The following is a 56,545-nucleotide window of genomic DNA, read 5'->3' on the forward strand; positions in this document are numbered from 1 at the left end:
TGCTGATATCCGTGTTGGTCCGCAGACCCTGACGGTCGCGCCGGGCATTATCAAGTATGCGGGGCGGCTCTATTTGATGGAGGAAGCGCAGGAAGTGCCCTATACCGCAACAGGCCGGGAAACCATGCTGGTCGTGCATTTTGAAAAAGCCGAGTCTTCCGCCGACTTCGACAGTTATGCGGGCAGGCTTGTTCTGCAGGAGCGACCGCCCGCTTCAGACGAGGTGGAGCTGGGGAGATTCAAGCTGAAGGAAGGGGCGGTGCTGCGCTCGGATTACCTGGATTTTGCCGATCTGGCGACAGAGTACAATACGCTGAACCTGCTTCATGCCAGGTATGCGGGCAGAGGGGAGAACACGCTGGTTCCGGTAATTTTCAAACTGTTTGCCAGGGAACTGCTCGGCAGGGAAAGCACTCATCCGGCGGATTTGTCATTTGCGCTGCTGTGTCTTAATCAGGAACGTGTCGAAATGGAAACGCTGCTTCACTATCTGGCTGCACGGTCCGGTATGAGGTTGAGAGATTTGGGTGATTTGCAGAAGGATCGGCTTAGGCTGCATCAGGCGCTGGTCCGCATTCTTGAAGAAAATGGCGGGCAAAGGCCGCTTTCAGGCATTAGACGCAGCGGTCCGCAGCGGATGATGGTGGATTAGGCGGGAATTTTTGATCTGTTTTGTAATCGAACTTTTAATACTTAAGGAGGCAGCTATGGAGGATATCGTTACATACGGACATGTTGAAGTTATGCCATATGAGTTTGTACACCTTAAGGAAATTAAAATTATCAAGAAAGTAAATGACCACGCGCGCATGATCTGTACCGGCATTATTTCTGAAGAATATCGTGACAGATACGTTAACGCTTCTGATGAGCAAACGCAGGTCAAAGCTTTTGTTACCGACGGGAATGGAAATCGGCATCCTTTATTTCGAGGAATAGCGTTGGATGTAGAGGAACGGGTTGTTCAGGGTGTGCATTATTTAACCTTCGAGGCTGTGTCTCATACCTATCTGTTGGACATTCAGCGGCATAGACGTTCCTTTCAAAATCCCAAACTCACTTATACCGGCCTTATCGAAAGCATTGTATCGGATTATGCCAAGGCTGAAGCCATGGACATGGTTAGTAGTGGCAAAGCGATCGGGACATTCATTATGCAGTACGATGAAACGGACTGGCAGTTTTTGAAACGGATGGCCTCACACTTTTATTCACCGCTTATTCCTGCGGTCGGCTACGGAGTGCCCAAGTTTTATTTTGGAATACCCATGGGACTCAGCAAGGGCGAAATCACATCATTGAATTATAAAGTGACCAAGCGGGTGGCCGATTATCAGACAGCTTCTGAGAACAGAATTCCGGGGGTTAAAGACTCGGATTTTATCCAATATGAAATGGAAACGGAAAAATTGCTGGAGCCTGGGTACGAGGTCACATTCAAAGGAAAGCTCATGATCGTTGCGGAAGTGCTGACCGAAATGCGGGATGGTGTGCTGGTTCATTCCTGCAAATTAACCCCCCGCAGCGGACTGCGTCCCATTAAAGACTATAACCGCTCCATCATCGGTGCATCGATTCAAGGCAAGGTCATCAGCATTCACAGAGATAAAATACGTGCCAAGCTGGATATGGATGATCAGCAGGATCCGAATACGGACTACTGGTTCCCATATTCAACAATCTATGCTTCTGCCGATAATACAGGCTGGTATTGTATGCCTGAAGAAGGCGACAATATCCGCATCTATTTCCCCAGCTATAAAGAAGAGGAAGGTTATGCAATCAGTTCGATCAAAAGAGACACATCTTTTGCCGCCAATCAGTCGATCTCTAAAGGTTCGGCAGCCGTCTCAACGCGCTCGACAGGAGCTTCCATAGCTGGTACAGCAGGGGCCGCTGCTGCTCCCGCAAATGACCGTATGGCTGATCCGGCCATAAAAACGCTCAGAACCAAATATGGCAAAGAAATAATGCTGGCTCCGGATAAAATCGTCATTTCGGCCAGTGATATGTCCATCACGATCAGCGACAGCTCCGGGATCGATATCGTCAGCGGCAAAAATGTCAATCTCAGTGCCGCTTCAGATATTGTGCTGTCTTCCGGGAACATACAACTTTCGGCTAAGAAAATACAGCTCTCGGGGAAAGGAAACAGCGTTACTTTGGAAGATAACATCTCTCTCTCAGGTACAGAAATCAAATTGAACTAGAGAGGATTGGGAGTACAGATGGATAAACAAGTTGCACTTGCACACTTTTATGAACATCATTTTGTACCTCAGCTCAATCATCATTTGAATGAGCTGGAAACTGTATTTCATGCTAACAAAACCCGAGCCATGAAGGACATCACAGAAAATTTTCGTAACCTTTGCTCACATATTCAGAGGATGCAGCAGGAAGAAAATAAAAATCCAATTGCATATATCCACTATTCATTGCTGAGAACGCAATTGCTAGAGCAAACCTATCAATACAGTGTGGAAGCTTACGATGATGTATGGTACGAGGATGAGACAGACTGTGTTTTGTCCTATGATGCCTCATGGGCCTATACCCCTTTTGCAGTCATGCTGGAGAAGCTTGAGCGGGAGCGAAAAAAGTACATGGGGAACTTGAATGCTTCCGATATCGAACGGCTGATGCTGCAGGCGGCGCCTTTCTTCCACCAGTTTGTCCTGGCCGCGCTGCGTCTTTCCATTCATGAGATGGTTCAGCTGCCTGAATATCAAGGGTTTCAAAAGGCTCCTCGTTTACTGATCCGCTGTGGAGAATACATGGATTTGAGTGAAAACGTGTACGTTGAAGACCAAGCCGTCCCTTCCCTGGAGGAGGTGGAGCAGAAGCTGGCATCTTGGACGGAGAATAAGGCGGCTGAGGAAGAAGGCGGCAAGATCATATATGAAAACTTTAAGAACCTGGCCTTGCCCGAATTAAATGTAACAGCCAAAGACCTTCGTTACAACGATTTTAGCGGCTCACAGCTCACAGCTTCCCGATTTCTATCCTGCATTTTGGCAGGAACCCGTTGGTACCAAGCTAATCTTGCGGGCTGCAGCTTTGAAAATTGCCTGATCACCGATGCGGATTTCTCACGCAGTAATTTGGAAGGTGCTAATTTTCAGGGATCAAGTGCGAAACCCGTTCGTGAGAACGGCAATCGTACGCCAGGGTTGTGTGGTACACGATTTGACTATGCCAATTTGGATGGAGCCAATTTTGAAGGTGTATTTTTGGAGAAAAATACGTCCTTTACAGGAGCATCCATGAGCGCTACCCGAATGCCTGTTCAATATCAAGATCAATTAAAGTTTACTGAAGTACAGCTTCAGGGCATCCAATGGATCGAATAAGGAGGTTTCATACTATGCAGGATTACTATGAATTGGTTGGCGATAACAGAATTGCGTATAACATGCGGCCTGCAAGTTTTGGAATTCTGAAAACCGAATTCAAACTGATGCCCCCTGTACAGGTCCTTGATGTGAATGCTGAGGCCAATGCCGAATATACGGATTGGGTGACTTTTTTGGCTGCTTATCCGCTGCTCTCAGACCCGATGAAGCGGATTTTGGAATTGTATAATCCACGAGCCCGTTTTAAACAAATGTATCTGGTAGATCGCAGCTATGGCCGGCAAGAGTTGTATTGGGTACCGCAGATTCCCGCTCAAGATGTCCTCTCTCCGGAAACGGAATTTCATGCGCATGATCAGACATTAAAACACCTTGTATTGGATCGGAAGAAAATTAAAGGGCATCATTTCTTTCAACCTGAGGGATTGAGAGAAACCTGTCTGGTGGTCAGTCTGAGGGCAGCGGAGAGTTTGCTGCGGCGGAATCTGAGCGGCTTCAACTTGCAAAAAGTTTCGCTTTCTTAACGGTCTGTCTTCATTGAATCTATGTCGATAACGTTTTTCTTAAGAAAGGAGGGCAGTTATGGGATATTGGGATGAAGTATTTCTAAAATTGCGTAATGAGCGGGTTTTACATCATGCGATTGAGGATGCCGAAGAAGACGATCAATGGATGCTGATATCTATAGAAGAATGCATAGCAGGAATGGGTGCAAGCGAGCTTAAGTTGAGGGATGGAAGCACGATTCCCCTACAAAAGATATCTGCATTTCATCACAGCGTGAACGCTAAAATCCCCAAATCTCTGATACCAATGGGTAACGACCACGTAAATCAGCAAAACTCGGAAAGCTGTGTCTACCACGATTCGGCGAACGGAGTTGTTTTTGGTATTCATCAGACCAAGCAGAAATCCGCACCTATAAATATTGAACAAGCATTGCACCATATTGCCGCTGAGGCAGAACGGCGACAGCCGGATATGAAGCTGGCTGAGATGAAAATGACATCTTCAGAGTATGGAAGCATTGGGTGGTATGAAGCCTTATTTTTGAAATCACCTGTCCCTTACTACCAAATTGCTTTTATTCAGTCATGGCAGAACACAGCCTTTATGGGGAGCTGCCAATTCAAGCTGGAGGATGCTCCTCTGTGGCATCCGTTAACCTATGCTGTGGTGCATACGGCAGAGTGGAGAGAACGGTCATAGAATTGTTATCTATCTTAATAAATCAAGGAGGGATATATATGCTGCTCCCTGTTCTATTGAGTGCGCTGGCTCAAGGGGCGCTAGGCGGAGAACATTCCTATGTGGTGAGAGGAGCTGCTTTGAAGTGCAGTCAAGGTACGGACCCGGGCATATTGAACGCCATGTACAGCCACGGTGTGTACATTAAGGGAAAGGCAGTTATGAATGTAGCAGACGCGATTCCTGGAGCGAATATCAGTCAGGAATACGCTTTTGGTTTTTGCAAGCTTTTGGGGGGAGCTCCCTGCAAGCCGCAAATTGCCTTCGGGACGAAATGGTCGGGCGGTAAGGAAGATGTGCTGATTGAAGGGGAATATGCTTTATTAAGTAATTCCACTTTACCTTGTGCATGTCAAAGCGCACTTTCTAATTTAAGTCAAGTAGGATTTGTCAATGACATCCGTTCCTATGATCCAGGTGTCATTTCGATTATAGACGATGGTCAACACAGCTAAACCAATAGAGCAAGGAGCTGGGAATGATGTCAACACGACTAACGGGTTACTTGACCTATCAGCAGCTGCATTTCAAGTGGCCTTACGGTGATGTACGCCTTCAGCAGGTTGAATTGTCCCATGAACTCGGTGATCATGCTAAGCTTCGTATCACTGGAAGCATCCCACTTGAACAGGAAGATGCTATTATTAATGAAGCGGATAGCTCAGATCATGCAGAACTGTGGTACAGTGATTCCAATGGTGAGCAGCATCCCTTATTTTTGGGACAATTGTATCGTGTCGATATAGAGCGTGTTTATCTGAATTTGCAAGTGACCATTCAGGTTGTTTCACACAGCTTCAAACTGGATGTTGAATTGAAAGAGCGTTCTTTCCAACATGTGGATTATACATACTGTGACATTATAGATGCTGTGCTTGCTGATTATCCGAATTCCGACAAGCTGGACGAGGCTTTCGGCAGCAAGAAGACAGGCCAATTCATTATGCAATATCAGGAGACGGACTGGACCTTTATTCAGCGTCTTGCCTCTCATGTAGGAGCTATGGTCGTTCCGGCGATCACCGCACATCGTCCTCAGATTTGGATTGGGATGCCGCAGGCAACCCAGGATATTAATCTAGTGGATGTGCCCTTCCGAAAGCGGCGGCGTATCGCGGATTTTATGCAAAGGGAAGCCTGTGGAGCAGCCAATACATCGGCTGAAGACTACACAGGGTACACATTTGATTGGCCGGACATGCTGAATTTGGGAGACGAGGTGAATCATAGCGGCCATACCTACCTCATTACCAAAAAAACAGGCAGTATGGTTCAGGGTATCATGAACTGGTCCTACGAATGTGTCAAACCGGAAGGGATCAAAACGGTAAAAACGTATAATCGAGCGATGATTGGCGCCGCGATTGAGGGCAGGATTATTGAGGTCAATCGCAATCAGGTCCGGCTTCATTTGGATATGGATGACGAGCAAAACCCGTCCAAAGCGAGATGGTTCCCCTATTCGGCGGAGGGCAATCAGGTCTGGTATCTGATGCCGGAAACAGGCGCTCAGGTAAAACTGTATTTTCCTACCTATGATGAGGACGATGCGATGGTTGTTCAATCCGTGCGTACGACTCCTTCTGGTAGCCGTCCGAGTGCGTCAGGAGGACAAGGGGCATTGAATGAGTCGCCTGCTGAGAAAGAGGAGCGTAAAATGCAGGACCCTGGCGTAAAATCCTTCGCCAACCCGCAGGGAAAGGAGTTTTCCTTGGGGGATTCGGAACTGGCCATGAGCGCACAGGAAGGGTCCTTGTATATCTCGATGAACAACTTCAGCGGGGTGAATCTGGCCAGTACGCAGAGTATACGGATTTATTCGGGCAGCGGCCTCAGCTTGAGCGCCGGAAGCATCATGCTCCAGGGCAGCGAGGGGTTATATGTCAACACATCAACCTCTTCCATCGAGCAGGCGGTTCAGTTCAATCACCTCAGCCCGAAAATGTTGCTGGAAGCCTCTCGACATGAGGTGTATTCCGAACCACTGTTGTCCGAGTTTGAAAAGCAAGTAGCCGAAAAAGGAATCGATGCTGTAAGTGAAGAACGGAAAAAGGCCAATAACGAGCAAAAGAGGCAAGGATCAGTAGATTCCGTTAAAGATATTTTGAGCGGACTATGGAATACTGTTGTGGACATCGGGGATGCAGCTCTTACAGGAGTTGTGGGGAGTGATGAGGACGTCCGCCAATTTTATTCCCTGTTCAATGGTGGAAAACCTGTTGGATCCTTTTTGGAGAGGAATGCAGCCGCTAAAGGTGTGGTAGATAACGTTAACTATGTAGGAGACGTGGTAACGGGCAAAAGATCCCCAAGTGAAGTCAAGGAGGATGCATTACGAGTATTTCAAGATCAATTCGTGGAACCGGTCACGAGAGCTGCGCTTGATCAATTTACGAGTCCACTAGCCTATACCTCTGAGGAAGCATATGAAGCTGGACGTGCAGTCACAGAGACGAATGTGATGGCGCTTGAAGCTGCTGCGACAGTAGCTTCGGGAGGTGCAGCAGCTGCGGCACGAGCGTCCCGAATGTTAAGGCAGGACGTTCCAAATGGAAGGCGAGCAGGAGTAGGAGGAGCATCCCTGTTGGAACGGTTTACCAAACAGGGAGCAAAGCCTGACGGCGGGGGCGGGGTTAAAAAGATAACCACCAATGCGATTGTGCTTCCGAAAAGCCTAAGTGAACTGGAAGCTTACTTACAGACGTTGGCGAATCGAATGAATCATGCGATTGCCCGAAATAATCCGCTTAACAATACGTCCCCTCGGCTTGGGATTGCTGGAATAGGACGAATGGATTTCTCGGATCATCATCGGGATTTGGACAATAATCGAAAATCATATTCGTTTTATGAAAATAGGAAGGATCATAATGACCAAGATCGAAATGAAAGGAGAGAGAAAGAGAGCACTGAGGGGACGGGAAATTCTCGGAAGTTAGATGAAACTGTTGATGCTGAATTCATAAGTAAAGTAAAAGAAATGAAGAAAAACCTCCCAAGTAAAATAAGAAATAAATATAATTTTGGATATGCTGAGGTCAATATACAAGGATTAAACAAGAAGGATTATTATGCTCATAGTGGTATTAACAAAATAGAGGATTTAGAAGACACATCTGCAAGAGCCAAAATACAAGACATTTCTACTGAGCCGCTAGGAAAGGACAAGCTTTTTACAACACAGAAGGTTAATAGAGAAAATATTGTTGACGGTGATGGTGCATGGGATCGAAGTAAAGACACCGAGTTTAAAATTCTTAATGAAGTAGCATCGTCTTTGGGAGATAAAACAGATGTCGCAGGAAATATCAAATTGTATACTGATTTAGATTGTTGCCCAAGTTGTAGTAATGTAATTAGACAATTTAAAGCGAAATATCCTAATATAACTATCGAAGTCATCTATAAAACTAAAGGGGGAGCAAAATAAGTGAGTGATAATTTTTTTGAACTGCAATATTTAATAACTGATAGTTTTTATTTTGAGGTTACAGTACATGAACATACTTATGAACAATCTGCTGGTATTTGCTATCAATCTTTCTATGAATATATTAGCGCTGATAACATCAGTAGTATACTATCCATTTCCTTACTAACCCAATTAATGATGCGACATAATGTTGCATTTACTGAACTAGATATTACTAATATGAAGCGAGTCTTAGATTTGTCAGATAAGATTAATTATCAGGACAGCTTAGATGAGCACGAGGTTGAGTATCTAGAAGAGTACTTGGAACTGGTTAAGAATAAATATAAAGAACTAACAAGCAAAGACTAATAATACACTATTGTTGTGAAGCACGGTTTTCTAGTGGGATACAACACAACCAACGAAGCAACACAGTTAACTGTCGGTGTTTTATCTTTTTTCGATTTTTGTTATGAACAGGGGGATGATGAAGTAGATCTCCCCCCCCCCCAGTGCCGAATGAGTCGAGGAAACTGGATTAATTGCACAGGCTCAAGCAAGGTATAAAGCAATTAGAGCACAAGTCGCGGAGCATTACCAGCAAGCCAGAGAGTTTAGAAACCAAGCGGACAAATTCAAACAGCCAGGACGAACCGATGCACAAGTGATGACAAAAGTAAATCAGTCGCTTGACCAAGCAGAACGGCCGACCTCGTTAGCAGACCAGCTATGCGATCATAAAAGGATGGAAGCGATTCGCAACATGAATGAACTTGAAATTGAAGCCTTTGTATTGAAGGAGAAGATTGCCTATAACGAAAATATGTTGGCTCGACAACAAACAAAAAGAGAGCTTTACAGTTCTCAGCGTAAGAAAATATTTGATTCATTGAGTAAGCAAAGAGCATCTTTAAATCCTTGTAAATAAATTTCGCGCTCCAAAATTGCCTGAATGGATATTTCGGTATCCTCGTAAAGAAAAACAGTATCCATTGTTGATTCTGGGAGGGAGTCTTGAATTTTCTTAAAATGCTGATCGCGTTCCTCGATTAATTGTACATAGGTTGAGTTGCTTTTGATATGGTTGCTGTATAAAAATTCAATCCGAGTTCGAATGAGTGGGTCTAATAAGATTTCTAAAGAATGTGGCGATGGAATCACTCCCTCTCTATAATTTGTTTATTTTTGCGAAATAATATTTATTTTATTGAATATTATTTTAACACAACAAATAAAATAGTCAAGAGAAGTCAAAAGTATTTTTGATAAGATAAATATCATTACGTATAATTAAAGAAAATTTCAACTTTGCTGAAAGGGACTATGAGATGATAAGTTACAAACCATTTCAAAAATTACTGATTGATAGGGATATAAAGAAACAGGAGCTCTTGAAAAAGACGGGAATTTCCTCAGCAACGATGGCTAAACTGAATACAAATGAGTATGTGTCGTTGGAAGTAATCGATAAGATTTGTTCAGTATTAAACTGCCAGCCCGGTGATTTATTAGAGCATATACCGGAGCAGTAGATTGAGAACGGAAAATAAATCCGAGCTATTAATCTGGTTCATAATGTAGGAACAAGGTTCTGCACAGCAACAACTCAAAGAAAATAACTGAACACATGATATTATAGATAAATTTTTTTAGAGGCTTATCCCCAGTTGAATGTTGAGAGGGAATGAGTCTTTTTTTTATGCCAAAATCAAAGATGGAAAAGCAAAGTTTCGTGCTGAACGTCGGCGTTAAGGCGGTAAGAGGCGTTTATCATCTGGAGGTTGAGGCTGTATCTCATACTTATCTGCTGGACGTCAAAAAGAAAAACCGTTCTTTTCAAAATCACGGCATGACCTATGATGAACTGCTGGACCTGGTGGCAGCGGATTACGAAGGCTTTGACGTGATGGACGAGGCGACAGGCGGAGCTTCCATCGGCAACTTCACCATGCAGTACCAGGAAACGGATTGGGAATTTCTCAAACGTCTGGCCTCCCGTTTTTACACTTCATTAATGCCTGCATCCACCTTCAGCTATCCCAAATTTTACTTTGGCGTTTACGATACTCCTTCGAAAGGCAAGTTGGACAACTATCATTATCAGGTTGGTAAAAAAGTATCCGACTTTCTCTATCATTCCGCCAATGACGGTGCGAGTCTGGACGAAAATGATTTCATGTTTTACGAAGTGGAGACGGAAAAAGTACTGGATCTGGGCAACGCCGTCGAGTTCCAAGGCCGCCTGCTTTATGTGCGCAGCACCCGCTCCGAGATGAGGAACGGCCTGCTGATACACCGATATATTCTGTGCTCCCGCAGAGGACTGCGACAGCGCAGGCTGTATAACGAGCGCATTATTGGCGCTTCCATTCAGGGAAGAGTCATCGGGATCCAAAAGGATACCGTCCAGGTTTATCTGTATATGGATGAAAAACAGGACAAAGCAACCGCACACTGCTTCCCCTATGCATCCATGTATACGGCTGAAGGTAACAGCGGCTGGTACTGTATGCCGGAGGTCGGCGATCATGTACGTGTCTATTTTCCGGGCAGCAAGGAAGAGGAGGGCGTCGCCAGCAGCTCTGTGCGGCAAAACTCGGAGGAAGGCCAGACCAACAAACTGGGCAATCCGGACATGAAATATTTCCGCACTGCTGCGGGGAAAGAGCTGTTAATGGGACCGGAGGAGATTGTCATTACAGGCAAGGACGGAGAAATTTTCATCCGGCTGAATGAAAGCGGCGGCATTGAGATTTCCAGCAGCCAGATGATCAAGCTGATTGCCAAAGAGGACATTATGATCGATGCGGGGCAAAATGTAGCCATTTCCGCCAAAGATGAAATCAGCCTGACGTGCAAGGAAAGCAATCTGCTGATGAACGGAAGCACCAAAGTCATTGGAACGGAATTGAATACCAACTAACCGTCGAACGAGGGGTAACACAGGCAGGAGGGAAGTCGATGTACGATGAGCAGGCATTGGAGCACTTCAAACAGAGTGTAGTTTTGCCTTGGCACCATGTGGAACTGCTGAAGATGGAGCAGGATTACCGCAGACTGCGGGAGCAGTGGGCTGCCGATTTCATTGAGCATTTCCGGCGGTTCTGCCATCGGATTTTGGACGGTCAGCAGTCCGGGGACAAAGGAGAAATCGGGTATATCACGTATTCTCTGCTGCGTACGGGACTGATGGACGGGCAGCCTGCGTATGTCGCGGAAGCATTTGATGAACGCTGGTTTTTTGACCGGCAGCCGATACAGATGGGCTATGATCCGACTTGGGCATTTGATCCACTCCGTGGACTGGAGGAACAGTGGGGGCCTGCCGCACGGGTGTATGCGGGCAAGATTCCCCGGCCTTTGCTGGAAAAGCTGAAGCTGGCGGAGGCGGTTCATTTCCACAGCTACGTCACCGAGCTGATTCGTTATGCCATGCCGCAGGCTGTGCAGCTTCCTGAATTTCAAGCCTTGGCGAAATCCCCGGTCTTTGAACTTAGAGTCGGGGAGTATATGGATCATAGCGTGACCGTCTATAAGGAGGACAAGCGGGAGATGGACAGCACGGTTGTGCGGGAATGGCTTGGGGACAGGCTTGAAGGCGAATACGCATATCAGGCGATAGAAGGAGCGGACTTGTCTGACGGCGATTATTCGGGACTGGATTTCCGTTATTCTGCTTTCCGGCAGTGTAATCTATCATTTGCACGGCTTTCCTTTGGCATGCTGGCGGGGACGCATTGGCGCAGCTGTCTTCTGGAAGGGACGGATTTCAGCTTTAGTGCCCTGCACGGCGCAGATTTTACTGGCTGCCGCCTGCCGCGCGCTGTGTTTACCGGGATCAGCGGGGGATGGCACACGGAAGTTGGGACGGAATGGATTATGCCTGGGTTCGGAGGGATGTGCTTTGCCGAAGCCGATGTGAGCGGCGCTGATTTCCGTCATGCCGATTTGCGAAGCGCCGACTTTCGGGCAGCGAAAATGAGAGGGGCTGACCTTAGGGAAGCTGATCTTCGAGAGGCGGATTTTACCGGAGTGAATTTGCAAAGTGCAGATTTTACCGGAGCGGATCTGCGGGGTGCAGATTTTACGGAGGCAGATCTGAAGGAGGCTGATTTTACCCATGCGAAGCTGGCGGGTGCCGTGCTGGAAGGAGCGGATTTGGCAGGCGCCATGCTGCCGGAAGGCCCTTGGAACATCCTGCTGAAAGAGGTGGGTAGATGAGTTATTTTGTGCTGAACCAGGATGCCCGGTTTGCCAATGCGGTGAAACCGCTGGGCGTGATGGATGCTGTTCGGCCGGAAATGTTATCGGCAGACCATGCTCACCAGCTTGCGGATGTAAATCTGCATTTTAAGGTGGCGGAAGCGACGCAAGTGGATTATGTGGATTTCATCGAGCACCCCGTCCCATTCGTCTCGGACAAGCTGAAGCGGGTGCTGGAAAAGTTTGCTCCGGATACGCAATTTTTCGCCGGGGCGTTTACAGACCTTAAGCGAAAGCACCAGGAGGTATACTGGCTGGCAGTTCCACCGCAGATTGAATGTCTGTCGGAAGAGAGTGAGTTTGGGCTTGATGGTTCGCTGCGCAGACTCGTTATCGAGGACACCCGTACAGGGGGAAGCATGTTTTTGCAAATCGGGGGCTTGCGGGAGCGAATTCTGCTGATCCATCTGGCGCTGGCGGAAGGGCTGCTGCGGCGGGATTTCAATGGGATTCGGCTAACAAGAATTCACTGATATTAGACTTCACTGATATTAGACACCCATGCCGCTTTGCGGCACCACTGATAGCTGAAAATATAGTCAACAAATTTTCAGAGCAGTATTGAAGGTAAATAGGTGAGGAGGAATCCGGATGCAAGTTGAAGGCGCATTTAGTGTGAACGAGGGCAGTGCTGCACAGGAATCATATGTAGTGGCCGGAGCCATTCTGAGCTGCAGCTGCGGCACCCAGCTGACCCGCTTGAAAATCCCGTTCAGCCATGGAGTCTACATCAAGGAGAAGCCCCAGCTGAATATCGATGATTACCTGCCTGGCGTCAATATTATCAACTTTGGCAATTGTACGAATCAACTGAACCCGGCGGTGAAGAACGGCAAGGTGGATGTCGAGGGGGTTCAAAAAGCCCCTTGTGTGCCGGTCATCACAGGGCCATGGGTCAATGGAAAAAGTGACGTGTTGATCGAGGGGAAGCCAGCGTTATTAAGTCCATGCACGAACACCTGCATTTATGCGGGCAGCCTGATCAAGATCGAGGATGATGGCCAGAACCTGGGAGGCGTCTCCGTGGGCAGCTCCGGCAGCGGAGCGATCAGATAAGACACAACTGAAACGATCAGGCAAGGCTTGGCGGGAGTGAGTGAATAGGGATCGCAGGGAGAGGGGGACAAAGGATGGCGGCGATACACACATGGAAGGGCTACGGGCACATCAAGCTCGTGGCTCCTTATGAAATTCAAAGCCTGGGTACGCTTGAAATCAGGCGCAGGGTTGGAGAGCATGCCAGGCTGTACCTTACGGCGATGTTGCCGGATGAACACAAGGATCAAAGCGTGCAGTTGAAGGTGAAAGAGGAGACGGTGGAAATACAGGAAACCGATGCGGATGGCGCCCTGGTGCGGGTATTATTCCATGGGCGGGTCGAGCAGCTTGAAATCGGGACGGTGAGAGGAGTCTACCAGCTGAAGCTGGAGGCGGTCTCCCACTCTTTCCTGTTGGACCGGAAGGTGGAAAGCCGCTCCTTTCAGCTGGGAAGCCAAAGCACCTCGGAAGTGATTGAACGCGTGGTCATGAGTTATGACGGAGCGGATCTGATCGATACGACGGATGGTGCGGACCGGCTGGAGTCGCTAGTATTGCAGTACCGGGAGACGGATTGGGAGTTTATCAAAAGACTGGCTTCCGTCAGCGGCGCAGTCATCATCCCGGAATCGGCTGCTTCCTCGCCCAAGCTGTGGATTGGGGTCCCAGACGGAGCGTTGGAGGAGCTGCCGCAGGATGTTCCTTTTACCGTGGGTCGTGATTTGGCCGCTTATGGCCAGGTACAGGCTGCCGGATTGAAGGCAAGTCCAGCGGATTTTACCTATTATGAGGTCGAGACAGAGAAATGGCTGAACTTGGGGGACAAGGTGAACTTCCGGGGCAAGGAGCTGGCGGTGGCCGCAGCGGTATCTGTCCTGAAGGACGGCACTCTCGTACATACTTACACACTGCGTCTGGAGTCAGGCATCCGGCAGCCGTTCTACCTGAATGACCGGATTACGGGCGTTTCGCTGGACGGGAAAATCATCGACGTGCAAAAGGACCGGGTACGCGTGCATCTGGACATCGACGAAATCCAGGATAAAAGCCTGGCGGTGTGGCTTCCCTTTGAATCGCCCTATACGGCGGAGGGCAGTAGCGGGCTGTATGTCATGCCGCAGTTGGGTGACGCGGTGCAGGTGTATTTTCAAAGCGCAAGGGAAGAGGAAGCGATGGTGCGGGGCTCGGTCCGCAAAAGCGGACAGCCTTCCCCCAAGCTGGAGAACCCCAATACGAAATACTGGGGCACGAACTACGGGAAAGAGCTTAAGTTTGGCACGTCTGATATGAGCCTGACGGCGACGGAGGGCAGCCTGTTTATTTCGCTGGAGGATAGCGGAGGCATTACGATCCAAAGCGACAGCAGCATTGTGATGTCCGCCAAGAAGGATTTGGAATGGACGTCGGAGAAGAAAATAGGGATCACCGCGCAGCAGGCCATTTATTTATTGAGCGGAAGCAGCAGCCTGGTGCTGGACGGCAACTCGGACATCCGCGGCGAAGAGGTGGAGCTGGATGGGTTGATCAAAGCGCCGGTCAGCGTCGAGGATCTGGAGCCACAGCCGGAAGCGCCGTTCGCCGAGGAAGAAAAGAAGGAAGAGAAAAAGGGTTTCTGGAACAAGTTCCTGGATGTCACGCAGGTCGTGCTGGACGTAGTGGGATGTATCCCGGTGGTCGGTGAAATTGCGGATTTAGCCAATGCCGGCATTTCCTTGGCGCGGGGTGACTATGTCGGAGCGGCGTTATCCGTGGCGTCCGCCATTCCGTTTGCAGGCTGGGCGGCCACCGGGGCTAAGGCGGCGCGTAAAGTTGCCCAAGCCACCAAGCTGGGCAGCAAAGCGGTCAAAGCGGTGGATAAAGCCGCTACTGTGGTGAAATCGGCGAAGGAAGTGGCCGAATCCTTGACGGTAGCGGGTATGGGCTCGCTGGGAAAAGTGTACACCGGAGCACGAAGTATGGGCAGCAACCTGAACCAGGCAGACGTGCTGCAAAAGCTGAAGACAGCGATGCAGAACCTCGAAACCAACCGTCCGCGAATGGCGATGGCGATGAGCATGGCGTCCGGGACTGCAGTCAACTACTACAAGAGCGAAGCCCAGGAAGCCGCGGTAGCGAAGATCCAGGAGGAAGGCTGGGCACCGCAGGAAGCGATTACCCTGTTGGGGATCTTGACCAATGGAGGACGCAGGAAAGGCGGCCATGGTGGCAGTTCCGGTATTGTTTCCGGCGGAGGCAGTGGTCACGGAAGTGATAGCGGCGGCTCAGGTAAGCCTGGGGATGGGAAGAAGTCGAAAGTCAAGGGAGATTTCCCATTAAATGATTCTGAAAAATTTGATAACTATATCGAGGACATAGAAAAGCAAACTAATAGAAAAATATCTCAGGAGCAAAAAGATTTATTGAAGAAAGATCTTGAGGAAAATGATTATGGTGAATTGAATAAATCTGGCAAGGAAAAACACAGAAAAGATTTTTCGGATAAAAAAGATGAATTAATTGCAGAATGGGAGAAAAAAACTGGTCAGAGTTGGCCCAAACACGGTAAGTTGGTAAAAAGCAAACGTGGTAAAGTTCTTCGAAATCCTACGAGTCCATATGATGCTCATGAAGTTATTCCAAATATGTGTGGAGGTCCTTTAAAGTGGTATAATATTCATCCAGCAAGATGGCCGGATGAACATCAAGGTGGAATTCACAGAAAAGGAGGAGTGTGGAATAATCTATTTGGGAAAAAAGGAAAATTGACTACAGGAAAACGGAACAAGGTTCTAAGAAACCCAAAAAGTCCGTAAAACATAAAAGATTTTTTGATTCAGAAAAAATAGTTATGATAGGAGTTGTGATATTAATGTTTGAACTACTAAAAAAATACGTATTTGAGGATCCTGAAGGGGAAGAAGTGTGGGAAAATAAACATGCATTCTTTAAAATTGATGATGGTGAGATTGAAGAAACTGAAAAAATCTTGGGAAGGAAATTACCACTCGAACTTAGAGCTTTTTATGAAGATATAGGTTATGGATTTCTATGTGTTGGGGTGGGGAGTAACGTGAATCGTGTTATTTCAGCTATTGAGATCGCCGATTTTGTTGAAGGGATAAATGATTATGAAGATGATCCCAGAAGAGAATACTACAAAGACCCAAGCAAAATAGTGTTTTTTGAAGTATCTGCAGATTCGTTCATTGTTCTCGATCTCAAACAGGAGAATGTACTTGGACAGTGTCCCTTGTATTATTTTGATAAAAGAATTGCAAATACGATAGAAGAATTCATAATAAAAATGGACCAAGAACCGAATTATTACACTAGGTTATAAGCGAGTTAACCCAAATTATTGTCGATTGGGGTTAACTGCTACGTAGGTAGAACTGTTATTTGTTTTAAACTTGAGTTAAATGCATGTAGTAGAGTTACAAGGTGATTATTATTTTAAAATTGAGGACGAACAAGGTCACTGCCTTAATCGTCCTTTCTTTTTTTACTCACGTATAGGGAATCGGCGAAAGAAGTGGCTGAATCCTTAGCAGTCGCGGGAATGAGTTCTCTAGGGTAAGTGTACACAGGGGCCCGGGCTTGGGGAGCAAAAAAACTTCGGTAGATGTGGGGCTTAGCCTATCGATTATTTTATCCCAACGTATTACATGCTTTCCTTCTGATGCTTTCTCACAAGCTGATCTGCTTGCCGTGTCGTTTCCGGTAAACGATATTTAGGTGAAAGCTTTAAGATCCATTCACAAGCTGTTGGTAGGGATATACGATGACCCACGGATATATAGATGGGCCTAATGTTATCCTGTGTTCTTAATACGTTCCCGATAACCGCGCCGCCATCCACTAACGGTGAACTGCTGCCTCTTTTCTGATCAGGCTCAGTATAATCACCCAATAACCTGGTCTTTCCGCATCCGATCGCAGGAATATCAAACAAAACACCCAGATGGCTGGCAAGGCCAAATCTTCTGGGATGGGCGACTCCTTGTCCGTCGCATACTACAAGCTGTGGCACAGTCTTTATTTTCTCAAAAGCTTTGATGATCGGCGGAAGCTCCCTAAAGGAGAACAAGCCCGGGATATAGGGGAAGCGAACCGTATCTTCAACCACCACGGATTCAACCGCTTTTAACGAGGCGGACTCCAGAATAACAACGGCAGCGATTAATTTTTCGCTCTGTTCACTATAAGCAACGTCTACTCCCGCGATATAATGAATTTGCGGCAGTGCATCCACAGTTATAACCTTCAAAGCTAATTCTTGCTGTATTTTGATAGCATCCGTTTCATTTAAATTCCATGGATGAGTTATAAGTGTCTCCATTTGCTGGCCTCCATGTTTTCGTGCAGGGAATCACAAGAAAACCACCGGGAATAGGTTAAGACCTAGCTCCGGTATTTTGAAAAATCTTATCAGCTTTTGTTGAGTGAATTTTATTCGTTTATCTTTTCATTTCAAATTATCTTCTCAGCTCAAAAAATTCGCAGCGGTCGCGGTCGTGGTACGCGAGGTCGTCTACACTCGATTGGATGACAACAGTCGTGTCGTCGAAACGGATGACATAGCCGCCGGAGCCGACGAGCTGGTCATTCTCGAAAATGCGGACCGGAAGGCGGCGGTCGATGGCTTCCTGGAAATCTCCATCCGTCCACAGCTTGCGGTTAGTAGGCATAAAAGATGGTCTCCTTTGTGGAATAAATGCTGCCCTGAGTTGCTGTAGGCTTGCTCTTATCATAAGATGAACATAACGGTTCGGGCAAGCACTCTTATAGAGGTTGTTCAAAAAGTCATCTTTTGATCACGAAGGAAGTCAGGAAGCGGACTCGACATCGAATCTTGAATTCAGCCGGGCCTAAGCGGATGCTTCCGAAGCATGTTTCCTGGGGAAATATTTCAGGTGCTGACATACCCCAAGTACGCTCCGCTCCTCAGGCCCTAGCTTCATCCAACTCCAGCGTTTTGAAAAAACGCACTCCGGAAGCATACGCTTCGGTGCTGAAAACGTGACTTTTTGAACACGCACTTATAGTAGTGCATTTTGGATGCCCAAGCATAACCGGGAAAGGTTGGAAATTCCGCATTGACAAAATGGCTCAAAACGCTGCTGCTGCTGGCCGGAGCCGCACTGCTCACCCGATTTATTCCGTTCTCCCATATATTCAGAACGCTGGATACGATGATCCACGAATTTGCTCATGCCATGGTCACGCTGATGATGTCTGGCCAGGTGCAGCGGATTGACCTGAATGCGGACCACAGCGGCGTTACGTATACCTTAATGACCTCGCAGAGCAGTTCGATTCTGGCCTCCCTTGCCGGATATACGGGGGCGTCCCTGTTTGCCGTGCTGATGTTTTATTTGCATGCCCGGCAGCTGCATAAGTGGGGTTTGGGAATCATAACGCTGATTGCGGCAGTCATGATCCTCCTCTATGTCCATGAAGGCTATGGACTGTTGTGGCTTGCGGGTTTTATTGTGCTGAATGTCGTTGTTATACTGGCAGGGGGGCGTACAATAACCAAGCTGTATTACTTGCTGCTGGCCTTCATCACACTTGAAGAGTCGGTTGCGGGTACGATCATCATTCTCACAGCTTCGGTGCTCAGCCCATCGCAAGCGGGGGATGCCGCCAATTTGGCGAACTGGACGCATGTGCCTGCATGGATATGGTCTGTATTCTTCCTGTTATTTTCACTGTTCTGTGCCAGAGCGGCCATCGGGCAATTTCTGCGTAAACGAAGACCGGGACTGGAAACGCAAAAAAGAGGTCTTGGCTTCATGAGGGGGAGATCCGGTTGAGAGAGCAGCCATCCTGGCTTGACGCTCAGTCTGGTGAAATATTTCAGGCGTTCTCACTGCCGCATCTGGTCTGGATTGGCATCATTGCGGCTGTCGTGTGGCTGCTGTTTATTAAGCGGCGCAGCATCCGCAGCCGTACCGGACTGCGAATGCTGTTGCGCTGGGTGCTCGCCGCAGTCCTGCTATTATCTGAAGTATGCCTGCATCTCTGGTATATTGATCAGCAGGTATGGGACGCAAGCCGGACGCTTCCGCTGGAGCTGTGCAGCATTACGCTTCTGCTTTCCATCCTCATGCTGGCTACGCGCAGCCGTTTGCTGTATCAGTTCCTGTTCTTTGCCGGCATAGCCGGAGCTCTACAGGCTGTAATTACGCCCAATCTGGCGTATGAATTTCCGCATTTCAGGTTTATCCAGTTTTTTGTGGCCCACGGGGCGATTATCCTTGCCAGCTTGTATATGACCTGGGTTGAAGGTTACAGGCCCACCTGGAAATCCGTTGGACTGGCTATGCTGTTCCTGAACGTGTGCGCACTGATCGTATGGATTGCCGATGTGCTGCTGGATGCCAATTACATGTTCCTGCGGGGCAAACCGGATACGCCGTCCCTGTTGGACGCGCTCGGACCCTATCCTTATTACATAATAGTCGAGGAGGCCGTGGCCTTTGCGTTCTTTTCGTGTATGCTGCTGCTGTTCAGGCTGCTGTCTGGTAAAAGGGAAAGTGTATCGCAGGATGTAACGTCTTGAAGCCCGGACTGCCTGCTGTAATGCAAGTGCCCGGGCTTCCTTTACTACCCGCGCAGCAGAGACTCGGCACCGTCGATATAAATATCGGTTCCTGTCACATGAGAGGCTTCGTCGGAGGCCAGGAACAGGACAAGGTTGGCCACCTGCTCCGGCTCGCCCGGCGCATGCCGCAGCGGTTGGTCGCCTTCCGGGAATTCCACCGGAATCTGTACTTTCTTCAGATCATCGGAAGGATAGGTGTTATCGCTGATCTGTGTCTCGATAGCCCCGGGACATACCGCGTTGACGCGGATTTTATAGCGGGCCAGCTCCAGGGCAGCCATTTTCATAAAAGCAACCTGGGCCGCCTTGGTGGAGGCATAAGCGGAAAAACCGACATTGGAGAAAATCCGGTTGCCGTTGACCGAGCTGGTAATAATGATGCTGCCGCCGTTCTTTTTAAGAAAAGGAATCGCATATTTCACCGTGGCAAACGTGCCGCGCAGGTTGATGTTCATCGTCATATCCCAATCGTCGATTTCCATCGTTTCGATCGGGGCCATGGAGCCGTTGATGCCTGCGTTGGCGAATACAATGTCGATCTTTCCGAAGGTGTCGGCCACCTTGCGCATACCTGCCTCGACCATGTCCGTTTTCGCAATATCACATTCTACGACAAGCGCTTCGCCGCCTGCCTTTTCAATCTCAGCTTTCGTTTTCTCCGCTTTCTCCGGGGTACGGTCAAGCATAGCTACTTTGGCCCCGTGTTTTGCAAACAAAATGGCGGTGGCATTCCCGATGCCCGAACCCCCACCGCTTACAATCGCCACTTTACCTTGCAATCGCTGATCTGCCATATTTTTTGCTCCTCCTGTTCCGAACTTTTGCTCCCTGGTCTTCCTAGTCTCGTTATACCCTCAAGAGGAAGAGAATGAATCATGCAGGGGTAACCATAATGTATAAAAGGGTTCCCTTTACCAAGGCAAACCTATTCATTCAGGAGGTCGCCCATGTCACAAAACGTCAATAGAACAGATTACGCAATGAAACCCTGGGTCTTACAAGGACCTAGCATTCAAATGGATCCGCTGTTTCCTTATTATGAAGGGAGATCCGCGGAAAGTGTGGCGGAGGAAATCGAGAGTGCGGGTTACCGCACCGTCCATTATTTTGTCGTACAGGAAAATAAAATACATACACGCATTATAGATGCTCTTCAGCGAAGGGGGATCGCAGTGTGGGCCATGGTGCTTGGCAACGGCTCCTTTGGTGTGTCTCATCTTCCCCCGCAGTGGAGTAATTGGAAAATGGAGCTGCTGCGGGAGCCGAAGGATAGCTTCCAGCGGTTGTCCCATTTTGCGGAAGAGTATGTACAGTGGAAAAAGAATGCGGCTGCGCGCCTCGTGAAGGAAATTCCCTTCGACGGGTTTGAAGTGGCGGAGCCGTATTTTCCGGAGTGGAACGGGCTGCGCAGCGGAATTTACGGAGACATCGGTACGCATGCGCAGCGTGCGTTCAAGGAAAGGTACGGAACGGAGATGCCCGAATTCCGCAACAAGTGGGCCGCAAATTATTACCGCAGAGTCCCACAGCTTTACCGGCGGTGGATTGAGTTCAGAGTTGATGCGGTGAACGGGTTGATTGACGAGCTGGTGAACGGCTCCGGCGGCGTGCGAGAGGCCAGACCTGACATACGGATTGCAACCTGGTCGCTGGCGGTAAGGGACAGACGGGGATTGGCGCCAGCCAAGCTCCGGGAGTGGCAGGGCATTGATGCCGTTGAAATGATCCGCAGGGTGCGACCGGATATGCATGTGCTGCAGACCCATTGGCCGGACTGGATGCGGCCGAAGCTTCCACCAGATTATATTGCAGAGTACCAACGTTTTGCCGATCCGATCCGGGCTGCTTTTCCAGGGCTTCCGCTCGGTGTACAAGCAGATATCGGCTCACTGGAGCGGATGGTCAAGGGCAGGGATTGGCTTGCAGCGTTCAGCTCGTCAGTACGTGAGTACGGATACGACGCATGGACAGCCTACGAATACCATCTGGGCGGTTATATGTATGATGAACCTCCCCTTCCGGTAAAGACCGTCCGTTCCGGTGATGACGAACTAATCGTGACCTTCAGCAAACGTATCACTCCTGTCGGCCGCACGTCGATAGAAGCTTATGCGCTCAAAACCGATGGAACCCGGGAAGCTCTAAAGCTGAGAGAAGCTGAAACAGATGGGAACCGTCTTTTTCTGCAGGTGGAGCGGCTCCCATCGGAGGCGTTTGAGCTGGAGATGCAGGGTATCCGGGATACGCCGGAGTTATGGCTGTTCAAGGAGCGGGCAGGGCATGAGACGCCTGCGGGATATACAGTCCTGGTAGAAGATCGGGGAGAAGTGATGAAATAGCTGCTAATAATGATGGAAAATTATTCAATATTCATATATTGTAATTTAATAGGAAGTGCTATATTCACCTGCGAAAATAGAAATCCTGGAAGATCCTGCAGATGGAAGGGAGTTTTATTTTGGGATACATAAGCGAAATACGGAGGCTGGTCGGCTCCAGGCCGATTATTATGGCCGGAGGTTGTGTGCTGCTGCATCGTAACGGGGAATTGCTGCTCGTACGTAGAGCTGACAATGGAATGTGGGCGCTGCCGGGAGGAACGATGGAGCTTGGAGAAAGCCTGGAGGAGACGGCTGTGCGGGAGCTTTTTGAAGAGACGGGCCTGACTGCCGGGAAGCTTGAACTGCTTCATGTTTTCTCCGGGAAAGACCTGTATTATAAGTACCCAAACGGCGACGAGGTATACAATGTTGTGGCCGCGTACGAATGTACTGAGTTTGCCGGTGAACCTGTGGAAGATGGCACTGAAACCAAAGAGGTGCGTTTTTTTGCTTTTGATGAAATCCCGGGCGAGCTGTCGCCGCCGGACGTGCCCTTAATCAGCAGGTTTCTTGAAAAGAACCCGGGGAGGTAGTGACATTGCGCTACAGGGCATCTCCTTTGTGTATGATTCACAGAGAATCATCCATCGTTTAATCAAGTTGAAAGGCCGGTGCAAAATGAAAATCGCTTTTATCCTGTTTGACCAATTATAGAAGGTACTGGACAAGGGCGCATTGCGCCCTATTTTCATCTCGCCGTATTTCTTATCTCAGCCGTGTATGTTAGTATGATAAATAAGTAATTTAATATATGACAACATATGACATAATAATTAATCACATAAATAATCTGTGATGAAACCCATTGAAGGAGAAATGAAATGAAGTTAAACGTATCGAGCCAAAGTCCGCTATACCTGCAGTTGAAGCAAATTATTAAAGAGGACATTTCCAGAGGGGTGTATAAAGCGGGCCAGAAGCTGCCGCCCGAAGCGGAAATAGGCAAAACCTATGGCGTCAGCCGCATTACCGTCAGACGGGCGATTACGGATCTGGTGGAGGAAGGAATTCTGCACAGCCAACAGGGCAAGGGCAGCTATGTGCGTGAATTGAAGGAGAAGCGGGAGCTGATCTCGGTGGGCAGCTTCTCGGATATTACAACTACGTCCGGCAAAACGCCCAGCTCGCAAATTCTGTCCAACATCGTGATTGAAGCGGATGAAAAGCTGGCTGACACCTTTAAAATCCGTGAAAATGATCCCGTGCTGAAGCTGCATCGTCTCTTGTTTATCGATAACCAGCCGTTTATTATCGAGACCTCTTATTTTCCGCTTGGCATTTTGCCTGATCTGGAAAAGCATATCGGGGAGTCGCCGTCCACTTATCAAATTTTAAAGAATCGTTACGCCATTGAACCAACCTATTCGGAAAAAACGCTGGAAATGATCTTGTCGACAGAATATGAGTCGAACCTCTTTCATTGTGACCGGGGCACATCGCTATACCTGCTCGATAAAATCAGCTATGACCAGGAGGACAGGCCGATCCATTACTCGCAATCCATCTATATGGCGAGCAAGGTGATCTTTACGATTAATACCGGAAAACGCGGCTAGTACTCACGATGCAGGTTCGTGGTGCATGAAGCAGCAGCAGTTAACAAGGCTTTTGGTTATGTACATCAGCGTGAACCGCTGAGTTTATAATCGAAAGCCTTTTTTGTGCTTGACGTATCCTTTGTATTTTTGTATTAATTATTATAATACAACAGATGACAAGTTTGGGGGCGCTGCTTCATGAAGCTGGTTGCAATCGGTGATAATGTTGTTGATTTTTATTTGGACCAGGGTCTGATTTATCCGGGAGGAAACGCCTTGAACGTAGCCGTGTCCGCGAAGAGAAACGGAGCGGAAGCCTGCGCTTATATCGGCATTACGGGAGACGACGCGGCCGCTTTGCACGTCCTTGAGACGATGAGCTGGGAAGGGATCGACGCTGCACGCATCCGCCGTGCGTACGGACCTAATGGGGAGGCAACCGTCGCGTTAAATGAAGAAGGGGACCGGATTTTTGTAGGAACCAATCGTGGAATCCGCATGCCCTCCCTGCTTCAGCTTAGACTTACCGAGGAAGATCTGACTTATATCGGACAATACGATCTCATCCATACCAGTGTAAACAGCGACATCGAGCATGAGCTTGAACGCCTCTCCAGATGGCCGGTTTCCTTCGACTTTTCGACGAGCAAGCGCTGGAATGAGGACTATTTAAAACAAGTATGTCCGCATCTGGCCTATGCCTTTTTCTCGGGCAGTGATATGAGTATGGACGACATCAGGGATCTTACGGCATATGTACATGAATTGGGGGTTAAGGTGGTTGGAGTTACTCGCGGGGCGGAGCCGGCCCAGTTTTCCGTGGAGGGTGTTCGATATGAACAGCCGCCGGTGCCTGCTGATATTCTTGATACGATGGGGGCCGGAGACTCCTTTATCGGCGCTTTTCTTGCTGCCTACCATGGTACGTGGAAGATGCAGGAGGCGCTAGTACAAGCCGCCCGATCGGCTGCCGCCACTTGTGCGCATTATGGAGCTTTTGGTTACAGTATGAAAAAATAAGCTCGTTTTCAAAAGAGTATGTGATGTATTATCACATACTCTTTTTTTATTTCCGTTTTTTTCAGAAATTTTGCAGCTGAACACCAACACCTGACATCAAGAAAACATTTTCATTAAAATTTGTTGTTGACTATGCTATCACCTAGATGGTATATCTTATAATATAACAACATATACAATCTTATAACAAAAGTACCGCAGAGACTGCAGATGAGGAGGACGGTATGCGTGTAGCAGGCGTAGGTTTTAATTGCATTGACCGGTATGAGAATTTGAACCAATATTATCCGACCGGCAACAGCGTAGACTTTGTCATTCATATGAGCCGTTTGGGGGCTCAGGCTTCGATGGTAAGCGTTGTCGGCAATGATCTATATGGAGCCTTGATGATGGATAAGCTGCGGGAAGAACAGGTTGACGTCTCTCACATGCATATTCGTGAGGGCAGCACGGCCGTTTTTATCATGGAGCTGAACGGCAACGACCGGGTGCATAAGGAGAAGATCGAAGGCGTAATGGCAGATTTCTCGCTGACGGAAGAAGACAAGGCGTTCGTGCTCCAGCACCAGGCGATTCATACCAATCTATCCGGACGTATCAATGAGCATCTTGCTTACTTCCGCAATGAGGGCATCGAGATCATTTATGACTTCTCGACACGCACGAAGAAAGAAATTGCCGGACCGATCCTGCCGGATACAGACTATGCCTTCTTCTCCTACACACAGGAAGACGAGTATATCCAGGAATTCATTGAATGGGCATACAGCCAGGGACCGCGAATGGTGGTGGTTACCCTGGGCGAGCATGGCAGCCTTGCTTATGATGGAAAATCTCTTTACCGGGAAGGCATTGTCCAGGCAGAGGTTATCAACACGGTCGGTGCGGGAGACTCATTCTGTGCAGGCTTTATGTACGGACAGCTGCAAGGCTGGACGATCCCCGAATCGCTCAGGCATGGAGCGAAAATAGCAGCTGCAGTCGTATCCAGATTCGAACCTTACTAATGCCGGGCCGGCAGAAAGGCGGATTATGAATTGATCATCGACGTACACACACATCCCATTTTTTATCAAGCGATCAGCGGGGACAAGCAAGTGCTGGACTACCGGAAACAGCAATTCGGTGTGTTCAAGCAATCCCCAAGTCCGATTGAATCAGTCCTGCAGGAAATGGACTACATGCAGGTCAGCCGATCCATCCTCCTTCCCATAGACCTGACTACGCAAAGCAGCGGATGGATCGTCTCCAACGAAGAGGTGAGACAGCTCGTAGAGCTTGCACCAGATCGTTTTATCGGCTTTGCCAGCGTAGATCCCCATCGCAGCGATGCGCTGGAGGTGCTGGATTACGCATTTCGGGAGCTGGACCTGCAAGGGCTCAAGCTTCATCCTTCCAAGCAAAAATTTTATCCCAATGATGACAAGCTGAAGGGCATTTATGAAAAATGCCTGGAATTCAACAAACCGATTATGTTTCATGCAGGCATGAGCTGGGAACCGGATGCGCCTGCCAAGTATTCTCACCCGCTGCACTTCGAGGAGGTAGCAATTAAATATCCGGAACTTCGCATGTGCCTGGCCCATTTCGGCTGGCCTTGGGTTCACGAGACGGTCATGCTGCTGCTCAAATATCCGAACGTGTTTACAGACACCTCGCTTCTGCATATGGACAATGCCCTTGATTTTTTCAAGCAGGTATTCCAGGTCAACATGGGCCCGCTCTGGATCGAGCGCAACCTGAACGATAAGGTCATGTTCGGCACAAACAGCCCCCGCTTTAAAGCGAAGCGGCTGCTTCCGGCACTGAAGGCGATGAATTTCAGAACCAAGACGCTGCAGAAAATCCTTGGCGGGAATGCGCAGGTCTTCCTGGGCGAAAGGAGGAACGAACGGCCGTGGTTAAACTGAAAACAATTATGCTGCGATCAACAGCAGAGTTCCAGATGATCAAAATTACGGATGAGGTTCGAGCCTTTATCGAGGAATGCGGAGTGCAGAACGGGCTTGCTGCCGTGATATCCGCGCATACGACAACAGGCATCATGGTGAACGAAGGGCTGGAATGTGTTGAAACAGACATCGAGGAGCTGCTGGAGCGGCTGGTGCCCAAGGATTTTCCATATGCCCACGCACACTTCCTCCCGTCATATGGCGCCACGGGCAGCAACTCTCCCTCCCATCTGAAATCGATGCTCTCCGGCAACAGCTGCATGTTCGTCGTACAGGACGGCAAAATGATCTCCGGGGATGCCCAGGATGTATATCTTGCTGAGTTCGACGGACCCAAGGGCCGGAAGGTGTACATTCAGGTCATTGGAGAGTAAGCAAAGGAGGAACCTTCAGGGCCGGGGAGTTGATCGGTCCGCAGTATAACTGGGAGCCGGAAAGGTTTACAAAGGAAAGTCTGAACCGCTTGTCCGAGGTGTTCGGGAATATCACTGTCCGTTAAGCGGAGTGTGCGATCATACAGCATTTCTCAAATTTCAGCAGCTGAAAGCGAGGATGGAACATGAAAAATGTGATGCGAAAATCAATGATGGGCAAATGGGTATCGGTATATTCCTTGATTGTGCTGCTCCTTCTGGCAGGCTGCGGCAATAACGCGAGCGGAGGCGGGGACTCCGCCAAGACTGGAGCGGGAAGCGGTTCGGCTGCTACAGGAGCGTCGGCGGATGTGCCGGCACTGCCGGCTGCCGTCAAGGAGCGGGGTAAGCTTGTTGTAGGTGTCAAGGTCGATTATCCGCCGCTTGGTTATCTGGATGAAACGGGACAGAACGCCGGGTACGAAATCGGGGTGGTCAAGAAGATGGCGCAATACGCCTTTGGCGATGAGAATGCAGTCGAATTCGTGCCGGTCAATGCCACCAACCGGATTCCATACCTCGAATCCAACAAAATTGATTTTATCGCGGCAACGCTTGGCATTACCGAGGAACGCAAGAAGCAGGTCGACTTCTCGACCAGTTTCTTCGATGGCGGGGCTATCACGGTAGTCAAAAAGGGCAGTGACATCAAGGCTATCCCTGACCTTGCCGGCAAGAAGGTGATCGTGATCAAAGGATCAACAGGCTCCACGTACCTGGATGAGAACGTGCCAACTGCCGAGCAGATCAAGATCGAAAGCAATGCGGACGCGTTCCGCGCCCTGAAAGACGGCCGTGCGGATGCCATGTTCCATGATGCTGTCCTGATGTCCGAGTTCGTTAAAACTTCACCTGATTATACGATTGTCGGCGACCAGGTTGCTTTTGCCCCCATGGCCATCGGAGTCCGTAAAAATGATACGGAAATGCTGAACTTTGTAAACGGCTCGCTTGAGCAGATGAGAAAAGAAGACTACTTCAAAACGCTGATCGAACAATACATGCCGAGAGCGGGCGATCTCGACCCGATGCAAATGATTCCAAGACCTGACGGCGCCAAATAAACGAGGGAGGGAACTGCATGGGTACAAACCAACCGAAATTATCCATACGTAATTTACAGAAGCGTTATGGCGATAACACGATTTTGCGCGGCGTCGATATTGATGTGCACCAACAGGAAGTGATTGTGATCATCGGGCCGAGCGGATCGGGCAAGAGCACACTCCTCCGCTGTATCAACGGTCTGGAGAGCATTAACGGCGGAGAGGTATACATTGATGACGAGAAAATAGAGTACACACCGGCAGCGCTGCAGAATGTCCGGCAGCGGATCGGTATGGTGTTTCAGAGCTACAATCTGTTTCCGCATATGACCGTGATGGAAAACCTGCTGCTTGCCCCAATGAAGGTGCAAAAACGGGCCAAAAGCGAGGTGCTGCCGCAGGCCAGAGCGCTGCTTGATCAGGTGGGGCTGCTCGACAAGGCGGACAGCTATCCGTCCCAACTGTCGGGAGGACAGCAGCAGCGGGTGGCCATCGCCCGTTCGCTTGTGATGAATCCTGAAGTCCTGCTGTTCGATGAAGTGACCTCCGCGCTTGATCCCGAGCGGGTACGGGACGTGCTGGATGTCATGAAGGATCTGGCCTCCCGCGGGACCACTATGCTAATCGTGACGCATGAAATGGGCTTTGGCCGCGATGTCGGCGACCGCATTATTTTCATGGATCAGGGCGTCATTGTGGAGCAGGGACCGCCGGAGCAGGTATTCGGCAATCCGCAAGAGGAACGCACTCGTCAGTTCCTGCGGAATGCCATGTAGATAGACAGCGAAAGGAGGTCATGGCGTGAACTTTGATTTTGGTTATATTATCGGCACCCTTCCGCTGCTGCTCACGGGCTTGAAGCTGACCATTTATATCAGTGTCGTCAGCATTCTGTTTTCGCTGATCATCGGCATGGGCGGTGCTGTGGTGCGAACGTTGAAAATTCCGGTTTTGTCGCAAATTGTTGCTGTGTATGTAGACGTTATTCGCAATACGCCGCTGCTGGTGCATGTATTCTTCCTTTACTTCGGCCTGCCGGCCTTCGGGATCAAGCTGTCCGCTTTAACCGTCGGGATCATCGCGCTTTCCCTGTGGGGCGGGGCGTTCGCGGCGGAGAACTTCCGCGGCGGTACGGATGCCGTGCCGCACGCGCTGATCGAGTCCGGGCAGTCCTTGGGCTTGAGCACAGGCCAGATCGTGCGTCATATCATTATTCCGCTCGGGTTCAGGATCAGCTTCCCGGCCTTCAGCAACACCGCTGTGTCGGTGATCAAGAACTCGGCTTATCTCACCAGTATCGGGGTTGCGGAGATGACTTTTATGGCCATGGACCGGATCGCTTACGATTTCAAAACCTACGAAATGCTGCTGACAATCGCGGCCATCTATCTTCTTCTGATTTGGGGTACCTCATATTTGTTCGGACGTATTGAGCGCAAGCTGGATTATAAAAAAAACACCACGAAAGGCAGGGGTTTAAGTGGAGGTTTTATCGAAAAATTTAAACTTTCTCCTCGACGGGCTGATTAATACGATCCTGTTGAGCTTAAGCTGCCTCGGGATTGCGCTTGTGCTCGGAATTATCGTCGGGGTGCTGCAGACAGCGCATAACCGGACGGTCTCCATGCTTATGAAGGGGTACGCGGAGCTGTTTCGCGGCCTCCCTATTGTTATCACCCTGTTTCTCGTTTTTTTCCTGCTGCCGGAAATGGGCATTGAAGTCAACAACTATGTTTCAGCCATGATCGCACTCAGCCTGTGGAGCAGCGCCAACATTTCCGTAGCCGTACGTGGGGCCATTCAATCCATTCCGCCAACCCAGACGGAAGCGGGGCTGGCCTTGGGGCTGAGTCCGGTTCAGATCATGCGTTATATCATCTTGCCGCAGGCGGTGCGGCGCATGCTGCCTTCCGTGATCGGCCTGATGTCCAACCTGGTTCAATCGACATCATTGTCGGTGCTGATCGGCAATCTGGATTTTCTCAAATCCGTCCAGCTCGTCATCGAACGGGTGGAGCTGATGCAGGGCCTGTCGATCGCCACCCAGATGTATACCTTGGTGCTGGCTGTTTATTTCGTCATCTGTTATCCCCTGTCCATGTTGGCAAAAAGATTGGAGCGGGCCTACCGCTAATTGCACGTGCATTTTAACGATTCTGACCAGCTGCCGCTGGGTGAAGGAAATTGACTTGGAGGCCCTCTCATGCCGGATGGTATACGCAAATATTTTATGCATGTGTATAACTATTTCTTTTATATTGCCTATGCGTCCTATCTTCCGTTCCTCAGCTACTGGTTTGCAGAGGACGGATTATCGGCGCAGCAAATCGGATTCATCTTCTCGATCGGGCCTCTGGTCGGCTTTCTGATGCAGCCGGTGTGGGGGATGCTGATCGACTATTACGGCATCGCAAAATATGTCTTGATCGGCAGTATGGGCATTACCCCCTGGGTGATGCTGATGTATCAATTTGCGGATCACAATTTTGCCCTCTATGTGGCCATTTCGATTCTGCTGGCTGTGTTTGCATCCGCAACTCTGCCTGTTGTGGATGCCATAACGGTCAGACATGCGAAGAAGAATGCGCTCGGCTATGGTGCGATCCGAGTCGTTGGCTCGCTCAGCTTTGGGCTTTCCGTGACTTTCTTCGGCATTCTTTACGATAAATACGGACTGTCCCTGCTTTTTCCGGCTTATATTGGGACGATGCTGGTTATGTGTCTGCTCAGCTTTTTTCTCGATACGAATCAAAGGGAAGAGGCTGAGAAACACAACCTGGCGATACGCCGCAGCGGGATGTTCAAGGAAATGCTGCCCCTCCTAAAGGAACGGAGCTTTCTACTTTTTCTGATCCCCGTCTTCGTTGCCGCCATCGGTCCGCAGCTGAACAATGCGTTCTATTCGGTGTATATCAGTCACTTCGGCGGAGAGGCATCGGGGAAAATCGGCATTCTCTATACGATTTCCTCCGTGGCGGAAATACCTGTGTTTCTATTATCCGGCTATATTATCAGCAAGCTCGGTTATGTCAGAACGCTTACGCTGGTCTCGCTCGCAGGGGCTCTCCGCTGGTATGTGCTGTCCATTGAACCTCCGTTTGAAATTTTGATGCTGAACCAGATTTTATCAGGGGTCACCTACGCGCTCTTCCTGGCAACAGGCATCAATTATGCGTATGACAACAGCCCGGCTCATACGAAGACGACGGCCCATTCGCTATTTATCGTTGTTTACACGAATATTGCCGGTATCGTGGCCAGTAACATCGGCGGCTTTGTCATTGAGGCGGGCGGGTACCGGCTGCTGTTCGGTGGAGCGGCTGCACTCAGTGTGCTTGGGGCTGTCGGTTTTGCCATGCTGGGCCGCCTCAGGACCGAAAAGCTGCATAACTCCACAGTTTAATCGACAGGTCTCTGAAAAAGGAGGGAGGAGCCATGGGATTTGAAAGTGTAATACTCCGTTTGGAGATACAGCATGATAAAACCTCATTTGAGAAAGTGGTTACTGTCATCACACAGTATAGAGGGGACATTGTCGCCATGGACGTTGTCCGGTCGGGTGTTCATTCGTCCGTACGCGATATTGACGTGCAGCTGGAGCGGGACGGTTATGAAGGCGTGGTCGAAGCGCTCAAATCGCTGGATGGAATTCAGGTCATTCACGTGTCGGACCGCACGTTTCTTGCCCACTTGGGCGGTAAAATTTCTATTCAGCCCTCCATGCTGATCAGGAACCGTGACGATCTGTCGCGTGTCTATACGCCAGGGGTCGCCAAGGTGTGCAGGGCGATAGCGGATGATCCAAGGAAGGCGCACAGCTTGACGCTGAAACGCAATACAGTTGCCGTTGTAACCGACGGGACGGCCGTGCTTGGGCTGGGGGACATCGGTCCCGAGGCTGCAGCGCCGGTCATGGAAGGCAAAGCGATGCTGTTCAAGCAGCTTGCTGACGTTGACGCCTTCCCGATCTGTCTCGATACGAGGGATACGGAGGAAATCATCCGTACGGTGAAGGCTATCAGTCCCATTTTCGGAGGCATCAACCTTGAGGACATCAGCTCGCCCCGCTGCTTCGAGATCGAGCAAAGGCTGCAGGAGGAGCTTGATATTCCGGTCTTTCATGATGACCAGCACGGGACGGCCATCGTGGTGGTTGCCGGGTTGATGAATGCGCTTAAGGTTGCCGGCAAGCGGATGGAGGACGTGCGTGTGGTGGTGAACGGCATTGGCGCAGCGGGGGTAGCCATCTGTAAAATGCTGCTTGCCGCAGGCGTTAAGCGTCTGAACCCAGTGGACCGGTTCGGTGCGATCCTTCGGGGCGGCGTGTACGAGCATCCGATGTGGCAGTGGCTTGCGGATCAACCCCAGGTCGAGGATCGGCCGGGTCTGCTCTCCGAAGTCATTGCGGGGGCCGATGTGTTTATTGGCGTATCCCGTGCCGGCGTACTGTCAGCCGCGGATGTTCAATCCATGGCGGAAGACGCCATCGTGTTTGCCATGGCGAACCCGGAGCCGGAAATTACACCGGAGGAAGCGCTGCCCCATGTACGTATTTTCGCAACAGGGCGCAGCGATTACCCGAATCAGATTAATAATGTTCTGGTCTTTCCCGGAATGTTCCGCGGCGCGCTGGATTGCCGCGCCAATACGATCAATGAGCAGATGAAGCTGGCAGCAGCCGGTGCAATTGCGGAGGTGGTGAGCGAATCCGAGCTAAGCGAGCTGTATATCGTCCCGAGTATCTTCAATGAACAGGTTGTTGCCAAGGTGAGGGAGGCTGTGATTCGTGCGGCCATTCAGACAGGAGCAGCCAGGCGTATTCCACCTGACATTGGCCTTCCTGTTAGCGAGGAAGACGAATTGGCACCAGTGGCATGGCGGATGTAGTTCAGCGCAAAATGCAAAAACTGGTGTTGACATTTTACACCATTGAATGTATAAGTAAATATAATACAACATATAACAACATAAAATTTTGGAGGACATAATCATGAGCGTAGCTAATGTACTGACGACCGCACAGGAGCAGGTGAACCGCATTCTTGAGGCTTATAAGGAAAGAACGATCAACCGGGTATTCCTTGTTGCCTGCGGAGGCTCCTCAGCTCTAATGCATCCGAGCAAGTACTTCATTGACCGCGAAGCCACTACGATTACGGCGGAGGTGTATAACTCCAACGAGTTTATTTACCGCAATCCTTCCACCCTCGGCTCCGATTCCCTTGTTATTCTCTGCTCCCATAAGGGAAAAACGCCCGAAACGACAGAAGCGGCCAAATTTGCCAAAGGCAAAGGAGCACTGACTGTATCCCTGATGTACGTCGAAACCGCGCCGCTGGCCGATGAGTCGGATTTCATCGTCAACTACAGCTGGGCGCCTCCAGGACAACTGGACGCTCATCCTGAAATTGCAAATTATGCGATTTTGTATCGGTTAACGATGGGGCTGCTCGCTGTGAAGGAAGGAAACAAGAAGTACGAGAAGCTGGTGCAAAGCCTGGACAGTCTCAGCACGGTGCTGAACAAAGCGAAGGAGCAATCGCTTGAGAACGCCAAAGCGTATGCCCAGGCTGCCAAGGATGAGCCGGTGATCTATACGATGGCCAGCGGTGTGAACTACGGGATTGCTTACTCGTTCGCGATTTGCATCCTGATGGAGATGCAGTGGAAGCATTCGCATGCGATTCATGCCGGCGAGTTCTTCCATGGTCCTTTCGAGGTACTGGATAAGGATGTGCCGTTCATCCTGCTGATGGGCCTGGACGAAACACGTCCGATGGAAGAAAGAGCGCTTAAATTTCTGAAGGAACACGGCGAGAAGCTGCTCATTCTGGATGCCAAGGATTATGATATGAGCGGGATTGATGAGGAAATGAAGGGCTACCTGGCACCGCTTCTGCTTAACTTCGTGCTGCGTGTCTACGCTGTCGAGCTTGCCGCAGCCACCGGCCACCCCCTGGAAACGAGACGTTATATGTTCAAGGTCCCTTATTAAGAAAAATAAACAAAAAGATGACTTCCAATTTTGCTTGGAGGTCATCTTTTTTTGTCTTGAAGTCAGTGAGCAAAATTCCCGTCGCTGCCATGTGTGAATTTACCGTCTTCAGTAACACGGAGTGTACGCCTGGTTTTAGCTGTTTTCCTCACAAATTCTTTGCCTTGCTATAGAGTAAACTCTAGGCACTATACTAAAAAAGTATCTAATGAAAGGGAGGATTATATGATGAAAACAATCTTGATTACAGGGGCATCTACAGGACTTGGAAAAGCAACTGCCATGTATTTTGCAGAACGAGGGTGGAACGTCGCAGCAACTATGCGCTCCCCGGAAAAAGAAACAGAGCTCACCAACCATAACAATGTTTTTGTCACTCGTATGGACGTTCAACAGCCTGAAGCAATCCATCGAGCGGTAAATGAAGCCATAGAGCGTTTTGGGCAAATAAATGTACTTGTGAACAATGCCGGTTATGGAGCAGTGGGGATCTTTGAGGCTGCTACCGAACAACAGATTCATAACCAGTTTGACGTTAATGTTTTCGGGCTCATGCGCGTAACACAAGCAGTGCTGCCGCATTTTAGGGCAAACCGGAATGGATTGATTATAAATATTTCCTCTCAAGGAGGAAGAATCACGTTCCCTCTGACCTCTTTATACCATGCAACTAAATTTGCCGTGGAAGGCTTTTCCGAATCGTTGTCCTATGAGCTGGCTTCCCAGAATATCCGTGTTAAATTGATCGAGCCAGGTATTGTGAATACTCCGTGGTACAGTTCAGCCGTACGTTTGAATCATGAGGCATTGTCAGACTATAATAGTTTCACAGATTTGTTTAATAAGCAATTTGAGAAATTCGTTCAAAATAATGCCCATCTTCAGGCCACGCCGGAAGTGGTTGCCGAAACGATTTATAAAGCTGCGACGGACGAAAGCGATCAATTAAGATATCCTGCGGGCAAAGATGCCGAAGAAATATTGAAGAAGCGGGAACAATTAAGTGACGAGGAATTCAAGGCGTACATGAAAACCCAAGTTCTTGGCTAAGGAGGAGGTTCTTATAAGTTATTCAATCGGCCAGGTAGCAGAAGAAACGGGATTGTCCATTCATACCTTGCGTTATTATGAAAAAGAAGGGATTCTCCCTCCTATTAAACGAGATGAATTCGGTGCACGAGTCTTTGACGAGGAAGCCATGGAATGGCTGAGGTTCGCATGCTGTTTGCGGGACACCGGGATGACCATTGAAGAAATGAAGGGATTTTCCCAATTAACCCTTCAAGGAGACAAAACAATCCCGGAACGTGTTAAGCTTTTGAACCGGCAGAAGGAGCGGGTGGCGAATCAGGTCAAGCAGCTCATGAAAAATATGTCCATGATTGAGCACAAGCTTGAAATGTACAGGGAGCAGCTTTGAAGGATCTCGGCAATCACGAAGTTTGGGAACACACCCACTACAAGCTAAATCATACCATTACAAGGGCTCTCTTACGAGGGTCCTTTTGTGTTTTATAAGGCAATGGTTCTGGACTTAGCTTCTTTTATGGACATAAGAACCGAACTTGACATTAAAACTTACGAATGTAATAATTAAAGTATTACAATTGTAATACATAAAGAGTGGTCAAGGTGGTGGTGCCGGACAGATGCTATGAAAGCTTGTAAGTATGTTCTTAAACGGAATCAGTGTGAAAAGAGGGTTACATCTTGAAAAAATACTTAACGGGTATAAACAAAATGGCTTTATGTGCGTCGGTGCTTTGTCTGATTGTACTGGTTGGCTGTACGAAAACGGGTGCTATAAATCAGTCTGCGGATACTGTGAGTCCATCAGCAGGCGCATCGAGTCCGACACCTGAGAAGGATACGTCCAATGAATTGAATTCCGCTTTCGAGCAGCTCGAAAGCAAATTCGACGCCCGGCTTGGTGTATATGCTCTGGATACAGGTACAGGCAAGGAACTTGCCTATCGAGAGGATGAGCGCTTTGCTTATGCTTCAACATTCAAGGCTCTGGCAGCAGGAGCGATTTTACGGCAAGCAACTGATGATGATTTGAACAAGGTTATAAAATATACCAAGGATGATCTTGTTACGTACTCACCCATTACGGAGCAGCACGTGGATACTGGCATGACCCTTAGTGAGATATGTGATGCGGCCATCCGCTATAGCGACAATACGGCCGGAAATCTGCTGCTCAAGGAGTTGGGGGGACCTGAAGGGTTCGAAAAAGCGATGAGAGAAATTGGCGATACGGTAATAATGCCTGAACGCTATGAGACAGAGCTGAATGAAGCCGTGCCCGGGGATACCCGCGATACCAGCACTCCGAAAGCGTTCGTCCAGAGCCTCAAAGTGCTGGCGGTTGACGACTCCATGCCTGCTGACAAACAAGAGCTGCTTATCGACTGGATGAAAAGAAACACCACAGGTGATGAATTAATCCGGGCAGGCGTGCCGGAAGGCTGGGAGGTCGGCGACAAGACGGGGGCCGCAAGCTACGGAACCCGCAATGATCTTGCTATCGTATGGCCGCCGGATCGGGAGCCGATCATCATCGCGGTGCTGTCCAGCCGTGATACCAAGGATGCCGAATATGACAATGAGTTAATCGCCCAGGCGGCCAAGACGGCATTGGATGCCTTGAAGTAATTGCAGCAAAACATCCGAAACGGAGGAAATGGTCTCTTTTTCAAACTATAGGGGCAAAAGGTCGAGATAGGGGGGAACTTCTCCTCTTTCGGCCTTTTTTGCTAGTTAGGAATCGTACGAGATCCTTTGATCTTTTTCTTGTGGTTTAAGTATGGATATGCAATTTCTACTACATCTGCAAATGAAATGGAGGAATGAGACTACAAGTTATATAATAAATGGAGCTTACACAGTCCGATGGAGGTTCCTGAAATGAACGAATTGCCGCAAATATCAGATGCCGAGTTCGAGGTTATGAAAGTGATCTGGAGCCATGCGCCGATCAGCACGAATGAAGTGATTGAAAAGCTCACCAAGACTAGCAAATGGAGTCCGAAGACGATCCAGACCCTGCTGCTCCGGCTGGTAAAGAAAAAGGCGCTGACATATACGAAAGAAAGCCGCGTATTTGTATACACTCCCTTAATTCAAGAAGACGAGTACATCAAGCACGAAAGCAAAACCTTTCTGGACCGTTTCTACAACGGAGCATTAAATTCCATGGTGCTGAATTTTCTGGAGCATGAGCAGGTATCGAAAGAAGATATCCATGAACTCAGAAAAATTTTGGATGAGAAGTTCAAAGAGGGAGACAGGTAGTATGGGATACGCTCAGCCCAGGGCTGAATTTTGGCGTCCCGGACTGTGCGTATCTTGTTAAATGAAGACTGTAAGAAATATATGGAATACTATGCCTGTTTCTGCGCGCTTTCCAAAATATCATGCAAAAGACTGGAGATAGGTGTGGGAGACTGTACCTGCTGGGCTGTCTTTTGGAAGAGGCCGACATCCTTGAGCGGAATCTTGCTTTGGGTGAATTGGCTGTACTGTTTCTCGGCAATCATTTTGCCGTAGCTCTGATAGATTGGGGCAGAAAATAAGGTCTGGGTGAGCATGTCAACCACAGGCTTGGGATCGACTCCATTTTTTTCAGCCATTGTAAGTGCTTCAAGCATAGATTGTCCGGCTGAGACAATCAGGAAGTTACCGATGAGTTTAACAGCCGTTGCAGCTCCGACCTCTTCGCCAAAATCGAAAAGTCCTTCTCCCCCCATTGCCTTTAGAATGGGCCGCACTCGTTCTTTCACTTGTTCTGGACCGGCAAAAGGGACCGTAAGCTTGCGGGCAACCGCTGCCTCGGGTCTGCCGAAAATAGGGGCCTCCATATATACGCTGCCATGTTCAGCATGGATGGCCGCCAGCTTTTTCGCCATTTCCGGGGAGATCGTACTCATCCCGACATGGATGCCGCCCGTTCCCAGCCGTTCCAAAAAACCATCGCTCATGACGATGCTTTCCACAGACTCATCATCCCACAACAGGGTCATGACAATGCCGGCGGGTGTCACAGTGTCAGCAGGACAGGACGCTAACCGGGCGCCTTGCTCAACCAGCGGTGCGGCTTTGCCGGCTGTCCGGTTGTATACCGTGAGAGAATAGCCGGCATCAAGAAGATTGGAAGCAATGGGTAAACCAAGATTGCCAAGACCGATGAATCCAACGGTTTCACTCATTTCAATAAACCTCCCAATTCAATGTATATTAAAAACGTTACGTTAACGTCATGTTTTGGGTAAAAAAATTAGTGTGCCTCTCTCTCCTTAAACCAGTGCTCGAAGCGTTCGATGTTGGTCTGCAAGTCTGCGCGAAATTGCTGTAACGCATCGATCTTCTCGTCTGTTTCGGCAAGATGCTTGCGCAGGAGGGCGAGGACTTTCTGTTTTGGCTGTACTCCGCTGGCATCAGTGAAATAGAGGTCGATGACGTCCCGTATTTCTTCCAGGCTGAGCCCTAGCTTCTTTAACTGGTCAATTTTCCGCAACCGGGCAACTGTCTCCTCTGTGTAATAATGCTGCCCGTTGCCCTCGCGTTCACCCCGTGGAATCAGTCCGATGCTTTCATAATATCGAACCGTACGGTGAGTTACGCCGGCCCGTTCTGTCAAATCCCCTATACGCATGCGTTCTTTCATTCACTTCAGCTCCTGGATAAACATGACGTTAACGTTATGTTGGCATAATATCATCATTTCCAGCGCTTGTAAAGGAAGACTTGCGCCTTGTACCTGCTTGATAATAGGGGTTAAAAAACGGCAGTCTTAAAATTCGGGCAGACGATGGCATAAAATATCCATTGACAACTTGTATATACAGGTATAGAATCAACTTGCTTGTATATACATGTTTTGTTGGATTGGGGATTACATTTTTCATTACATCGATAGTGGAGGCTTCTATATGAGCAGTACAAAGCAACAGGACTGGTGGAGAAAGCTTACGGTCTATCAGGTTTATCCGAAGAGCTTCAAGGATACGACAGGCTCGGGCTCGGGGGATATCAAGGGATTGACCAGCAAGCTCGATTACTTGAAGGATCTCGGCATTGACATTGTCTGGCTGCAGCCGGTGTATGTCAGTCCGCAAAATGATAACGGTTACGACGTGGCGGATTATTATCGCATCAATCCTGACTTCGGCACGATGGAGGATTTTGACGAGCTGGTCCGTGAGCTCAAAAAACGCGGTATGCATCTGATGATTGATATTGTCGTTAATCACTCTTCTACAGAACACGAATGGTTCAAGGAATCCAGAAAATCGAAAGATAATCCGTACCGGGATTATTATATATGGAAAGACCCGGCGCCTGATGGGGGACCCCCGAATAACTGGCAATCCAAATTCGGCGGAACGGCGTGGCAGTATGACGAAACGACAGAGCAATATTATCTTGCGTTGTATGACAAGACTCAGGCTGATCTAAACTGGGAAAATGAGAAGGTTAGAGATGAAGTCATCAAAATGATGACCTTTTGGGCGGAGAAAGGTGTCAGCGGTTTCAGGCTGGATGTCATCAACCTGATCTCCAAAAATCAGCAGTTCCCTGATGACTTTGGTCCGCATCAGCCGGCGGACGGACGCATCTATTACACGGACGGGCCGCGTGTTCACGAGTTTGTGAAGGAACTGCACGAGAAGGTGTTTGCGCCATACAATTTGGTGACAGTCGGAGAGATGTCTTCTACAACGCTGGAGCACTGCATACGTTATTCCAACCCGGATGAAAAGGAATTCTCCATGACCTTTAACTTTCATCATCTGAAGGTGGATTATCCGAACAATAACAAGTGGGAGCTTATGACGTACGATTTCGAGCAGCTGAAAAGCCTGCTGTCCAAGTGGCAGCTCGGAATGCAGCAGGGCGGGGGCTGGAATGCCTTGTTCTTCAACAATCACGACCAGCCGCGCGCCGTATCCCGCTTTCTGGATGACGGGCAGTATTTGGCCGAAAGCGCCAAGCTGCTGGCAACGACTCTGCACGGATTGCAGGGAACCCCTTATGTCTATCAGGGAGAAGAGATCGGCATGCCAGACCCGCAGTGGAACAGCATAGATGAAATCCGGGATGTCGAGTCCAGGAATATGTATCGGATATTGCAGGAACGGGGCAAAACCGCCGAAGAGGCGTTTGGCATCATCAAGGAGCGCTCGCGGGACAATTCCAGAACCCCGATGCTGTGGGACGGCAGTCCTCAAGCAGGCTTTACGAGCGGCACCCCATGGATCAAGGTGGATGAACGTTACCCTTCGCTCAATGTGAAACAGCAGCTGGCAGATCCGAATTCGGTGTATCATCATTACCGCAAATTAATCGCGCTGCGCAAGCAGATCGAGGTATTCACGGATGGGAACTATGAACGGCTGGACGAGGCGCATCCTCAGATTTTTGCGTACAGCCGCAGCAACAGCAGCGAGACCTTGCTTGTCATTTCCAACTTTAGCGGTAAGGAGGCTGAATTCGGGCTCCCGGAACGTGCCTGGAAGATGATGAAGGACAGGGATGCGGAACTTCTGCTGGGCAACACAGATATCGAACTTAAATTGCAGCAGCGGATCAAGCTGACTCCGTTTGCTTCATATATGTGGATTATACGGTAAGTATTTAACCGTATGCTTAATTCAGAGGGGGAGAGCAATATGGCGATTGACAAAAAGGATGTAGAGCAGATTCTTCAGGCCGTCGGCGGTAAAGAAAATATCGAGGCGGCCACCCACTGCGTCACCCGGCTCAGATTTTCGCTTTATGATGAAAGCGAGGTGGATGAAGCTGCACTTGAAAGCAATGAGCTGGTCAAGGGGCACTTTTCCACCCAGGGGCAATTCCAGGTCATTATCGGGCCTGGTCTTGTCGATCAGGTATATGACGAGATGATGAAACTCACCGGCGGAGAGCGGGTATCCAAGGATGAGCTGAAGAAAATTGCGAGTAAAAAGCAAAACCCGCTTCAGCGGGCTGTCAAAGCGCTGGCGGATATTTTCATCCCCATTCTGCCGGCGATCGTTACAGCCGGTCTGCTGCTCGGGATTAACAATATTTTAACAGGACCGGGTATTTTCTTCGAAGGGCAGTCCCTGGTGCAGGTCTATCCCCAGTGGAAGGATTTTGCGTCCATTATTAATACGATTGCCAGCACGGCGTTTACTTTCCTTCCTGCACTCATAGGTTGGTCTGCCGTCACCCGTTTCGGGGGCAGTCCGCTGCTTGGCATTGTGCTCGGATTGATCCTTGTCCATCCGGATCTGCTGAGCGGCTACGGTTATGCTGACGCCAAGACGAACGGAACCGTTCCTGTCTGGAACCTGTTTGGCTGGGATGTCGAGAAGATCGGTTACCAAGGCCAGGTGCTGCCTGTTCTGGTGTCGGCTTATATCTTGGCCAAGATTGAAGCATTTTTGAATAAAAGGGTGGCTGACGCATTTAAACTGCTGATCGTCGCTCCCGTAACGCTTTTAATTACAGGATTTTTGGCCTTTACCGTGATCGGACCGGTTACATTTGCAATTGGAAACGCAATCACTTCCGGACTGGTGTATATCTTCGGTCTTGCTCCTGCGCTTGGCGGCCTGATCTATGGCGGATTGTACGCGCTGCTTGTCATTACGGGCATGCACCACACCTTTCTGGCAGTCGATGTTCAGCTTATCGGTTCCCAGGGCGGCACCTTTCTGTGGCCGATGCTGGCGCTTTCGAATATCGCACAAGGTGCGGCGGCACTGGGCATGCTGTACGTATTTAAACAAAAGAAAAGCAAGGGTCTGGCCATAACGTCATCGGTCTCCGCCTTTCTGGGAGTTACGGAGCCTGCCATGTTTGGTGTCAATGTAAGGCACAAGTTTCCGTTTGTCTTCGGCATGATCGGCTCCGCCATCGCGGGTGTTCTGCTGTCTGTGAATGGTGTACTGGCGTCCTCCGTGGGCGTCGGCGGTATTCCCGGTTTTCTGTCCATTTATCCTAATCAGTGGGGTGTGTTCTTCCTGGGCATGGCCATTGTATTGATTATTCCGTTCACCGCTACAGTACTCTATGGCAAATGGACGAATCGCAAGACATCGGACATTACGGATAACAGCTCCAATACAGAACCGGAAGCTGCCGAAAGTTCCGCCGCGACTATTGAACCAGGGCAATCTGCTGTTGCTGAAAGCGCAGACAACCAGGAGCATATTCTGGAAATCAAATCTCCGTTGACGGGAAAAGCGGTGGAGCTGGCGGAGGTGCCTGACCCTGCTTTCTCAACCGGTGCCATGGGCCAGGGAATCGCAGTGGAACCGGCAGAGGGTAAAATTACTGCTCCTTTCGATGGTGTTGTGGCCCATGTGATCAAGAGCAAACATGCCGTGATGCTGGAGCATGCCTCCGGCGTTCAGGTTCTCATTCACATCGGAATCAATACGGTGTCTTTAAAAGGCAGCGGTTATACCGTCCATGTTCAGGATGGTGATAAGGTTAAAGCCGGCCAACTGCTGCTGGAATTTGATCGTGAACTGATCCGTGGAGCCGGACTCCCGTTGATTACGCCAATTATTGTGACTGGCGGGCAGGAACGGATTGAGCAAGTGGAGAAGATGGCATTGGGCGAGGTTCAAAGCAATCAGGATACTATTCTTAAAATTCATTTTAAAGGATAGAGGTCTTTTCCGGGTTACCTCCGACAATGTTTCTACATGAGTTCACAGAACAGGGAAAGGCAGTTTCCCCGGGGCTGATGCCGGTAGCTGGATTATGCAAAATCCCCATGATAAAATGAATGCGGTGATCACATTGTATAAAAACATCTACTTGCAAATCTTCAACGACTACTCGGAGAGGATCCAGACCGGGGAGCTGGCCCCCGGTACGAAGCTCCCGTCGGAGCATGATATAACTGCTGAATATGAAACTTCAAGAGAGACGGTGCGCAAGGCGCTTAATTTGCTGGCCCAGAACGGATATATCCATAAGGTCAGAGGCAAAGGCTCATTTGTACTGGATATAGGACGAATGAATTTTCCCGTTACCGGGCTTATATCTTTCAAGGAAATGTCGGAAAAACTCGGCAGGAGCACAAAGACCCATGTATATGAGGTCAAGTTGATACCAGCTTCCTCCGAACTGGCGAGGCAGCTGCAGATTGCTGCGGGAGAGCCTGTCTGGCGGGTAGTAAGGTCGAGGGAAATTAAAGGGGAACGGATTATTCTGGATAAGGATTATTTTCTGTCCTCCGTTGTTCAGACTTTGGACCGGGAAATTGCCGGTCGCTCCATCTATGAGTATTTGGAGCAGGGGCTGCAGCTGAAAATCAGCTATGCCAAGAAGGAAATTTCCGTAGAGGAAGTTACGGAGGAGGACTCTCGTCTGCTGGATCTGCATGACTACCAGCACATCGTCGTCGTCCGAAATTATGTCTATCTTGAAGATACGACTCAATTCCAGTATACCGAATCCCGGCACCGTCTCGACAAATTTCAGTTTGTAGACTTTGCCCGGCGGGTGCACGGGGAAGATTAGTATTAAATCATTGTATGCCAAGGGGCGGCAAAAGTCATAAAGGATGACTTTTGCCGCCCCTTTTTCCAAATAGAATGCCTGCAGTAGGAACCGTGGTGGAGTTGACGCCGTTGTGAAAGTTCTTTTATGCTGGTAAATGATGTTATTAGAAAGGAAGTTTAAACCATATGATTGTGAATGAAGCTGCGTGGCCCTTATCCGTCAAGACGTTTACCGAAGCGTATCGGACACTTGGCGTGGAACAGGGGATGACACTGATCGTCCACTCATCATTGAAAGCATTAAACCGTTGGATTATTGGCGGACCTACGGCTGTTGTGCTTGCTTTGGAGGAAGCTGCAGGCGAAGAGGGCACACTTGTGATGCCGGCTCATAGTGGAGATCTATCCGACCCCTCCAAGTGGGGCAATCCTCCTGTGCCTGAGACGTGGTGGCAGGCCATCCGGGATGAGATGCCGCCATTTCAGCGGGATCTAACTCCAACATTGGGCATGGGAGCCGTGGTAGAATGCTTTCGCAAACAGGAGGGGACACTGCGCAGTAACCATCCACAGGTTTCTTTTTGCGCGCGGGGACCGAAGGCAGGTTGGCTGGTGGAGAATCACGAGCTGGCGTATGGGCTTGGCGAAGGCTCGCCGCTGGCGAAGCTCTATGAGGACAACGCGATGGTTCTTTTGCTCGGTGTCGGCTATGACAATAATACGTCAATTCACTTGGCGGAATATCGGGCAAACTATGCTTCCAAGGCCACTGTCATCAATGGAGCGCCAATTCTAAAGGACGGCCGCAGAGTGTGGTGCACCTTCGAGGATATCGACATCTCGTCAGATGACTTTATCAAGCTTGGTGAGGAGTTTGAACAGATCACCGGACATGTGAAAAAGGTGCAGGTCGGGGATGCGGCAGCCAGACTAATGCCTGTCCGCCCGCTGGTCGATTTTGCAGTGGCTTGGCTGGAAAAGCATCGCTGAGAACGGGTTGAATTGAGGAGCTCGCTTGATAACGGGTTTTCGCAAACTCGCGACTTTAGTCATGAGTAAGAATACTTCGGTTCAGGCATGTCATTTGACGATTGGAGCGAGACGACTAAAATGGAGGTCAATTGTAATGATTACCAGACTATCTACAGTACAGGATTATGGCCGAATGGTTGAAATATGGCTTGAGGGCTCCAAATTATCACATGATTTTATCGACGAGCATTATTGGGCCTCTCAGCTGTCGGATATGAAGGAGAAATACCTCCCCATGTCCACATCCTATGTCTTGGAAGAAGCTGGCGATATTAAAGGCTTTATTTCGGTAGTCGGCAACTATCTGGCGGCTTTATTTATTGACCCAAGACAGCAGGGCAAAGGCTATGGTGAAAAGCTTCTTAATTACGTGAAGGATCAGGCTGACAGCCTGGACTTGAAAGTATATCAGCAAAATGACCGGGCAGTCGGATTTTATCTGAAAAATGGATTCGCCATTATCGAGGAGCAGATCGACGAAAACACCTCTGCCAAAGAGTATGTCATGACGTGGAGAAGAGAATCGTAGATGGGGTCTGGACAGTGTCCACGGATCATGATCCAAGCAATGGTAACTGAAATGAGGATTGGCAAAAGACCGTATGCGCAGGCATACGGTCTTCCGATTTTATGACTTCTGAAAATGTACGTGGACAGATGCTTTTTACTGTTGAATCTTCTCGGGTTCGGGATATTCCTTGCCGAGCGTGTCTACAGTGACCTTTTTCATCACCGGAGGGTTCTTCGGCTTGTCATTTGCGTCACGCGGCAGGTTCACGATTTCATTAACAACATCCATGCCTTCGATGACTTTGCCGAAGGCGGCATATTGGCCGTCAAGGCTTGGCGCATCCGCAACCATGATAAAGAACTGGGAGCCACCTGAGTCTAGATCAGCTGCACGAGCCATGGAGAGCACGCCGGTCGTATGCAGCAGGTTGTTCTCTACGCCGTTTGTTTTGAACTCGCCTTTAATGCTATAGCCCGGACCTCCAGTACCGTTGCCGTTCGGGTCGCCGCCCTGGATCATAAACCCGGGAATGACACGGTGGAAGGTAGTACCGTCATAAAATCCGCTTTTCACAAGTGAAATAAAGTTGTTCACTGTATTCGGGGCCACCTCCGGGTACAGCTCGAGTTTGATCTTTTTGCCGCTGTCCATTTCGATCGTCACCACTGGATGTGAAGTGGCTCCGCTTGTATCGACGTTTCCGGTGCCGGAAGGCGTGGAAGAATCCTGACCGGCGCCGCTGGCGGTTTGGCCGCTTCCCGTTTGGGTTTGCGCTTGTCCTGTCTGGCCGCTGCCTGTTGCCGGCTTTGTGCCGCATCCGGCCACCGCGATCAGCAGCACGGCAAACAAACTCAGCAGCAGGGGACGCTGCATTATTTTTTTCATCATGACATGACCTCCGCTTCGATGAAATCTGAGATGGTTGATAACTTTTCCGTTTTCTATCATACCTTATAATATGGAGAGAAGAAAAATCCGGGGTTGAAAGTCCCGTATCTTGACCATACTGCTGCTATTCCCGAAGAAAAGGGGCAGTGAACCATGGATATGAATACCAAGCTGATGAAAGGCCTGATATGGGGAATTCTGTTCAGTCTGCCGGTCTGGATCGGGGTGCTGTATTGGGTCAGGCACGCACAAGATTGGCTGCGCCTTATATTGTAAGCGCATCACAGATTAAGCCAAAAACCCGGTAGGGGTTTCTGGCTTATTTGTGCTTCTTCCAGTCCAGGCTGCTGTTGTTCAGCAGGTACTCGAAATCATTTTCCAGCCGCTTCTGCTCGGCTTTACGTGCCTCGACCGCCCGCGCTCGCTCTTCGTCCTGGCGTCTTTCCTGCTCCGCCTTGGCCTCATTCGCCTGGGCTTTCAGTTTATCAAGCACTTCCGAGCTGAGCAGGTCCTTCAGGGTGGCGGGTTTGTCCTGTGCGGGTTGCGACGGGGCTGCAGGTCTTCTTTTTTTAGCCATTCATCTCATCTCCATTCCCCATGATTATACCAGCTTGCCGGTATCTGTTCCAAGCTCAGACAGGCGTCAGGTGGTGGACATTTCCCGAAACTGGCGTAGAATGGAAGGCAACAGAAAGGACGTGTGATTTATGGCATATTCTTGGAAGCGCAATCTTGCGGTGCTGTGGACCGGTGTGTTTTTCTGCAGCACCGCCTACTCCATCTCCATCCCGTTTTTGCCGATCTTCATGAGCACGGATTTGGGGGTGACGGACCGTCTTGAGATTTGGTCGGGCCTTGCCTTTGGCATTACTTTTCTGGCAAGCGCTCTTATTGCTCCTTATTGGGGATCCCTGTCCGACAAATACGGGCGCAAGCCGATGCTGATCCGCTCAGGCTTCAGCCTGGCAGTGCTTTATCTCCTGAGCTACTTCGTTACTGATCCATACACTTTCCTGGTGGTGCGGGTGCTGCAGGGGCTCTTGGCCGGGTTTGTTCCTGCATCGATTGCACTTGTTGCAACCAATACACCTGAGGAAAAGACGGGTTATGCCTTAAGCGTCATGGCGACCTCCGGTGCAACGGGAAGCATCATTGGCCCGCTGATCGGCGGGGTGGTGAGCCATTATTACGGCAACCGCAACGCCTTTCTCTTCTCAGCCGCCGTGGTGCTGATCGCAGCTCTAATCGGGACCTTCGGTGCCAAGGAGCAAAACTTCAACCGTTCGGGGGCAAGATCGCATGTGAGGGATGATTTGAAGCTGGCTTTTGCCAACAGGACATTTGTCATTTTGCTGGGTCTGGTTGCATTGAGCACTTTTTCAGTCATGATTCTGGAACCGCTGATTACGGTCTATGTGCTGGAGATGGGAGTGGACCGCAGCAGCGCCTCGCTGACCTCGGGAATTGTCTTCTCCGCCGTCGGCATAGCCACGGTGCTGATGGCGCCGCGCTGGGGGAAGATCGGCAGCCGCATAGGTTACGGTAAAGTGCTGCTCATCGGCCTGGTCGGCTCGGGCATCGGTAATATTCTGCAGTTCTTTGTAACCGATTTTATCGGCTTCGGGGTGCTGCGGTTTGGTTACGGGCTCTTCTATGCCGCTGTCCTTCCGGCCATCAACGCATTGATCGTGCAGGTGACGGAGCCGGATTTTCGCGGCCGCGCCTTCAGTCTGAACCAGTCCTCCTCGCAGCTGGCCATGATGGCTGGTCCCATTATCGGCGGCTTGCTTGGTTATTTGCTGGATATTCAGTGGGTATTCGTGATCAATGGGGCGGCACTGCTGGTGGCAGCGCTGCTGCTGTGGTTCAGGGGAAAGGGTATTCTGACCGCAACGGTGAAGGCCGGGGGATCGCGGCCGGCAGCTTCCTCCGCAGGAAGGGTACAGCATATGGATCGCGGCTAGATGTTCTGGAATAACAAAAACGTTCAAGTTATAATGGGGCATGAATATACACGGATTGGTTAAGGAGGAGCTATGAGCAAAATCAGAGTGTCAGCCGTGCAGTATCATCTCCATACGATTCACTCGTTTGAGGAGTTTGCGCTGCAATCGGAGCATTACATTAAGACAGCAGAGGAATTTGGCGCGGAGTTTGTGCTGTTCCCCGAGTTTTTCACCACTCAGCTCATGTCCATCGGTGACGGCAAGGGCAATGCGCTGAAGATTAACGATCTGCCCGATTTTACGGAACGTTACCGCGAGCTGTTTTCTTCCTTTGCCAAGCGTACAAATATGCATATTATCGGCGGCACCCATGTGGTGCGAAGAGGTGACCGTTTATATAATACAGCGTATTTATTTTATCCTGACGGCCGTATTGCAGAGCAGGCAAAGCTGCATATTACGCCTACGGAAGTGCATGAATGGAACATGGCTCCAGGTGAAGGGCTGCAGGTATTCGATACGGCAAAGGGCAGAATTGCCATGCTGACCTGTTATGATATTGAATTTCCTGAAATTGTGCGCATGGCCAAAGCCAAGGGAGCGGATATCATCTTCTGTCCTTCGTGTACGGATGACCGCCATGGCTTTTACCGGGTGCGCTATACGAGCCATGCCCGTGCGGTGGAAAATCAGGTCTATGTCGTCCTGACCGGAACGGTTGGCGCGCTGCCGACGGTGGATTTCATGAGAGCCAACTACGGACAGGCCGCTGTCATTACGCCAAACGATATTCCGTTTCCCCCGCGCGGCATTATGGTGGAGGGCGAGCTGAACGATGATATGATCGTAACGGCGGACCTGGACCTGGAGCTGTTGTATCAGGTGCGGGAGCGCGGTTCGGTGACGACGTGGAGGGACCGGCGCACCGATCTTTACACGGATTGGAGCTGAGCGGGTGTATTACAAGGAAATCTACGTATTTGACGGGGAACGTCCCGTCAAAGCCGTTATCCGCAATTATGGTCCGCAGGATTTTGACGGTATGATCCGCATCCAGCAGGAATGCTTTCCCCCGCCGTATCCTGCGGAGCTGTGGTGGAACAGGGAACAGCTCGCTTCGCATGTGGAGCGGTTTCAGCAGGGGGCGCTCTGTGTGGAAATCGGCGGGCAGCTTGCGGGCTCGGTGACGAGTCTGATCGTCGATTACGATCCGCAGCATGCCGAGCATACGTGGGAAGAGGTGGCGGATCAAGGTTATATCCGCACCCATCGGCCTGACGGCAACGCGCTGTATGTGATCGACATTGCTGTCAGACCGGCTTTCCGTAAGCTGGGGCTGGGCAAGTGGCTGCTTTTCTCGCTGTACGATGTGGTTGTAGAGCTTAAGCTTGACCGGCTGCTTGGGGCCGGGCGGATGCCAGGCTACCAAGCCCATGCCGACCGTTTGACTGCTGAACAGTACGTTGATGCCGTGCTCGCGGGAGAATTGAAGGATCCTGTGCTGACCTTTCTGCTCCGCTGCGGTCGTATGCCCGTTCAAGTGCTGCCGGATTACCTCGAAGACGAGCAATCCTGTAATTACGCTTTGCTGATGGAATGGAGAAACCCTTTTTTGTAACAAGCAGTTCTCTTAATTGAATTAAAGCAAGGAGTGTGGGGATATGGAATATCATCGTATTACAAGCATTGAAGATCCGCTGTTCGCCAAAATGCACTGCCTGATGCAGGAGGTATTTCCGCCTGAGGAAGTGCTGGAATACGGTCTGTGGAAGGAACCGCTGGAAGACCCGGGCATCCGCGTTTTTGTCGCTGTGCATGAGGGAGAGGTTGTGGGCGCGACGGAATACCGTTATTACGAGGATTTTAATGTGGCTATGACCGATTTTACCATCATCGGCAGACCCGGTCTCGGCATCGGGCGTTATCTCTGGAAAAACCGTCAGGCCGACCTGCATGAGCTTGCGGCACAGAGCGGACAGAAGCTGTTTGGCATGTTTGCCGAAATCTACGACCCGTACCGCGGCAATGATCATGAGTTCGGCGGAGTAAAACCGATGGATCCATATGTGCGGCGTGAAGTGCTGTCGCATCTGGGATATAAGGTTCTGGATCTGGAATATGTTCATCCTTCGTGGAACAATGACGGGGAAGCGGTGGAAGGCCTTAATCTTGGCTTTATGCCTGAGGATGATAGTGTCTCCGAGTTGGACACCAGGCTGGTGGTTTCCTTCCTGCGCCGCTATTATACAGTGCTGCCAAACAAGCCGGAGGCCTGGAACCGCATGGTGGCGGAGCTGGAGGCCAAGGATAGGGTTGCGTTGCTGCCGATCTGATACAACTGCAGCAAAATGCCGGAAACGATGAGTCTGCTGATCTCGTTTCCGGCATTTTCAAGTTGTATTGGGCTGCCGGTTAGAGTAGAAGCTAAGTTGCTTACTTCCCTCCGCCGGCAGCAGGGCTGTTCAAATTGGCCCTGTCAGAATCGGGACGCCCATGCTCTTGCGTGGCCTTTTGGTCCGGGTCGTCCAGAGCCTCGGGGAAGCTGTCTTCTTTGAACAGGCCAAACTCTTCATCTATATCCCGTTCTGTGATAAGATCATCAGACACGGGGTTTTCGCGTTCTTCCACCATGAGCACCTCCACTCCATATTGGGGTAGCTTGCACAGATGCTGTGTCTTAGGCTTACTCTTCACGTTTGACCGGACTTGGAGACCCTGCACCGCGCGGGTGCTCTTCACCAAGCAGGCCTGTATCGATCTTTTGGGCAAGGGCTGACGCCGCAGGCTCACGGGAGGTACTGTCCGCTTGTTCGATTAATTGTGTGGTGGCCGTGCCCACATTCTCCAATTCATCGTCAGGAATGTAGCTTTCGTCTTCTGTCGGGGCCAGCTTTTTATAGCGCTCATAAGCCATATCTGCCTGAGTCATGGGATCTTTATACATAGACTTTATCTCCTTCCTTGGCATTAAGCATGCTGCAGGAGCTTTTTAGACCGTCTTTAAAACAATGGAAATACGTATTTGACCAGAAAATAAAGAAATCCGAAAAAGATAATGATATATGCCGCGTATTTGATGAGCGTAGAAGCCACGCGGCTTGAATCCGAATGTTTGCTTACTTCCGTACGTTCCACTTCCACATTGCGATTGTGATCAATCATGATTGAACCCTCCTTGTAGACTTGTTAAATGACTGAGTAAAGCGGGTCTTGACAACTTATAAACCGTCTATCCCCGCATGCATCGATTACTCATCTCCGTCAAAGCCGTTTAACAAATCGGTACCATGAATGAAATCTGGCGGAGCAGACGGATCGACAGGGCTGTCAGGAGCGATTACATCGGCATCAGGGACATTCTCCAAAGCCTGATCCGGTCCTGCAGTGAGATTCTCCCAATTGTTTTCCGCATTTTGCAGGGAAGGCTCGAAATCAGGCGTGGCAAAGCCACCTGTCTCATTGGCTGTACCGGTAACGGGACCAAGCGGCCTGGGATAATCTTTGTTGGTTTCCTCCATACTGAATCAGCTCCTTAAATGTTGTGCTGTACTGGACAGCCCTTTACTCCGACCTTACCCACTGGCCGGGCGTACTAAACTTGTATAGCTATTTTGTGTGGCTTTGCCGGACTCTATTCTTGCTGGCGGAAAGGCTGAGTTATGATATGATGAAGACCGGTGGAGGAGGTAAGAACAATGGAATGGTTGACACTTCCCAATATGCTCGCCCGCATCCGGATCGGAGAGAAGGCTTCTACACCGGGGTTCGGCCGCACTGTCGTCCGTCGACCTGATGGGCTTTACTGGTGCGGGGGGGTACTCGACGGTAAAATTGTCGAAATTCGCGATTATCTGTTCTCGGATATCTGGACTCTATATGAGGATGAGGAAAGCCTGCAATGGGTCGAATTCAGGGAACGAGCGGAGCGCAGCGAGCGGGAAATGATTGAAAATCAGTATGATGATGTTCAAACGAACACGAGAAACAGAGAATTTTAGCGGACGAATCTTACAAGAAGGTATGAAGGTCCTATTCATAGAATTAGTTAAAGTATGGAAATGGAATAAAAGCTGGTAACCCAAAATTATGTTTGAGGTGCTTTACATATGAAATACATACCCAGAATAGCGGCGGTCTTCTGGATTCTGTTGGTGGTGGCAGCCGCAGCAGGCTCCCCTGCTTCCGCCGCCATGCCGGTGTCGAATGTTCAGACCATAACCAAATGGGATATGCTGTGGGACGGAGTACCGGAGGAAGGAAGCATTCCAGAGCCGCCTCCGGATAAAGAAGAGTGGGAGCCGGTAGGATCTAATGAGATGGCAGGCAACAAGCCGCCAGGCTCCTCTTCTGCGTGGATCCGTATGGTTCTTCCGCAGCTGGCGGCTGAGACACCGGCCATACTGCTGGAGAACATATACGGCAAGCATGTCATCATCTATAAGGACGGGATTATTGTATATGAATCCTTTCAGTCCTATAATTATGAACAAAATAAAATACTGCTGCCGTTGGACCGTGAGGACAGCGGGAAAAGGCTGTATATTTGGGCTGACAGCCGCCTGGAACGGTTGGGAATCAGCGGTGGAGTGATTGTCGGGGAGCAGCGTGATCTGCTGGGCATCATGATTCGCAAGGACGTATTTGATATTATCCTGGGAAGTTCGTTTATTTTAATAGCACTGACACTCGCGATTTGTTCTATTTTCCTATACAAACCTAACCGCTCTGTAATGTTGTCTCTCTCTGCCGTTATTCTGTCGGTAGGATTACTGATTGTAATTTATCCCCCTTTTTTGTTTACGTTTTACAGAGAATACGCGGAGTTGTATTTGCTGCTTTTTGACATGGCCTTGTTTTTGCTGCCGCCGTCCTTGGCTTTGTTTTTCGAGCAAATTCTGGGGAAAATCCTTTATATCCGCCGTTTTCGAAAATGGCTTACGTTTTATTCCATTGCCTGCTTCGTGCTCATGATCGTAAATTGGCTGACAATGGATCGTTACTATCAGCTATATTACTGGATAAGCGTTATTTTGTTTGGACTGCAGCTGATGGTGCTCTTAATTTTGCTGATGGTGGCCAGCCTGAAGAGAGCCTGGAAGGGAGACCGTGATGCGATTATTTTATCAGTGGGTTGTGCCTGCTTTGCAGCCCTTTCCGTCAGCGAGCTGTTATGGTTCTATATCCGCCAGGGTCACTACAATCTGTTTTTGTGGAAGTGGGGAGTCGTCGGCTTTGTCATTTCGCTGGCTTCGATTCTCGCCAGAAGGCTTGCGGAGAATCACCGGCAGGTTGTGCAGTACTCACAGGAACTGGAAATGTTCAATAATGAATTGCAGCGGTCGGAGAAGATGGAGATTATCAGTGATCTGGCCGCTTCGGTGGCGCACGAGGTGCGAAATCCGCTCCAGGTTACAAGAGGATTTCTGCAGCTGATCAGCGGCAAGGAGGAGGGCAAGAACAAGGACTATCTGCAGATCGCACTAGAAGAGCTGGACAGAGCGTCCAACATCATTACCGATTTCCTTACCTTTGCCAAACCGGAATTTGAGCACACCAAAGTTTTACATATTGACGAAGAATTCAGGCATATCGAAGGCATTATCAGCCCGATGGCCAACCTGCAGGGCGGCAAAATAACCATGGATATACCGGAGGGCCTCGCCACTAAAGGGAATTCATCCAAATTCAAGCAGGCTTTTATCAATATTATCAAGAACAGTATTGAAGCTTTGGGAGATGAAGGCCAGATTCATATCCGTGCCTATAGGTCGGGGGATGAGGTTTACATCCATATCCGCGATAATGGTGAAGGGATGGACGCCCAGACGCTGACTAGGCTTGGAGAGCCTTATTTCTCTAATAAAACAAAAGGGACGGGCCTTGGCATGATGGTTACCTTCCGGATCATAGAGGCCATGGATGGACGGATTACATTTACGAGCGCGAAGGGAATAGGTACGGAAGCAACCGTCCGTTTTCCCGCCGCGAGCTCCAACTCTGCTCCCGAGTCATGATCCATAGGCTGTCTTTAGCATAATAAACATCAAACAGGGTACTCCCTGGCTTTGGCGGCAGGGGAGTACCCTGTTTTGGTATTACAGTATTTTTCTGGGGATTACCACACGCCTTCTGGTTTATTTGCGGCTGGAATCATCCGGGCAGGAGCAGGCGGAATAACCAGGTACAACTGGTCAGGAGTTTCCTGTACAGTTTTCAGTTGGATATGGTCGGGAATAACGATGCCGAGCAGTTCGCGGATCGCGGCTTTGGGGTCTTCCATCAGCTTTTCACGGAAAGCCTGATCCTCCCATGCTTTTTGAATGAGCTGGTTTTGTGCGGTTAGTTCTACAGACATTCTTATCATCCTTTCCCCTAGAAATGGTTTGGTGAAGCGGTCAGGAAGTACCGCCCCCCTGGTCTAACATGTAATGGAGTCCTCCGCGCAGCAGACGCTGTTTTTCCCTCGCAATGTAAGCAGCAGCCTGAACCAGATCATCCGCTACGCCAACGGCAAAGCTTACAAGACCGGTGATAACCGGCTTCTGTTCGCTAAGGCCGCGCGCCAGATCGGTCGCAATGGCAGCATAACGGCTCAATACGTTGCGGGTATAAACAGCTCCCTCAATCTCCTCTGCACGGATTCCCTGCATATACCCGACACCTTGTTCGGCGCTGATAAAGGATAGAAGACAGTTGTAGCTGCCTTCTTCCATATCCTCTCTCCAGTCCGCCCAGTCATCGGACATTTGCAGTACCAGCAGGGCCTGATCTGTCATCTCAGTGACTGCCGGAATGTGATGCTCCTGCCGGGAAAGCAGAAGTGCCCCGGTACCTGCCAGCTTAAGCGGGCTTGCCTTGCCGGAGATGCGGGACGGATTGTCCTGAAAATCGTCCTCGTGCCCCTCATTTGTTACGCTCGCTGCCCATTCACCGACATAGAGCCTGTAGTAATCCCAGATCGGAGAGTCGGCCGGAAAAAGTCCGCGGTAAATGTCCATGCTTTCGGCCAGAAACAATTGGGCGAGGGCGAGACGGCTTTTCCAGTCGCCGGGACCCGTATCCATCACATCATCCTGCAGCAGGAAGGATAACATGAGATATACGTTGCCCAGAGACAACCGGCGCACCGTTTCAGGCTGCAATCCGGCAATCTCATTGACCCAAAACGGGAGCAAATAACAGATATAATTGCGTGTGCTATTCTCCAGCAGAGGATTGAATAGTGCTTCATATTCCTGCCCCATCGTATTCAAAGGGGCGGGGAACAGGGAAATCCGCTTTTCCGCTTCGGCAAAAACCTGCTCAAGCTCATGCCTGTACCTTGTGAACCATTCCATTTCCCCACCATCCGCATAACATCATTTTTTTTCCTCATTTCTGGTTGTTATTAGCATCTTAATCCTTGTCCCGCCTGACTGCAAGAGCTTGTTTTCGTCAAAACCGCATATTATTCACGGGCAACTCCCATAATAAGACAAATGAAGGAGAGAAACTGCTCAATATTTGACAGAGTATCAAAGAAATTACGGGGGAATACAGCAAAAATAATGGAAGGATGCGAAAAAAGAATGAACAAATATTTGCACATATGTGGAACGATGAGTATGGCAGCTCTTTTGCTGTGCGCCGCTCCAATGATGCAGATTCATGCTTCGGAGGTACATCCGCCCCAAGATGTCCGCAAGGAAAAAACTGCGCCGGAAGTAAAGACGGGGCCGGGGGAAAAAAACGTCCCTGAGCACAAGGGATCGCACTGGTATTTCATGAACGAAGTTGCCAAGGTGCTGGGCATCACTCCACAGGAGCTGTCCGCTGAAATGGAGAAGGGGAGTACGTTGGCAGAAATCGCGAAGAAGCGTCAAGGCTGGTCGGAAGAACAGCTCGTTGCCAAGCTGGTGCCCATGCTCAACGCCCGTGTGGACGAGCTTGTCAAACAAGGGCAGCTGACGGCTGATGAAGCCAAGGCCCGTAAGGCACTTGGGGCAGCCTGGGTGAAACAGGCGGTGAACAAACCCCTGCGGGAGCTGCACAGCTTTCACAGACCATGGTCAAGGGGCTGGAGGGTAGGAGTCGACCGTGCCGCGGTGGCCCGCATCCTGAATTTGACAGCAGCGCAGCTGGAGACGGAGCTCCGCAAAGGAAATTCCATTGCCGAGATTGCGCAGAAGCGGGGTATTGGCGAGGAGGAGCTGCTTCGCAAGCTGAAGGAAGAAATGACAGGAGACCTCAAGCGGATGATCAATCGTAAAGCGCCGATCACCTTTGAACGAACTCCGTCCAATGCACGGAAGACAGTGGCGGAGTAACAATAACAAGTAGAAATCGCCAATCTTCTGCGATTTCTGATTTTGAAAAAAAAGGTCGAGACCAGGCGATTTGTGCCTGTTCCCGACCTTTTACTCTTCATGCCC

At 49.7% G+C, this 56,545-nt stretch carries 61 protein-coding genes and 1 pseudogene (1 of these 62 only partly in view); 49 read left to right on the plus strand and 13 right to left on the minus strand.

Annotated features, from left to right (window positions below; all coding sequences use genetic code 11):
* The 16 genes from ACE5KN_RS04705 to ACE5KN_RS04780 form a co-directional block, all read left to right on the plus strand.
* Positions 1-652 carry the 3' portion of a DNA and RNA helicase gene (locus tag ACE5KN_RS04705; protein ID WP_375523361.1) on the plus strand. Its footprint begins 134 nt before the window's first position, so only the last 652 of its 786 coding nucleotides appear in the window; its start codon lies beyond the left edge, outside the window; the stop codon is at positions 650-652.
* Positions 653-707: 55 nt separating this feature from the next.
* Positions 708-2,210 carry a hypothetical protein gene (locus ACE5KN_RS04710; protein ID WP_375523360.1) on the plus strand — a complete coding sequence of 501 codons (1,503 nt, stop codon included), beginning with the start codon at positions 708-710 and terminating at the stop codon, positions 2,208-2,210.
* Positions 2,211-2,438: 228 nt separating this feature from the next.
* Positions 2,439-3,353 carry a pentapeptide repeat-containing protein gene (locus ACE5KN_RS04715; RefSeq protein ID WP_375533046.1) on the plus strand — a complete coding sequence of 305 codons (915 nt, stop codon included), beginning with the start codon at positions 2,439-2,441 and terminating at the stop codon, positions 3,351-3,353.
* Positions 3,354-3,367: 14 nt separating this feature from the next.
* Entirely contained in the window at positions 3,368-3,880 is a 513-nt protein-coding gene (locus tag ACE5KN_RS04720) for a hypothetical protein (protein ID WP_375523358.1), read from the plus strand.
* A gap of 58 nt (positions 3,881-3,938) precedes the next feature.
* Positions 3,939-4,565 carry a hypothetical protein gene (locus ACE5KN_RS04725; protein ID WP_375523357.1) on the plus strand — a complete coding sequence of 209 codons (627 nt, stop codon included), beginning with the start codon at positions 3,939-3,941 and terminating at the stop codon, positions 4,563-4,565.
* A gap of 38 nt (positions 4,566-4,603) precedes the next feature.
* Positions 4,604-5,059 (plus strand): DUF4280 domain-containing protein, encoded by a 456-nt coding sequence (locus ACE5KN_RS04730; protein ID WP_375523356.1) that lies wholly within the window; start codon positions 4,604-4,606, stop codon positions 5,057-5,059.
* A 26-nt stretch (positions 5,060-5,085) separates the two neighbouring features.
* A complete protein-coding gene (locus ACE5KN_RS04735; protein WP_375523355.1) occupies positions 5,086-8,034 on the plus strand; it encodes a deaminase domain-containing protein in 2,949 nt (982 codons plus the stop codon).
* A complete protein-coding gene (locus ACE5KN_RS04740; protein WP_375523354.1) occupies positions 8,035-8,388 on the plus strand; it encodes a hypothetical protein in 354 nt (117 codons plus the stop codon).
* Between the two features lie 295 nt (positions 8,389-8,683).
* A complete protein-coding gene (locus ACE5KN_RS04745) occupies positions 8,684-8,947 on the plus strand; it encodes a hypothetical protein (RefSeq protein ID WP_375533047.1) in 264 nt (87 codons plus the stop codon).
* Between the two features lie 400 nt (positions 8,948-9,347).
* Entirely contained in the window at positions 9,348-9,551 is a 204-nt protein-coding gene (locus ACE5KN_RS04750; RefSeq protein WP_375523352.1) for a helix-turn-helix domain-containing protein, read from the plus strand.
* A 182-nt stretch (positions 9,552-9,733) separates the two neighbouring features.
* Positions 9,734-10,942: a hypothetical protein gene (locus ACE5KN_RS04755; RefSeq protein WP_375523351.1), complete on the plus strand. Its 1,209-nt coding sequence runs from the start codon at positions 9,734-9,736 to the stop codon at positions 10,940-10,942.
* A gap of 38 nt (positions 10,943-10,980) precedes the next feature.
* Complete coding sequence (locus ACE5KN_RS04760; RefSeq protein ID WP_375523350.1) at positions 10,981-12,240, plus strand: pentapeptide repeat-containing protein; 1,260 nt, start codon at positions 10,981-10,983, stop codon at positions 12,238-12,240.
* Complete coding sequence (locus tag ACE5KN_RS04765) at positions 12,237-12,755, plus strand: serine protease (protein ID WP_375523349.1); 519 nt, start codon at positions 12,237-12,239, stop codon at positions 12,753-12,755. The genes ACE5KN_RS04760 and ACE5KN_RS04765 overlap by 4 nt, the downstream gene beginning before the upstream one ends.
* A 118-nt stretch (positions 12,756-12,873) precedes the next feature.
* Complete coding sequence (locus tag ACE5KN_RS04770) at positions 12,874-13,338, plus strand: DUF4280 domain-containing protein (RefSeq protein ID WP_375523348.1); 465 nt, start codon at positions 12,874-12,876, stop codon at positions 13,336-13,338.
* A gap of 74 nt (positions 13,339-13,412) precedes the next feature.
* Positions 13,413-16,112, plus strand: a complete 2,700-nt coding sequence (locus ACE5KN_RS04775; RefSeq protein ID WP_375523347.1) for a contractile injection system protein, VgrG/Pvc8 family — start codon at positions 13,413-13,415, stop codon at positions 16,110-16,112.
* 56 nt (positions 16,113-16,168) lie between these two features.
* The gene (locus ACE5KN_RS04780; RefSeq protein WP_375523346.1) at positions 16,169-16,639 is read left to right on the plus strand and encodes an SMI1/KNR4 family protein; all 471 of its coding nucleotides are present in this window, start codon (positions 16,169-16,171) and stop codon (positions 16,637-16,639) included.
* Positions 16,640-16,960: 321 nt separating this feature from the next.
* Here the strand turns inward: ACE5KN_RS04780 and nfi are convergent, their stop codons facing one another.
* Positions 16,961-17,638, minus strand: coding sequence for a deoxyribonuclease V (gene nfi, locus ACE5KN_RS04785; protein WP_375523345.1), 678 nt, complete (start codon positions 17,636-17,638; stop codon positions 16,961-16,963).
* 136 nt (positions 17,639-17,774) lie between these two features.
* Complete coding sequence (locus ACE5KN_RS04790) at positions 17,775-17,987, minus strand: hypothetical protein (RefSeq protein ID WP_375523344.1); 213 nt, start codon at positions 17,985-17,987, stop codon at positions 17,775-17,777.
* Between the two features lie 408 nt (positions 17,988-18,395).
* Here ACE5KN_RS04790 and ACE5KN_RS04795 point away from each other — a divergent pair, with 408 nt between their 5' ends.
* Positions 18,396-19,115 carry a M50 family metallopeptidase gene (locus ACE5KN_RS04795; protein ID WP_375523343.1) on the plus strand — a complete coding sequence of 240 codons (720 nt, stop codon included), beginning with the start codon at positions 18,396-18,398 and terminating at the stop codon, positions 19,113-19,115.
* Positions 19,112-19,864, plus strand: coding sequence for a YwaF family protein (locus ACE5KN_RS04800; protein ID WP_375523342.1), 753 nt, complete (start codon positions 19,112-19,114; stop codon positions 19,862-19,864). The genes ACE5KN_RS04795 and ACE5KN_RS04800 overlap by 4 nt, the downstream gene beginning before the upstream one ends.
* Before the next feature lie 44 nt (positions 19,865-19,908).
* Here the strand turns inward: ACE5KN_RS04800 and ACE5KN_RS04805 are convergent, their stop codons facing one another.
* Positions 19,909-20,700 (minus strand): SDR family oxidoreductase, encoded by a 792-nt coding sequence (locus ACE5KN_RS04805; RefSeq protein WP_375523341.1) that lies wholly within the window; start codon positions 20,698-20,700, stop codon positions 19,909-19,911.
* 222 nt (positions 20,701-20,922) lie between these two features.
* Here ACE5KN_RS04805 and ACE5KN_RS04810 point away from each other — a divergent pair, with 222 nt between their 5' ends.
* From ACE5KN_RS04810 to ACE5KN_RS04895, 18 genes and pseudogenes are all read left to right on the plus strand, one after another.
* Positions 20,923-22,245 (plus strand): N-acyl-D-glucosamine 2-epimerase, encoded by a 1,323-nt coding sequence (locus ACE5KN_RS04810; RefSeq protein ID WP_375523340.1) that lies wholly within the window; start codon positions 20,923-20,925, stop codon positions 22,243-22,245.
* A 119-nt stretch (positions 22,246-22,364) separates the two neighbouring features.
* A complete protein-coding gene (locus ACE5KN_RS04815) occupies positions 22,365-22,820 on the plus strand; it encodes an NUDIX hydrolase (protein WP_375523339.1) in 456 nt (151 codons plus the stop codon).
* 288 nt (positions 22,821-23,108) lie between these two features.
* The gene (locus ACE5KN_RS04820; RefSeq protein ID WP_375523338.1) at positions 23,109-23,843 is read left to right on the plus strand and encodes a UTRA domain-containing protein; all 735 of its coding nucleotides are present in this window, start codon (positions 23,109-23,111) and stop codon (positions 23,841-23,843) included.
* Between the two features lie 177 nt (positions 23,844-24,020).
* Positions 24,021-24,845: pseudogene (locus tag ACE5KN_RS04825) on the plus strand (PfkB family carbohydrate kinase); the annotation flags it as partial.
* 224 nt (positions 24,846-25,069) lie between these two features.
* Positions 25,070-25,852, plus strand: a complete 783-nt coding sequence (gene frlD / locus ACE5KN_RS04830) for a fructoselysine 6-kinase (RefSeq protein WP_375523337.1) — start codon at positions 25,070-25,072, stop codon at positions 25,850-25,852.
* A gap of 30 nt (positions 25,853-25,882) precedes the next feature.
* A complete protein-coding gene (locus ACE5KN_RS04835; protein ID WP_375523336.1) occupies positions 25,883-26,755 on the plus strand; it encodes an amidohydrolase family protein in 873 nt (290 codons plus the stop codon).
* Entirely contained in the window at positions 26,743-27,171 is a 429-nt protein-coding gene (locus tag ACE5KN_RS04840; protein ID WP_375523335.1) for a secondary thiamine-phosphate synthase enzyme YjbQ, read from the plus strand. Before ACE5KN_RS04835 ends, ACE5KN_RS04840 begins: the two co-directional genes overlap by 13 nt.
* 197 nt (positions 27,172-27,368) lie before the next feature.
* Positions 27,369-28,274 carry a transporter substrate-binding domain-containing protein gene (locus ACE5KN_RS04845; protein WP_375523334.1) on the plus strand — a complete coding sequence of 302 codons (906 nt, stop codon included), beginning with the start codon at positions 27,369-27,371 and terminating at the stop codon, positions 28,272-28,274.
* Positions 28,275-28,291: 17 nt separating this feature from the next.
* Positions 28,292-29,032, plus strand: a complete 741-nt coding sequence (locus ACE5KN_RS04850) for an amino acid ABC transporter ATP-binding protein (RefSeq protein WP_375523333.1) — start codon at positions 28,292-28,294, stop codon at positions 29,030-29,032.
* A gap of 25 nt (positions 29,033-29,057) precedes the next feature.
* A complete protein-coding gene (locus ACE5KN_RS04855; RefSeq protein WP_375523332.1) occupies positions 29,058-29,786 on the plus strand; it encodes an amino acid ABC transporter permease in 729 nt (242 codons plus the stop codon).
* Between the two features lie 10 nt (positions 29,787-29,796).
* Positions 29,797-30,390, plus strand: a complete 594-nt coding sequence (locus tag ACE5KN_RS04860; RefSeq protein ID WP_375533048.1) for an amino acid ABC transporter permease — start codon at positions 29,797-29,799, stop codon at positions 30,388-30,390.
* A gap of 69 nt (positions 30,391-30,459) precedes the next feature.
* Positions 30,460-31,659 carry an MFS transporter gene (locus ACE5KN_RS04865; protein WP_375523330.1) on the plus strand — a complete coding sequence of 400 codons (1,200 nt, stop codon included), beginning with the start codon at positions 30,460-30,462 and terminating at the stop codon, positions 31,657-31,659.
* Positions 31,660-31,691: 32 nt separating this feature from the next.
* Entirely contained in the window at positions 31,692-33,143 is a 1,452-nt protein-coding gene (locus tag ACE5KN_RS04870; protein WP_375523329.1) for an NAD-dependent malic enzyme, read from the plus strand.
* Positions 33,144-33,264: 121 nt separating this feature from the next.
* Positions 33,265-34,251, plus strand: a complete 987-nt coding sequence (locus ACE5KN_RS04875) for an SIS domain-containing protein (RefSeq protein WP_375523453.1) — start codon at positions 33,265-33,267, stop codon at positions 34,249-34,251.
* A gap of 228 nt (positions 34,252-34,479) precedes the next feature.
* Positions 34,480-35,301 (plus strand): SDR family oxidoreductase, encoded by an 822-nt coding sequence (locus ACE5KN_RS04880; protein ID WP_375523328.1) that lies wholly within the window; start codon positions 34,480-34,482, stop codon positions 35,299-35,301.
* A complete protein-coding gene (locus ACE5KN_RS04885) occupies positions 35,294-35,671 on the plus strand; it encodes a MerR family transcriptional regulator (RefSeq protein WP_375523327.1) in 378 nt (125 codons plus the stop codon). The genes ACE5KN_RS04880 and ACE5KN_RS04885 overlap by 8 nt, the downstream gene beginning before the upstream one ends.
* A gap of 320 nt (positions 35,672-35,991) precedes the next feature.
* On the plus strand, positions 35,992-36,909 hold the full coding sequence (gene bla, locus ACE5KN_RS04890) for a class A beta-lactamase (RefSeq protein WP_375523452.1): 918 nt from the start codon (positions 35,992-35,994) through the stop codon (positions 36,907-36,909).
* Positions 36,910-37,161: 252 nt separating this feature from the next.
* On the plus strand, positions 37,162-37,548 hold the full coding sequence (locus ACE5KN_RS04895; RefSeq protein ID WP_375523326.1) for a BlaI/MecI/CopY family transcriptional regulator: 387 nt from the start codon (positions 37,162-37,164) through the stop codon (positions 37,546-37,548).
* A gap of 89 nt (positions 37,549-37,637) precedes the next feature.
* Here ACE5KN_RS04895 and ACE5KN_RS04900 read toward each other — a convergent pair whose 3' ends face one another.
* The gene (locus tag ACE5KN_RS04900) at positions 37,638-38,462 is read right to left on the minus strand and encodes an NAD(P)-dependent oxidoreductase (protein WP_375523325.1); all 825 of its coding nucleotides are present in this window, start codon (positions 38,460-38,462) and stop codon (positions 37,638-37,640) included.
* A gap of 68 nt (positions 38,463-38,530) precedes the next feature.
* Positions 38,531-38,908 (minus strand): MerR family transcriptional regulator, encoded by a 378-nt coding sequence (locus ACE5KN_RS04905; RefSeq protein ID WP_375533049.1) that lies wholly within the window; start codon positions 38,906-38,908, stop codon positions 38,531-38,533.
* Positions 38,909-39,185: 277 nt separating this feature from the next.
* Between ACE5KN_RS04905 and treC the strand changes: the two genes are divergently transcribed.
* From treC to ACE5KN_RS04930, 5 genes are all read left to right on the plus strand, one after another.
* On the plus strand, positions 39,186-40,886 hold the full coding sequence (treC, locus tag ACE5KN_RS04910; protein ID WP_375523323.1) for an alpha,alpha-phosphotrehalase: 1,701 nt from the start codon (positions 39,186-39,188) through the stop codon (positions 40,884-40,886).
* A 39-nt stretch (positions 40,887-40,925) separates the two neighbouring features.
* Complete coding sequence (treP, locus tag ACE5KN_RS04915; RefSeq protein ID WP_375523322.1) at positions 40,926-42,917, plus strand: PTS system trehalose-specific EIIBC component; 1,992 nt, start codon at positions 40,926-40,928, stop codon at positions 42,915-42,917.
* A gap of 133 nt (positions 42,918-43,050) precedes the next feature.
* Positions 43,051-43,776, plus strand: coding sequence for a trehalose operon repressor (gene treR, locus ACE5KN_RS04920; protein ID WP_375523451.1), 726 nt, complete (start codon positions 43,051-43,053; stop codon positions 43,774-43,776).
* 167 nt (positions 43,777-43,943) lie between these two features.
* Positions 43,944-44,747, plus strand: coding sequence for an AAC(3) family N-acetyltransferase (locus ACE5KN_RS04925; RefSeq protein ID WP_375523321.1), 804 nt, complete (start codon positions 43,944-43,946; stop codon positions 44,745-44,747).
* 136 nt (positions 44,748-44,883) lie between these two features.
* A complete protein-coding gene (locus ACE5KN_RS04930; protein WP_375523320.1) occupies positions 44,884-45,318 on the plus strand; it encodes an N-acetyltransferase in 435 nt (144 codons plus the stop codon).
* 135 nt (positions 45,319-45,453) lie between these two features.
* Here the strand turns inward: ACE5KN_RS04930 and ACE5KN_RS04935 are convergent, their stop codons facing one another.
* Positions 45,454-46,188, minus strand: coding sequence for a peptidylprolyl isomerase (locus ACE5KN_RS04935; RefSeq protein ID WP_375523319.1), 735 nt, complete (start codon positions 46,186-46,188; stop codon positions 45,454-45,456).
* 153 nt (positions 46,189-46,341) lie between these two features.
* Between ACE5KN_RS04935 and ACE5KN_RS04940 the strand changes: the two genes are divergently transcribed.
* A complete protein-coding gene (locus tag ACE5KN_RS04940) occupies positions 46,342-46,464 on the plus strand; it encodes a hypothetical protein (protein WP_375523318.1) in 123 nt (40 codons plus the stop codon).
* A gap of 43 nt (positions 46,465-46,507) precedes the next feature.
* Here ACE5KN_RS04940 and ACE5KN_RS04945 read toward each other — a convergent pair whose 3' ends face one another.
* Positions 46,508-46,765 carry a YqkE family protein gene (locus ACE5KN_RS04945; RefSeq protein ID WP_375523317.1) on the minus strand — a complete coding sequence of 86 codons (258 nt, stop codon included), beginning with the start codon at positions 46,763-46,765 and terminating at the stop codon, positions 46,508-46,510.
* Positions 46,766-46,895: 130 nt separating this feature from the next.
* On the opposite strand from ACE5KN_RS04945, the gene ACE5KN_RS04950 reads away from it, so the two are divergent.
* The 4 genes from ACE5KN_RS04950 to ACE5KN_RS04965 all read left to right on the plus strand — a co-directional run bounded on the left by ACE5KN_RS04950 (position 46,896) and on the right by ACE5KN_RS04965 (position 50,467).
* Entirely contained in the window at positions 46,896-48,152 is a 1,257-nt protein-coding gene (locus ACE5KN_RS04950) for an MFS transporter (RefSeq protein WP_375523316.1), read from the plus strand.
* 72 nt (positions 48,153-48,224) lie between these two features.
* Entirely contained in the window at positions 48,225-49,085 is an 861-nt protein-coding gene (locus ACE5KN_RS04955; protein ID WP_375523315.1) for a carbon-nitrogen hydrolase family protein, read from the plus strand.
* 4 nt (positions 49,086-49,089) lie between these two features.
* Positions 49,090-49,752, plus strand: coding sequence for a GNAT family N-acetyltransferase (locus ACE5KN_RS04960; RefSeq protein WP_375523314.1), 663 nt, complete (start codon positions 49,090-49,092; stop codon positions 49,750-49,752).
* Between the two features lie 43 nt (positions 49,753-49,795).
* Entirely contained in the window at positions 49,796-50,467 is a 672-nt protein-coding gene (locus ACE5KN_RS04965; RefSeq protein ID WP_375523313.1) for a GNAT family N-acetyltransferase, read from the plus strand.
* Between the two features lie 100 nt (positions 50,468-50,567).
* Here ACE5KN_RS04965 and ACE5KN_RS04970 read toward each other — a convergent pair whose 3' ends face one another.
* The 4 genes from ACE5KN_RS04970 to ACE5KN_RS04985 form a co-directional block, all read right to left on the minus strand.
* Entirely contained in the window at positions 50,568-50,762 is a 195-nt protein-coding gene (locus ACE5KN_RS04970; protein ID WP_375523312.1) for a hypothetical protein, read from the minus strand.
* A gap of 55 nt (positions 50,763-50,817) precedes the next feature.
* Entirely contained in the window at positions 50,818-51,078 is a 261-nt protein-coding gene (locus tag ACE5KN_RS04975; RefSeq protein WP_375523311.1) for a hypothetical protein, read from the minus strand.
* 56 nt (positions 51,079-51,134) lie between these two features.
* Positions 51,135-51,296 carry a hypothetical protein gene (locus ACE5KN_RS04980; protein WP_375523310.1) on the minus strand — a complete coding sequence of 54 codons (162 nt, stop codon included), beginning with the start codon at positions 51,294-51,296 and terminating at the stop codon, positions 51,135-51,137.
* 86 nt (positions 51,297-51,382) lie between these two features.
* Positions 51,383-51,652: a hypothetical protein gene (locus ACE5KN_RS04985; RefSeq protein WP_375523309.1), complete on the minus strand. Its 270-nt coding sequence runs from the start codon at positions 51,650-51,652 to the stop codon at positions 51,383-51,385.
* Between the two features lie 177 nt (positions 51,653-51,829).
* Between ACE5KN_RS04985 and ACE5KN_RS04990 the strand changes: the two genes are divergently transcribed.
* Positions 51,830-52,132 carry a hypothetical protein gene (locus ACE5KN_RS04990; protein ID WP_375523308.1) on the plus strand — a complete coding sequence of 101 codons (303 nt, stop codon included), beginning with the start codon at positions 51,830-51,832 and terminating at the stop codon, positions 52,130-52,132.
* A gap of 108 nt (positions 52,133-52,240) precedes the next feature.
* Entirely contained in the window at positions 52,241-54,148 is a 1,908-nt protein-coding gene (locus ACE5KN_RS04995) for an ATP-binding protein (protein WP_375523307.1), read from the plus strand.
* Between the two features lie 101 nt (positions 54,149-54,249).
* Here the strand turns inward: ACE5KN_RS04995 and ACE5KN_RS05000 are convergent, their stop codons facing one another.
* Both ACE5KN_RS05000 and ACE5KN_RS05005 read right to left on the minus strand, forming a co-directional pair.
* On the minus strand, positions 54,250-54,489 hold the full coding sequence (locus ACE5KN_RS05000) for an NHLP leader peptide family RiPP precursor (RefSeq protein WP_375523306.1): 240 nt from the start codon (positions 54,487-54,489) through the stop codon (positions 54,250-54,252).
* A 40-nt stretch (positions 54,490-54,529) separates the two neighbouring features.
* Entirely contained in the window at positions 54,530-55,471 is a 942-nt protein-coding gene (locus tag ACE5KN_RS05005) for a hypothetical protein (protein ID WP_375523305.1), read from the minus strand.
* 231 nt (positions 55,472-55,702) lie between these two features.
* On the opposite strand from ACE5KN_RS05005, the gene ACE5KN_RS05010 reads away from it, so the two are divergent.
* Entirely contained in the window at positions 55,703-56,440 is a 738-nt protein-coding gene (locus ACE5KN_RS05010; RefSeq protein WP_375523304.1) for a hypothetical protein, read from the plus strand.
* Positions 56,441-56,545: the final 105 nt, after the last annotated feature.

The organism is Paenibacillus terreus, assembly GCF_042138595.1.
GTDB lineage: Bacteria > Bacillota > Bacilli > Paenibacillales > Paenibacillaceae > Paenibacillus > Paenibacillus terreus.

What these genes read in the sequence shown, in the direction of transcription:
- ACE5KN_RS04770 (WP_375523348.1), top strand. Translation starts at nt 12,874, where the DNA reads ATGCAAGTTGAAGGCGCATTTAGTGTGAACGAGGGCAGTGCTGCACAG.
- ACE5KN_RS04990 (WP_375523308.1), top strand. Translation starts at nt 51,830, where the DNA reads ATGGAATGGTTGACACTTCCCAATATGCTCGCCCGCATCCGGATCGGA.
- ACE5KN_RS04845 (WP_375523334.1), top strand. Translation starts at nt 27,369, where the DNA reads ATGCGAAAATCAATGATGGGCAAATGGGTATCGGTATATTCCTTGATT.
- ACE5KN_RS05010 (WP_375523304.1), top strand. Translation starts at nt 55,703, where the DNA reads ATGAACAAATATTTGCACATATGTGGAACGATGAGTATGGCAGCTCTT.
- nfi (WP_375523345.1), bottom strand. Translation starts at nt 17,638, where the DNA reads ATGGAGACACTTATAACTCATCCATGGAATTTAAATGAAACGGATGCT.
- frlD (WP_375523337.1), top strand. Translation starts at nt 25,070, where the DNA reads ATGCGTGTAGCAGGCGTAGGTTTTAATTGCATTGACCGGTATGAGAAT.
- ACE5KN_RS04865 (WP_375523330.1), top strand. Translation starts at nt 30,460, where the DNA reads ATGCCGGATGGTATACGCAAATATTTTATGCATGTGTATAACTATTTC.
- ACE5KN_RS04925 (WP_375523321.1), top strand. Translation starts at nt 43,944, where the DNA reads ATGATTGTGAATGAAGCTGCGTGGCCCTTATCCGTCAAGACGTTTACC.
- ACE5KN_RS04940 (WP_375523318.1), top strand. Translation starts at nt 46,342, where the DNA reads ATGGATATGAATACCAAGCTGATGAAAGGCCTGATATGGGGAATTCTG.
- ACE5KN_RS04945 (WP_375523317.1), bottom strand. Translation starts at nt 46,765, where the DNA reads ATGGCTAAAAAAAGAAGACCTGCAGCCCCGTCGCAACCCGCACAGGAC.
- ACE5KN_RS04775 (WP_375523347.1), top strand. Translation starts at nt 13,413, where the DNA reads ATGGCGGCGATACACACATGGAAGGGCTACGGGCACATCAAGCTCGTG.
- ACE5KN_RS05005 (WP_375523305.1), bottom strand. Translation starts at nt 55,471, where the DNA reads ATGGAATGGTTCACAAGGTACAGGCATGAGCTTGAGCAGGTTTTTGCC.
- ACE5KN_RS04720 (WP_375523358.1), top strand. Translation starts at nt 3,368, where the DNA reads ATGCAGGATTACTATGAATTGGTTGGCGATAACAGAATTGCGTATAAC.
- treP (WP_375523322.1), top strand. Translation starts at nt 40,926, where the DNA reads ATGGCGATTGACAAAAAGGATGTAGAGCAGATTCTTCAGGCCGTCGGC.
- ACE5KN_RS04710 (WP_375523360.1), top strand. Translation starts at nt 708, where the DNA reads ATGGAGGATATCGTTACATACGGACATGTTGAAGTTATGCCATATGAG.
- ACE5KN_RS04780 (WP_375523346.1), top strand. Translation starts at nt 16,169, where the DNA reads ATGTTTGAACTACTAAAAAAATACGTATTTGAGGATCCTGAAGGGGAA.
- ACE5KN_RS04975 (WP_375523311.1), bottom strand. Translation starts at nt 51,078, where the DNA reads ATGTATAAAGATCCCATGACTCAGGCAGATATGGCTTATGAGCGCTAT.
- ACE5KN_RS04735 (WP_375523355.1), top strand. Translation starts at nt 5,086, where the DNA reads ATGTCAACACGACTAACGGGTTACTTGACCTATCAGCAGCTGCATTTC.
- ACE5KN_RS04850 (WP_375523333.1), top strand. Translation starts at nt 28,292, where the DNA reads ATGGGTACAAACCAACCGAAATTATCCATACGTAATTTACAGAAGCGT.
- ACE5KN_RS04955 (WP_375523315.1), top strand. Translation starts at nt 48,225, where the DNA reads ATGAGCAAAATCAGAGTGTCAGCCGTGCAGTATCATCTCCATACGATT.
- ACE5KN_RS04980 (WP_375523310.1), bottom strand. Translation starts at nt 51,296, where the DNA reads ATGATTGATCACAATCGCAATGTGGAAGTGGAACGTACGGAAGTAAGC.
- bla (WP_375523452.1), top strand. Translation starts at nt 35,992, where the DNA reads ATGGCTTTATGTGCGTCGGTGCTTTGTCTGATTGTACTGGTTGGCTGT.
- ACE5KN_RS04985 (WP_375523309.1), bottom strand. Translation starts at nt 51,652, where the DNA reads ATGGAGGAAACCAACAAAGATTATCCCAGGCCGCTTGGTCCCGTTACC.
- ACE5KN_RS04870 (WP_375523329.1), top strand. Translation starts at nt 31,692, where the DNA reads ATGGGATTTGAAAGTGTAATACTCCGTTTGGAGATACAGCATGATAAA.
- ACE5KN_RS04750 (WP_375523352.1), top strand. Translation starts at nt 9,348, where the DNA reads ATGATAAGTTACAAACCATTTCAAAAATTACTGATTGATAGGGATATA.
- ACE5KN_RS04935 (WP_375523319.1), bottom strand. Translation starts at nt 46,188, where the DNA reads ATGATGAAAAAAATAATGCAGCGTCCCCTGCTGCTGAGTTTGTTTGCC.
- ACE5KN_RS04755 (WP_375523351.1), top strand. Translation starts at nt 9,734, where the DNA reads ATGGAAAAGCAAAGTTTCGTGCTGAACGTCGGCGTTAAGGCGGTAAGA.
- ACE5KN_RS04730 (WP_375523356.1), top strand. Translation starts at nt 4,604, where the DNA reads ATGCTGCTCCCTGTTCTATTGAGTGCGCTGGCTCAAGGGGCGCTAGGC.
- ACE5KN_RS04995 (WP_375523307.1), top strand. Translation starts at nt 52,241, where the DNA reads ATGAAATACATACCCAGAATAGCGGCGGTCTTCTGGATTCTGTTGGTG.
- ACE5KN_RS04725 (WP_375523357.1), top strand. Translation starts at nt 3,939, where the DNA reads ATGGGATATTGGGATGAAGTATTTCTAAAATTGCGTAATGAGCGGGTT.
- ACE5KN_RS04895 (WP_375523326.1), top strand. Translation starts at nt 37,162, where the DNA reads ATGAACGAATTGCCGCAAATATCAGATGCCGAGTTCGAGGTTATGAAA.
- ACE5KN_RS04805 (WP_375523341.1), bottom strand. Translation starts at nt 20,700, where the DNA reads ATGGCAGATCAGCGATTGCAAGGTAAAGTGGCGATTGTAAGCGGTGGG.
- ACE5KN_RS04790 (WP_375523344.1), bottom strand. Translation starts at nt 17,987, where the DNA reads ATGCCTACTAACCGCAAGCTGTGGACGGATGGAGATTTCCAGGAAGCC.
- ACE5KN_RS04905 (WP_375533049.1), bottom strand. Translation starts at nt 38,908, where the DNA reads ATGCGTATAGGGGATTTGACAGAACGGGCCGGCGTAACTCACCGTACG.
- ACE5KN_RS04900 (WP_375523325.1), bottom strand. Translation starts at nt 38,462, where the DNA reads ATGAGTGAAACCGTTGGATTCATCGGTCTTGGCAATCTTGGTTTACCC.
- ACE5KN_RS05000 (WP_375523306.1), bottom strand. Translation starts at nt 54,489, where the DNA reads ATGTCTGTAGAACTAACCGCACAAAACCAGCTCATTCAAAAAGCATGG.
- ACE5KN_RS04880 (WP_375523328.1), top strand. Translation starts at nt 34,480, where the DNA reads ATGAAAACAATCTTGATTACAGGGGCATCTACAGGACTTGGAAAAGCA.
- ACE5KN_RS04965 (WP_375523313.1), top strand. Translation starts at nt 49,796, where the DNA reads ATGGAATATCATCGTATTACAAGCATTGAAGATCCGCTGTTCGCCAAA.
- ACE5KN_RS04820 (WP_375523338.1), top strand. Translation starts at nt 23,109, where the DNA reads ATGAAGTTAAACGTATCGAGCCAAAGTCCGCTATACCTGCAGTTGAAG.
- ACE5KN_RS04760 (WP_375523350.1), top strand. Translation starts at nt 10,981, where the DNA reads ATGTACGATGAGCAGGCATTGGAGCACTTCAAACAGAGTGTAGTTTTG.
- treC (WP_375523323.1), top strand. Translation starts at nt 39,186, where the DNA reads ATGAGCAGTACAAAGCAACAGGACTGGTGGAGAAAGCTTACGGTCTAT.
- ACE5KN_RS04765 (WP_375523349.1), top strand. Translation starts at nt 12,237, where the DNA reads ATGAGTTATTTTGTGCTGAACCAGGATGCCCGGTTTGCCAATGCGGTG.
- ACE5KN_RS04950 (WP_375523316.1), top strand. Translation starts at nt 46,896, where the DNA reads ATGGCATATTCTTGGAAGCGCAATCTTGCGGTGCTGTGGACCGGTGTG.
- ACE5KN_RS04930 (WP_375523320.1), top strand. Translation starts at nt 44,884, where the DNA reads ATGATTACCAGACTATCTACAGTACAGGATTATGGCCGAATGGTTGAA.
- ACE5KN_RS04810 (WP_375523340.1), top strand. Translation starts at nt 20,923, where the DNA reads ATGGATCCGCTGTTTCCTTATTATGAAGGGAGATCCGCGGAAAGTGTG.